The sequence below is a fragment of the Janthinobacterium sp. CG3 genome (genome assembly GCF_000344615.1).
In the GTDB taxonomy this organism is placed as follows: Bacteria; Pseudomonadota; Gammaproteobacteria; order Burkholderiales; family Burkholderiaceae_D; genus Janthinobacterium.
The window spans coordinates 2,080,298-2,136,034 of sequence record NZ_KB467824.1 but is presented as its reverse complement, the minus strand read 5'-3'; the positions used below and the strand labels follow the sequence as shown (position 1 = coordinate 2,136,034).

The window sequence follows — 55,737 nt, the reverse complement described above, 5'->3', positions numbered from 1 at the left end:
CGCAATACCTGACCATGCCGATTACGCCGCTTCTACTTTTTCAATGATCACGTCGGTGACCGGCACGTCGGCGAACATGCCGGCGCGCGAGGTTTTGACGGCGCGGATCGCGTCGACGACGTCTTTGCCTTCGGTGACTTTGCCGAACACGGCGTAGCCCCAGCCGTCCTGGCCAGGGTAGTCGAGGAAGCTGTTGTTCTTGATGTTGATGAAGAACTGCGCCGACGCCGAGTGCGGGTCCGAGGTGCGCGCCATGGCCAGCGTGTAGGTGTCGTTTTTCAGGCCGTTCTTGGCTTCGTTTTCGACCGTGGTGTCGGCCGCTTTTTGTTTCATGCCTGGTTCAAAGCCGCCGCCCTGGATCATGAAACCGTCGATGACGCGGTGGAAAATGGTGTTGTCGTAGTGACCCGCGGCCATGTAGGCGAGGAAGTTGGCAACCGTTTTCGGCGCTTTTTCGGCGTCCAGTTCGGCGGTGATTTTACCCAGGTTGGTGGTGATGATTACAGCGGTCATGATAAGTCCTAGTGTTCAGGGTTGCAGGGTGGGATAGACTGGCGGCGCCGGCCGATACGGCCTGGGGCCGGACCGGCCGGCGCGGCCAAAGCGTTATTTTACAGTTTTGTGCGCCGCGCCACCGAGTAAAGTGGCCGATTCGATCACGATCGGCGTCACCGGTACGTTTTGGAAGGGGCCGGAATCGGCGACCGGGACGGCCTTGATCTTGTCGACCACGTCCATGCCGCTGATGACCTTGCCAAATACGGTGTAGCCGAAGCCGTCGCGGCCCGGGTAGTCGAGCGGCGTGTTGTCGCTGACGTTAATGAAAAACTGCGAGGTGGCCGAGTGCGGGTCGCCGGTGCGCGCCATGGCGATGGTGTACGGCAGGTTTTTCAGGCCGTTCTTGGCTTCGTTCTCAACCGGCTTGTTGGTGGGTTTTTGCACCATGGTCTTGCTGAAGCCGCCGCCCTGGACCATGAAGCCGTCGATGACGCGGTGGAAAATAGTGCCCTTGTAGAAGCCGCTCTTCACATACTGTAAAAAGTTGTCGACGCTTTTAGGCGCTTTTTCCTGGTCCAGTTCGACGACGATGACGCCCAGGTTGGTTTTCAGCGATACCTGCGGCGCGGCGCCGGCCGCCAGCACCACGCTGCTGAGGGTCAGGCCGGCGAACAGGGCCATGAATTTGGCCAGAAATGGCAGCTTGTTGAGTGTCTTTTCTTGCATTATTGCTTCCTTGGCGTCGGGGTGGTTGAAATTGTAATGATGTGGAAATTCGGTTGTCGCGTGTAAAAACCTAACTCATATCAGGCCAGTATGGTTTTTATCAATGTTATACTTGACCCGGAAGTCCCATTCTAACAAAGAAGAACAACAATATAGAGGGCCTGGCGGTCTAGAGGCAGATGGAGGTTTTGGCGCGGCGCCCTGGTGTCCGCGCCTGCCCCCCGTTTTGCCCGGTTGCCATGCCCGCTACACTTGCAAGAGTACGATGAGCAATTTAAAGATTTACAACACGCTGGCGCGCGAGAAGCAGACATTCGTTCCCATGGAGGCTGGCAAAGTACGCATGTACGTGTGCGGCATGACCATCTACGACTATTGTCATATCGGCCATGCGCGCATGATGATGGCGTTCGACGTCATTTACCGCTGGCTCAAGGCTTCCGGTTACGACGTCACCTATGTGCGCAACATTACCGACATCGAGGACAAAATCATCCGCCGGGCGGTCGAGAACGGCGAAACGATTTCGCAGCTGACCACGCGCTTCACCCGGTACATGGACGAGGACACGGGCGCGCTCGGCATCTTGCCGGCCGACCACGTGCCGCGCGCGACCGCCTACGTGCCGCAGATGCTGAGCCTGATCGACAAGCTTGAAGAGCGCGGCTTGGCCTATCTGGCCGAGGACGGCGACGTCAACTACGCGGTGCGCAACTTCCCCAGCTACGGCAGGCTGTCGGGCAAGTCGCTTGACGACCTGCGCGCCGGCGAGCGCGTCGACGTCAACGTCGGCAAGCGCGACCCGCTCGACTTCGTGCTGTGGAAGGCGTCGAAGGAGTCCGAGCCGGAAGAGGTCAAGTGGGACTCGAAATGGGGCAAGGGCCGCCCGGGCTGGCACATCGAATGTTCGGCGATGGCCTGCGCGCTGCTCGGCGAGCAGTTCGACATCCACGGCGGCGGCGCCGACCTGCAGTTCCCGCACCACGAGAACGAGATCGCCCAGTCCGAGGGCGCGTTCGGCCATCCGATGGTCAACTACTGGATACACAACGGCTTCGTGCGCCTGGACAATGAAAAAATGTCCAAGTCGCTGGGCAATTTCTTCACGATCCGCGAAGTGCTGAAAAAATTCGACGCCGAGGTGATCCGTTTCTTCATCTTGCGCGCCCACTACCGCAGCCCGCTGAACTATTCCGACGTCCACCTGGACGACGCGCGCGTGGCGTTGACGCGCTTGTATACGGCGCTGGGCGAGGTGGCGGCCGAGCCGGGCGCGACCGACTGGAGCGAGGTCCACGCGGTGCGCTTCGCCGAGGCGATGGACGACGACTTCAACACGCCGGTGGCGATGGCCGTGCTGTTCGACCTGGTTACCGAGGTCAACCGCACCAAGTCGGCCGCGCTGGCGCGCCAGTTAAAAAGCCTGGCCGGCGTGCTGGGCCTGCTCGAACGGGCGCCGCGGCAATTCCTGCAGGGCGCCGTCGGCGACGCCGAGCAGACCGGCGAAGCGGCCGTGCTGCAAGCCATCGGCGCGCGCGCCGACGCCAAGAAGGCGCGCGACTTCGCCCTGTCGGACAAGATCCGCGCCGAATTGCTGGCCGCCGGGATCGTGCTGGAAGACAAGCCGGACGGATCGACCAACTGGCGCCGCGCATGACGACCCCGGCCAAGGACGGCGCGGACGTCGCGGTGGTGGTGCAGGTGCCGCCGTATTGGGAAGAGGCGAAAGTCGAGCTGATGAAGCGCGACCGCATCATGAAAAAGCTGATCCCGCAATTCGGCGACCTGCACCTGGTCGGCCACGGCGACCCGTTTACGACCTTGGCGCGGTCTCTGGTGGGCCAGCAGATCACGCCCAAGGCGGCCGACGCCGCCTGGAAAAAGCTGCTGCTGGCGTGCCCGAAATGCACCCCGAGCCAGGTCTTGAAGGCCGGCGCGGAGCAACTGTCGGCCTGTGGCCTGTCCAAACGCAAGACCGAATACATCCTCGACCTGGCCGACCATTTCAAGGCCAAGCGGGTGCACGCGAACCAGTGGGACCAGATGGACGACGAAGCCGTCATTGCCGAACTGGTGCAAATTCGCGGCATTGGACGCTGGACAGCGGAGATGTTTTTGATATTTAATCTGCTCCGGCCCAACGTGCTGCCGCTCGACGACCCCGGTTTGATCCAGGGCATCAGCGTCAACTACTTTTCCGGCGAACCGGTGTCGCGCAGCGACGCGCGCGAAGTCTCGGCCAACTGGGAGCCGTGGCGCACCGTCGCCACCTGGTACTTGTGGCGTAGCCTGGACCCGGTTCCGGTAGAATAATGAACAATGCGCCGCGCGGCACCGCCGCCGCGGCAGGCGATAATATGGAGGTACAATGACTAAAACAACTTTCCTGAACTTCGAACAACCGATCGCGGAACTCGATTCCAAGATTGAAGAGCTGCGTTTCGTGCAAGACGATTCGGCCGTCGACATCTCCGAAGAGATCGACCGCCTGGCCAAGAAGAGCCAGCAACTGACCAAGGACATCTACGCCAAGCTGACGCCGTGGCAAGTGGCGCAGATCGCGCGCCACCCGCAGCGCCCGTACACCATGGACTATGTGAACGAGATCTTCACCGACTTCCACGAACTGCACGGCGACCGCAGCTACGCCGACGACCTGTCGATCGTCGGCGGCCTGGCCCGCTTCAACGGCCAGCCCTGCATGGTCATCGGCCACCAGAAGGGGCGCGACACCAAGGAGCGCGCGCTGCGCAACTTCGGCATGCCGAAACCCGAAGGCTACCGCAAGGCGATGCGCCTGATGAAGGTGGCGGAGAAATTCAACCTGCCGATCTTCACCTTCGTCGACACCCCGGGCGCGTTTCCCGGCATTGACGCCGAAGAGCGCGGCCAGTCCGAGGCCATCGGCCACAACCTGTACGTGATGGCCGAACTCAAAGTGCCGCTGATCGCCACCATCATCGGCGAAGGCGGCTCCGGCGGCGCGCTGGCCATTGCCGTCGGCGACGCCGTGCTGATGCTGCAATACGCGACCTACGCGGTGATTTCGCCGGAAGGCTGCGCCTCGATCCTGTGGAAGACCGCCGAGCGCGCCTCCGACGCGGCCGAAGCGCTGGGCCTGACCGCACACCGCCTGAAGGCGATGGGCCTGATCGACAAGATCGTCAACGAACCGCTGGGCGGCGCCCACCGCGATCCGAAACAGATGGCGACCTTGCTGAAACGCGCGCTGGCGGACTCGCTGCGCCAGTTCCACGGGATCAAAACCAAAGACCTGCTGGTGGCGCGCCACGAAAAATTGATGAGCTACGGCAAATTCAAGGAAACCACTCCGACGGAATAAGCGTCGGCGGCCCGCAAAAATAGTCAATTACAGCAGGGGACGGAAGCCCGTTTTGCAACGCAAAATGGCTTCCGTCCCCGCTTTCGTTCTGGAGCAAGACGTGAAAAAGCAACAAGCCGGCAGCCTGCCGGACACCTTCGAACGCGCGCTGGCGGCCTGCCAGCAACGCGCCGGCGTGCAAGCACCGGTCGCGCGCATGGCGATCGCCCTCAGCGGCGGGCTCGACTCGTCGGCGCTGCTGCACCTGGCGCACGACTACGCCCAGCGCCACCAGATCGCGCTGCACGCCTTCCACATCCACCACGGCATCAGCGCCAACGCCGATGCCTGGCTGGAGCACTGCGCGGGGGCCTGCGCCGCCCTGGGCGTGGCCTTCGAGGCGCGCCGCGTCACGCTGGAGCGCAGCGCCAAGACCGGCACCGAGGAAGCCGCCCGCAACAGCCGCTACGCCGCCCTGGGCGCGCTGAGCCGCGAGCACGGCGTGACCTTGCTGCTGACCGCCCACCACCAGGACGACCAGGCCGAAACGGTACTGCTGCAACTGCTGCGCGGCTCCGGCACGGCCGGCATGTCCGGCATGGACGCCGCCAACGCCGCGCCCGAGCTGCTGGGCAACCCGGAACTGGTGATGGCGCGTCCGCTGCTGCCGGCTTCGCGCAAGCAACTGGCCGCCTATGTCGCCGCCAACGACATCGGCTACGTCGACGACGAGTCGAACGACGACCGGCGCTTCGCCCGCAACGCGCTGCGCCATCAGGTGATGCCGGCGCTGGCGCAAGCCTTCCCCGGCTTCCAGGAGCGCTTCGCCCGCAGCGCCCAGCACGCCCAGTCGGCGCAGCGCCTGCTGGTGGAACTGGCCACCCAAGACCTGGCGTCGTGCTTGGACGGCGACTGCCTCGACATCGGCAAGCTGCGCCTGCTCAGCCTGGACCGCTGCTACAACCTGCTGCGCCACTGGTTCGGCACACGCCAGCTGCGCATGCCGTCGACCGCGTGGCTGGCCGAAATGCTCAGCCAGTTGCTGGAGGCGCGCCCCGACGCGCAACCGCTGGTGACGCATCCGGATTGCCACGTGCGGCGCCACCGCGACCGCCTGTTCCTGACGCCCAAGCTGGCGGAACTGGACGGTACGCGCGACCCCGACGGCGACGACGACCATCTGCCGGGCCAGGCCTTCGTTTGGCGCGGCGAAGCGGAGCTGGCGTTCCCGGCCTACGGCGGCGTGTTGTATTTCGATCCGGCGGAGCAGGGCGTCGACGCCGACTGGCTGCGCGGGCAAGACCTGGTAATCGACTTCCGCAAGGGCGGCGAGCGCCTGAAGCGGGCGGCCAACCGGCCCACCCGGACCTTGAAATACCACTACCAGGCGTGCGACGTGCCGGCTTGGGAGCGCGCCCGCCTGCCCACCGTCAGCACGCCGGCGCAGCTGCTGTTCGCCGCCGGCATCGGCATGGATTGCCACCACCTGAGCCAGGCCGAGGCGCCGCGCATCAGCCTGCGCTGGCTCAGCCTGTAGGGGCGGGGCGCGCGCCGCACTGCGGCAAAACGATATTTCCTTATGCCGATTCGGTATGAGGTTATGATTATTTTGACTTGTTATTTTGCAGTGCGGCATGTAGAGTAAAGCCCTCCTTTTTATTCTTCTTGAGCGGAAACTTCACTCTTATGGCACTAATCGTCCACAAATACGGCGGTACGTCGATGGGCTCGACCGACCGCATCAAGAACGTTGCTCAGCGCGTCGCCAAATGGCATGACGCAGGGCACCAAATTATCGTGGTGCCATCCGCGATGTCCGGTGAGACTAACCGTCTGATCGGCCTGGCCAAGCAAATCATGGATCAACCCGATCCGCGAGAACTCGACATGATCACCTCGACCGGCGAACAAGTGTCGGTCGGCCTGCTGTCGATGGCATTGCTGGCGATCGGCAAACAAGCGGTGTCCTACGCCGGCTGGCAAGTCGCGATCAAGACCGACTCGGCCTTTACGAAAGCGCGCATTCAATCGATCGACGACGTCAAGGTCAAGCGCGACCTCGACGCCGGCAAGATCGTCATCATCACCGGCTTCCAAGGTGTCGATGAGAACAATAATATTTCCACCCTGGGCCGCGGCGGCTCGGATACCTCGGCGGTGGCGATCGCGGCGGCGATGAAGGCTGCCGAATGCCTGATCTTCACCGACGTCGACGGCGTCTACACGACCGACCCGCGGGTGGTGTCGGAGGCGCGCCGCCTGAAGACCATCACGTTCGAGGAAATGCTGGAACTGGCGTCGCTGGGCTCGAAAGTGCTGCAGACCCGCTCGGTCGAATTCGCGGGCAACTACCGCGTACCGACGCGCGTGCTGTCGTCGCTGACGGACCCGCTGCTGCCGCTGGAAATCGAAGCCAATTCAGGCACCCTGATCTCGTTTGAGGAAGACACCAACATGGAACAAGCAGTCATCTCCGGTATCGCGTTCAACCGCGATGAGGCCAAAATCACCGTGCTGGGCGTGCCCGACCGTCCGGGCGTGGCGTACCACATCCTCGGCCCGGTGGCCGACGCCAACATCGAAGTCGACATGATCATCCAGAACCAGTCGGTCGACGGCAAGACCGACTTCACGTTCACGGTCTCGCGCGGCGAGTACCACAACGCGATGGCCGTGCTCAACAGCACCAAGGAAGACATCGGCGCCACCAGCATCATCGGCGACGCCAAGGTGTCGAAGTTGTCGGTGGTCGGCGTGGGCATGCGCAGCCACGTCGGCGTGGCGTCGCAGATGTTCCGCACGCTGTCGGAAGAGGGCATCAACATCATGATGATCTCGACCTCGGAAATCAAAATTTCGGTGCTGATCGACGAAAAGTACATGGAATTGGCCGTGCGCGCGCTGCATAAAGCCTTCGATTTGGAAAACGCGTAATATTTTCAAAAAAGCCGGCTGTTTCCTTGACCAATCTGGCTCCAATAGATAATATGACGCTCGTCTGCTCCAGCGAAGTTAGCTGTTGAAGGCGGGTTGATTCGTCAACTTGGAGACGTGGCCGAGTGGCCGAAGGCACATCCCTGCTAAGGATGCATACGGCTTATACCTGTATCGTGAGTTCGAATCTCACCGTCTCCGCCAGCACAATGTTCCGGTAACGCCGGGACCGTCAAAAAACCCGCAGCGCTCTTTGGAGCCTGCGGGTTTTTTGTTGTCCGCTCCAAAGCCATAGGGCGGCGGCAGGCAAGGGGCCGCCGGAATTGTTGATCTGAAGGGACGCCGGGGAGTTGGCAACGTAATTGCCGGCCGAGGTGGCTCCTCTATGGCCGCATGCGGGTATTGTCAATTTTTGCCTGCACCGTTGACCAATCGTGTTTCAATGGCTATGATGTTGCTCGTCCACTGATGCACGCAAGCGCTCTGGGGGCAAAGTTGATTCGTCAGCTTGGAGACGTGGCCGAGTGGCCGAAGGCACATCCCTGCTAAGGATGCATACGGCTTATACCTGTATCGTGAGTTCGAATCTCACCGTCTCCGCCAGTACAATGTTCCGGTAACGCCGGGACCGTCAAAAAACCCGCAGTTCTCTTTGAGGCTGCGGGTTTTTTGTTGTTTTTTTTTGCGCTCTAGTAGTGGGTATGGCTGTAAATCAACGGCGGCGGACTGAAGTAGGTGCGCAGGGCGTATATGTCCTGTGGCAGCGGACGCCGCTGCCGGGGCCGCACCAGCACGCGGATGGCGACGCCGATGTCGATTCCCTGTGCGCGCATCAGCACGGCGGCGAACAGCGTGCCGAACGACGCTTGCAGCGACACGCAGCGCTCGACGGCGTCGGTAGTGGCGAAATGGCCGCGCCAGGTGCGTGGTCGGAGCGGTGTCGGCGGTTCACGGTGCAGGCTCATGATGTTCCTCGTTTGATTAATTCAAGATAGCAGCCGTCCGCATCGAACGATTGAGAAAAATCAAGCTGTGCAGTACCCGCGCGCGGGCGCCTTGATCTATTCACAAGAGACCGCGTGGCGCTCCGCCAGCAGCAGGTATTCGTTGGCGCGGGCCAGCCATTGTGGTGAATAGCGAAACTTTTGCTCTTGCAGGCGGCGCGTGTGCACCGCATGGATGGGATGGGATGGGATGGGATGGGACTTGCGTTGCTACGCCGGTCCGATGCCATAAGCTGCACAGTTTACCCGCCGGTTCCGGCGGAACTCGCGCCGTCCCTGCGACTCAAATCGGAGTGGCGCGGGATTTTCGCGCAAGGTACATGTTTTTCGCAATGCCACTGCGTTGAGGCAATGATGTTTGACCATGAGTTGCAGCTCTTTGTCCTTAACAGCAGCCGGGTGTTCGGCGAGCAGGTGGCGCGCTGGCTAGACCTTGCGCCCAGCCCCCACGACGAACGCGACTTCGAGGACGGCGAGCACAAGGCGCGGCCGCTGGCCAGCGTGCGCGGCAACGATGTGTTCGTGTTGCTGTCGCTGTACGGCGACGCCGGGCAAAGCGCCAACGACAAGCTGTGCCGCCTGCTGTTTTTCATCGGCGCGGTGAAGGACGCCGGCGCCGCCCGCGTCACGGCCGTGGTGCCGTACTTGGCCTACGCGCGCAAGGACCGCAAGAGCAAACCCTGCGATCCGGTGACGACGCGCTACGTGGCGGCGCTGTTCGAGGCGGTCGGCACCGACGCGGTGCTAACGCTCGACGTCCACAATTTGTCCGCCTATCAGAACGCGTTTCGTTGTTGCACCGAGCATCTGGAGGCGAACCGCTTGTTCGTCAAGTATTTCGCGCCCTTGTTGCGCGAGCGCGAGGTGGTCGCGGTGTCGCCGGACGCCGGCAGCATCAAGCGCACCGAGCGCTTCAGGCTGCTGTTGGCGGAGGTGCTGGACAAGCCGGTCTGCGCCGCCATCGTCGAGAAATATCGGAGCGGCGGCGTGGTCAGCGGCGATTTGCTGGTCGGCGACGTCAAGGGCAAGGACGCGGTCATCGTCGATGACCTCATTAGCACCGGCAACACGCTGGCGCGCAGCGCCCGGGCCTGCCGCAACGCCGGCGCGAGCCGGGTGTTCGCGGCCGCGACGCATGGCCTGTTCGCCGGCGACGCCAACGCCGTGCTGGCCGACGGCGCGCTGGAGCGCATCGTCGTCAGCGACAGCGTGCCGGCGTTTCGGCTGGAGCCGGGCGCCGCGCAGGCCAAGCTGACGATACTGAGCTGCACCGCGCTGTTCGCCGAGGCCATCGAGCGTATGCACAACGGTGGCTCGGTGCGCGATTGTTTGACGTCGTGAGCTCGCCTAATGGCGAACAAGGAGGGAATCATGTTGGAGACGTTGAAGCATTCGGGAAAACTCATCGGCCAGGAGCTCGGCCGGGCGTGGGAAAGCTTGTCGGACGGCTGGCGTGAATTGCTCAACCGTGGCAGCGATTCGCTCACGCATTTCATCCGCGGCAAGGACGAGAAGCAGCCGGCGAGCAAGACCCAGGCCGCGTTCCCGCGCTGGAGCTTGTTGGCCTGCGAAGTGGAGGAAAGGGAGAAGGAAATCGTGGTGCGGGTCGAGCTTCCCGGCATGCGCAAGGAGGATTGCCGCATTGCCGTCGAGGGCAACACGCTATACCTGTCTGGCGAAAAACGTTATGCCAGCGAAACCGTGGACGGCACCTTCCACCGCATGGAGCGGGCCTACGGCGCGTTCCAGCGCGCCATTCCCCTGCCGCGCAGCGTCGACATCGACAAGGCGACGGCGAGTTACGACAACGGCGTGTTGATCGTTTCGCTGCCCAAGGAGAACGCCGGCGCGTCCCGGACGATACCGGTGCTGTAACTTACGCCACAACGCGCCCGTCCCGCGGTGAGCCTAGTTGCGCTCGTAAAGCCCGATCAGCTCGGCCCGTTCAACGATGTGGCCCTGCATCGCCTGCTCCAGTTGCAGCTTGGTCACCTTGACCAGCGTCGGCAGCATACGATCGAGCGCGTACAGTTTGTGAACGTAGCGGTGCCGGCCGATCGGCGGGCAGGGGCCGCCATAGCCGTTCTGCTGCCAGTCGTTGATGCCGGTGCCGCTGCCGGGCGGGAAATCCTCGCCGTGCAACCCTTCCGGCAGCCCGCTGGCGCTGGCGGGCAGGTTGTACAGCACCCAGTGGACCCAGGTGCGCTGCGGCGCCGCGGGATCGGGCGCGTCGGGGTCGTCGACAATCAGGGCCAGGCTCTTGGCGTTCGGCGGCACGCCGGACCAGGACAGCGGCGGCGAGATATTGGCGCCGTCGCAGGTATAGCGCGCGGGAATGGCGGCGCCGGCCTGAAATGCCGGGGACGTGAGGGACAGGGTCATGGCGTGCTTCTCCTACACAGTACAGGCGGGCGGAAGGGCCGCCGCGCCAGCCTGGTTCATCCGTTCGACTCGGCCGGCGCGCGAAAGTTGCACCGTTTTTGCCGCCGGGACAGGCATTTCGCGTGCCGCGCGCCGGCTTCTTGAGTGGCCTCAAGGCGCCGATGTAAACCGCCTCGGCGCGCGCCGCTTTCCCATAAGCTGGGATGATCCCGTCGTGTGAGGCCCGCTCCATGTTTGCCAACCGCCATCTTGTTGCACTCGCTGCTGTCTTGCTGGCCGGCTGCTCCGAATCGGAGCAATTCGCCGGCCAAGCGCAAACCGCCGCCTCCGGCGCCACGCCCGTCCAGGCCACGCGGGCGCCGCACACGCTGGGCGCGCCAACGGTGGAGCTACCCAGCTTTGTCACGCTGGTCAAACAGGAGGGCGCGGGGGTGGTCAACATCAGCGCGATGCAGACCATCAGCGACAGCGCCAGCGACTTTCCGGTCCCGTCCGACGACGACCCGTTTTTCGACTTCTTCCGCCGCTTCATGCCGCCGGGCGCCGCGCCGCGCCAGTTCCAGGCGCAAAGCCTGGGTTCGGGCTTCATCATCAGCGCCGACGGCTACATCCTGACCAACGCGCATGTCGTCGAGAACACCGATGAAGTCACCGTCAAGCTGACCAACAAGCGCGAATACAAGGCCAAGGTCATCGGCGCCGACGCCCGCACCGACGTTGCGCTGATCAAAATCGACGCCAGCGGCCTGCCGGTGGTGCCGATCGGCGACCCGTCCAAGCTGGAGGTCGGCGAATGGGTGGCGGCGATCGGCGCGCCGTTCGGCTTTGAAAATAGCGTCACCGCCGGCATCGTCAGCGCGAAGGGGCGCTCGCTGCCCGACGGCAGTTTCGTGCCCTTCATCCAGACCGACGTGGCTCTCAACCCGGGCAACTCGGGCGGACCCCTGTTCAATATGCGCGGCGAGGTGGTCGGCGTCAATTCGCAGATCTACAGCCGCACCGGCGGCTTCATGGGGCTGTCGTTCGCGATTCCGATCGACGTCGCGATGGACGTCGTGAAACAGTTGCGCGCCACGGGCAAGGTGCGACGCGGGCGCATCGGTATCCAGGTGCAGGAAATGTCGGCCGACCTGGCCAGCTCGTTCGGCTTGAAGGACGTCACCGGTGCGCTGGTGGGCATGGTCGAAAAAAACGGCCCGGCGGAAAAGGCCGGCCTGCGCCCCGGCGACGTTATTCTCAGCATCGACGCCAGGCCGGTGGCCAGTTCGTCCGATCTGGCGCGTATGGTGGCCGAAGCCAGGCCGGGCGGCACGGTGGCGGTGCGCTACTGGCGCAAGGGCGAGGTCGCCGGCGTCAGGGTCAAGGTCGAGGAGTTGCTGCCGGAGCGCTCCAGGGCCGGCGCCAGCGCCGACTCGGTGGCGCCGGACGCCGAGCCGGTCCAGGCCAACGCGGCCGGGTTGCAGTTGAGCGACCTGAGCGCCGAACAGCGTACGCGCCTGAAAACCAGCGACGGCGTGCTGGTGCGCGCCACGGCCGGTCCGGCGCTGCGCGCGGGCATCCAGAGCGGCGACGTGATCCTGGCGCTGAACAACGTGGCGGTGAAAAGCGCCGCCGCGCTGGAAAAGCAGCTCAGCGTCTATTCCGGCCAGACCGTGGCCCTGCTGGTGCGGCGCGGCGCGGCCACGGTGTACGTGCCGTTGCGCTTGCGTTGACGCGGCCGGGGCGCGGGCGAGACGCTGGTACAGCGCGCGCACGCGTCGCATGACGTCGATAAGTACGTGACGGGCTTGCTGTTGCTGCGTTAAGTTGGCACGTTTGCATAGGTCGGGTTAGCCCTCCGCCGTTACACGACGTGGCAAACCCGACTGGCGTCGGCAGCGGCTAGGCGTCAGATTACGCTGCGCTAATCCGACCTACTAAACGCTATTCGGCCACCGACATGTAGCCGCTGTTCAAGGCGACAACCCAGTCGTCGCGCCCGCGCAGGGCGGCCAGCGCCGCCATGTCGCGGTGCGGGTAGGGCACGCCGATCAATTCCGCTTGCCAGACCCCGGCGCGCCGCTCGGCGATGGCGTAGCGGGCGTCCGGCGAACCCGATTCGATCGCGTGCGGATGCGGATAGTCGTCCCGGTAGGCCGGCTGGCCGACGCTGCCGGGGTTGACGATCAGTTGCCCGCGCGCGCCGCGCACGCTGCGCGCCACGTGCGTGTGGCCGCAGGCGACCAGCGCCGCGGCGACGTCGCCCAAACGCTGCGCCACTTCCTGCGCGCTGGCGTTGCGCTCGGCCGTTTGCAGCAGGCCGGTGACGTCGCTGCCGGGGCTGCCGTGGCACAGCAGCACGTCCGGCGCGAACTGCAGCGCCGGGCGCAGCGAGGCGATCCAGTCCAATTCCTCGTGCGTCAGCCGCGAGCGCGCGTAGAGGTCGGATTGCCCGGAGCCGGCGTGGCACGCAAGGATCTGGCGCTCGTGGTTGCCGGCCAGGTGGGTCCAGTCCTGCGCCATCAGGAATTGCGCCGTTTCCAGCGGCAGCAGCGGGCCGGACAGGCTGTCGCCCAGGTTGACCACGGCGTCGACGCCGCGCCGCGCCAGGTCGGCGGCGACGGCCTGCAGCGCCGCCAAATTGCCGTGGATGTCGGAGAGGATGGCGATGCGCATCACGCCAGGCCCGGCAGGGTGGCCAGCAGGGCGGCGGTGCTGGTGATGCGCGCGTGTTCGCCGTCCAGGTTGGCCAGCGCCATCGCGTGGACGTCGGCGGCGTTGCGGCGGGTGCCGGCGTAGTCGGTCTTGTCGAAGGCGAAGCAGGCGTCGGCCACCACCGTGACGTCAAAACCCAGGTTGCTGGCGCTGCGCGCGCTGCCCTCGACCGAATTGTTGGTGCTGACGCCGACCAGCACCACGGCGCCGACGCCGCGCACCCGCAGCCAACGCTCCAGGGCGCTGTTGATGAAGGCGTCCGGCACGTTTTTCTCGACCACATGGGCGCCCGGCAACGGCGCCAGCGCCTCCTGGAACTCGACCCCGGGCCGGCCCGGCCAGAACAGCGAAGCGGGCGAGGTCGACATATGGCGCACGTGCACCACCACGCCGCCGGCGCCGCGCCAGGCCCGCAGCAGCGCCGCGATGCATGCTTCCGCTTGCGGGTTGTTGCGCGCACCGGCGGCCGGGTCGGTCATGGCTTTCTGCATATCGATGATGATCAGCGCCGGCAGTTCGGTGGGCATGGTGGGGTCCTGTCGATGAAAGATGGCCGATGCTTGCAGCTTGGACCTTAGCCCGCTGCGCGGGCGAACTCGGCTTTCGCCTGGCCGGTCGGCGCCGTGAAGGTGGCGATATACCGGGTGCGGAGCATATGCGGGCCAGCCTTGGAGTAGCGCTACATTGTAGGGGCCGCCCATTGCGCCGGTCAAGCCAATTGAATGGTATTTAGATAATACTTCAGGCGCGCGGCCGCGCCAGTTGCCCAAGCACGAAATCGACGAAGGTGCGCACCCGCGCCGACATGTGCCGCACCTGCGGATACAGCAGCATGAAGGGGCGCGACGCGCCGCCGAACTGCGGTAGCAATTCGACCAGATCGCCCCGCTCCAGGTCTTGCTCGACGATGAAACGATAGGTTTGCACCAGTCCGGCGCCGGCGCGGGCCAGCGTCACGATGCCGAGCAGGTCGTCGGCGCAGCAATAGCCGCCGCCGGTGGCGACCTCGACCGCCTGTCCGTCGACCAGGAAGGGCCAGCCGATGCGCCGGCCCGTGCTGGGCAGTTCGAACTGGATGCAGTCGTGCGCTTGCAAATCGTCGAGCGAAGCGGGGCTGCCGGCGCGCCGCAGATAGGCCGGCGCCGCCACCAGCACCAGTTCGGCGTCCTCCAGCTTGCGCGCGATCAGGCTCGAATCGGCCGGCCCGCGCCCGCGGATGGCCAGGTCGTAGCCTTCGTCGGCGAAATCGATGTTGCGGTTGCTGAGGTGTACCTCGATCTCCACGCCCGGATATGTTTGCCGGAATTGCGGCAGCAACGGCAGCAGCCGATAGTGCCCATACGGCGTCGGCACGCTAATGCGCAGCAGGCCGGCCGGGGCGGCTTGGGCGCCGCTCACCAGCCGTTCGGCGTCGACCAGCTGCGACAGCGCCTGGCGGCACTGTTCGAAATACACCCGGCCGCCGTCGGTCAGCTTGACCTGCCGCGTGGTGCGGGCAAACAGGCGCGCGCCCAGCCGCTGCTCCAGCCGCGACACCGAGCGGCTCACCGCGGCCGGCGTCACGCTGGCCGCGGCGGCGGCCGCCGTAAAGCTACCCAGCTCGGCCGCAAGGCAAAACAGCTCTATGCTGCCCAGCAACAGGTCATCGAAATTGCGCTTCATCGGCCGTCCTATTCATTACACCGTGTATCAATTCATTTGATGAAAACGGTATTTATCTGCATCGAACGCATCAGTATAGTGCATCACATGGGCCCGGCAAACCTGCCGCGGCCACATCGATATACACACACGTTGAAGGAGCATCCGACATGAACGCAAGCACACAAACGGTCATCATCACCGGCGCCTCGAGCGGCATAGGTTTCGCGCTGGCCGAGGAATACTTGAAACGCGGCTACAACGTCGTCGGCAACGCCCGCAGCGCCGAGCGCCTGCAGGCGGCCGCCGCCAAACTGGGGAACCCGGCGCGGTTCCTACTGGTCGACGGCGACATCGCCCAGCCGGCCACGGCGCGCAAGCTGTTCGAACGCGCCATCGCCGCGTTCGGCCGGGTAGACATCCTGATCAACAACGCCGGCATCTTCATCGCCAAACCGGTTGGCGACTACAGCGAGGACGACCTGGAAAGCATCGTCAACACCAACCTGAAGGGTTTTTTCTACCCGAGCCAGCAGGCGGCCGCGCACATGGGCGCGCGCCGCCAGGGCCACATCGTCACCATCACCGCCAGCATCGCCATGCAGCCGAACGCCAAGGTGCCGGCGCTGTTGCCGGTGCTGATCAAAGGCGGCCTGAACGACGCCACCCGCGCGCTGGCGATCGAACTGGCGCCGCTCAACGTCAAGGTCAGCGCGGTGGCGCCCGGCATTATCGACACCCCGATGCACCAGCAGGACGACGGCACCCGCGCCTTCCTGTCCACGCTGTCGCCGGCCGGGCATACCGGCGCCACCAGCGACGTCGTCGACGCTGTGCTTTACCTGACGTCGGCGAAATTCACCAGCGGCATCGTGCTGGCGGTGGACGGCGGCGCCAGCGCCGGCACCTGGTAGGCCCACGCGTCGCTCGCAACCCTTTTTCCAACCACAGCAAGGAGGCGTAACCATGCCATATGTAAACATCCGCATCACCCGCGACGGCGTCACCGCCGAACAAAAACAGCAACTGATCGCCGGCACCACCGAACTGCTGGTGCGCGTGCTGAACAAAAACCCCGACCACACTTTCGTGCTGATCGACGAAGTCGACACCGACAACTGGGGCGTCGGCTACGAAACCACGACGGCCTACCGGGCGCGCGCGGCGGCGGCCAAAGCGGCGGGCTGAGCGGAGCCGGCTAAACCGGGGACAGACCACGATTTCCGAGAAACTTCCCTCGGAAATCGTGGTCTGTCCCCTTTGACGCGGCTCGTGATATTATCGCTGCTATCGATAACATATCTTGCCGAGATACTCCATGAATCCTGATTTCCGTTCGCGCGGCATGCTGCTGGGCCACATCAAGCACACGATGCAGTTCTACCACCCCCGCTGCGTCGACCCGAGCGGCGGGTTTTACCACTTCTTCATGGACGACGGCGGCATCTACGACCACGCCACCCGGCACCTGGTCAGCAGCACCCGTTTTGTATTCAACTACGCGATGGCTTACCGCCAATTCGGCGACGCCGACTATCTGGCGGCGGTGCGCCACGGCGTGGCCTTCCTGCGCGACGCCCACCGCAACCCGGACAGCGGCGGCTACGCCTGGCAGTTGACATGGACGCACGGCAAGGCCGCCGTCGTCGACGGCGACAACCATTGCTACGGCCTGGCCTTCGTGCTGCTGGCCTACGCGCACGCCGTGATGGCCGGCGTGGATGAAGCCCGCGCCCACCTCGACGAAACCTTCGAGCTGATGGAGCGCCGCTTCTGGCAGCCCGAACACGGCCTGTACGCCGACCAGGCCAGCGCCGACTGGTCCACCCTCGACCCGTACCGCGGCCAAAACGCCAATATGCACGCCTGCGAGGCCTTGCTGGCGGCCTTCGAGGCCAGCGGCGACGCGCGTTACCTGCACCGCGCGGAAACGCTGGCGTACAACATCACCGTGCGCCAGGCCGCGCTGGCCGGCGGCATGATCTGGGAACACTACAAGCCGGACTGGTCCATCGACTGGGAATACAACCTCCACGACAAGAGCAACATCTTCCGTCCGTGGGGCTACCAGCCGGGCCACTTTACCGAATGGGCCAAGCTGCTATTGGTCATGGAACGCCACGCCGGCGCGCTGGCCGGCTCGTCCGACTGGCTGGCGCCGCGCGCCGCCGCGCTGTTCGACGCGGCGCTGGCGAACGCCTGGGACGGCGAGCGGGGCGGCATCTTCTACGGCTTCGGCCCCGACGGTGAAATCTGCGACGGCGACAAATACTTCTGGGTCCAGGCCGAGAGCCTGGCGGCGGCGGCCGTGCTGGCCGCGCGCAGCGGCGAGGCGCGCTACTGGGATTGCTACGACAAAATCTGGGACTACAGCTGGCGCCACTTCGTCGACCACCAGCACGGCGCCTGGTATCGCATCCTCAGCGCCGACAACGCCAAACTCGGCGCCGAGAAAAGTCCAGCCGGCAAGGTCGATTACCACACCATGGGCGCCTGCTACGAAGTGCTTAACGTCATCGACGCGGCGCGCGCGCTGCCGCGCTTCGTTTCCGCCGGCGAAGCCCTGACCGACATGCTGCGCAGCGGCGCCGACAGCTGGAGCGCGCAGGTCGGCGGCTCGACCTGGAACGTGGCGCGCGTGATGGCGCGCCTGGGCGTGCCGAGCGCCTTCGCCGGCGCCGTCAGCCGCGACGTCTTCGGCGACGCGCTGGCGGCCGCCAACACCGCGGCCGGGCTGGACCCGCGTTTCATGCAGCAGCTCGACAAATCGCCGCTGCTGGCGATCGTGCACCACCTGAGCCCGCCGCAATACTTCTTCGTCGGCGACGACAGCGCCGACCTGCATTTCGACGCCGCGCTGCTGCCGCAGGGCTGGCAGGGTAAGGCGCAGTGGGTGCATTTCGGCGGCATCAGTCTGGCGCGCCAGCCGCTGGCCGGCAAGCTGCTGGCGCTGGCCGCCGAACTCAAGGCGGCCGGCGTGAAGATCAGCTACGACCCCAACTTCCGCGTGCTGATGGACGAACATTATGACGCCACGCTGCGGCGCATGACCGAGTTGGCCGACGTCATCAAGGTCTCGGACGAGGATTTGGAAGGCTTGTTCCGCAGCGCCGACATCGACGCCGCCTTCGCCACGCTGCGCGGCTGGAACCCGCACGCGACCTACCTGTATACCAAGGGTGCGCGGGGCGCCGCGCTGTACCGCGACGGCGCGGTGTGGCAGGCGGCGCCGCCGAAGATCGACGTCGTCGACTCGGTCGGCGCCGGCGACGCCAGCATCGGCGGATTGCTGTACAGCCTGATGTACCGGCCGCGGCACGACGGCGGCGAGCATTTGCGCTTCGCCGTCGCGGCGGGCGCGGGCGCCTGCCTGGCCGCCGGCGCGACGCCGCCGGACGTGGCGCTGGTCGAACGGTTGTTCGCCGCCAGCTCGTTGTCGTAGTGGCGCGGCCGGAGGCGCGGTTACAACCAAGGGCGAAGAGCCGGTGCCAGACCTGAAGGTCCGACCCCGGGGTGGCGCCCTTGGTTTTGATGAACTCAACGCCGGAGCGAACGGCCGCCGCTATTCGAGGTGGCCGCCGAACTTGAGTTTGCCGCTGACGCGGGCGCCGTTGCGCGCGCCGCCGGCGTCCGCCGCGTCGCCGCGCTGCGCCGTGTCGCGCCGCGCCAGGCCGACCGACAGTATGTCGAGCAGCATCAGTTGCAGCAGGCGCACGATCATCGGCACGAAGTTCAAGTTGCCCTCCGGGTGGTTCAGCGTCAATAGCACGTCGGCCAGCTTGGCCAGCGGCGAGCCGCTGGTGGTGATGGCGAGAATTTGCGCGCCGCAGGCGCGCGCCACCTTGGTCGAACGCAGCAGCTCCGGCGGCGCGCCCGAGCGCGAAATGACCAGCACCACGTCGTTCGGCGTGAGCAAGCCCGCGCTCATCTCCTGCGCCTGCGGGTCGGGGAAATAGTTCGACACGATGCCCAGGTTGAGCAATTTTTGCTGCATGTCCTCGGCCACCACGCGGGCGCTGCCGACGCTGAGCAGCTCGACCCGCTTGGCCTTGCGCAGCAGTTCCATGGCCGCCGTCAGCGACTTGATGTCGAGCATGTCGCGCAGCGCCAGCGCGGCCGAGGCGTTGTTGCCCAGCACCTTGCGCGCCAGCTCGGCGTCCGAGTCGGAAATCTCGACGTGGCAGTGGGCCACCGTGATGGCGCCGCCGGTCAGGCCGGAGGCCAGTTTGAGCTTGAAGTCGGCCAGTCCCTGCACCCCGATCGAGCGGCAAAAACGCATCACCGTCGGTTGGCTGACGCCGGTGCGATGGGCGATCTCGGCGATCGGCAGCGTCAGCATCGCCTTCGGCTCCTTCAGCACCCAGTCGGCGACCTTGCACTCGGACGGACTCATGCGGTCGCGCGCCTGGCGGATTTTTTCCAGCACCGGCGCGCCGGCGTGGGCCAGTTTGAGTTTCTGCGCCAGGATCGCCGAGATGCCCAGGAAGGTCGGTTGCTCGGCGGCGATGACGTAGGTTGGAATCTGCGCCAGGTAGTCGCCCAGGCGGCCCTTTTCCTCGAAGCGGCGGCGGAACGGCGACTGCGCGAACAAGGGGCCCAGCCGCGGCACGATGCCGCCGCCGATATAGATGCCGCCCAGCGCGCCCAGCGTCATCGCCAGGTTGCCGGCCACCGAGCCAAGGATCGCGCAAAAGCAGTCGACCGCCTCGGCGCAGACGGCGCAGCCGCCGGCCAGCGCCCTGGCGGTGATCTCGGCGGCCGGCAGCGGCGCCGCGTCGGGCTTGCCGGCGCGCTCGCGCAGCGCGCGGTAGATCAGCTCCAGGCCGCGGCCGGAGGCCAGCCGTTCGGCCGAGACGTGCGCCAGCTCGCGCCAGGCGTAGGCCAGCACGTCCATTTCGCGCTGGTCGCAGGGCGCGAAGCTGACGTGGCCGCCCTCGCTGCCGAGGGCGATCCAGCGGTCCTCGGCCGGGATCATGGCCGACACGCCCAGCCCGGTGCCCGGGCCGAGCAGGCCGATCACGCTGTCCGGGCGCGCCTCGCCGCCGCCGATTTTATGCCGCTGCTGCGCTTGCAAATGGGGCAGGGCCATCGCCAGCGCCGTGAAGTCGTTGACCACCAGCAGCGTGTCCAGGCCCAGCGCGGTGCGCATCGCCTCGATCGAGAAGAACCAGTGGTGGTTCATCATTTTGATGATGTCGTCGTCGATGGCATTGGCGATGGCGATGGCGGCGTGGTGCACCCGCGCCGCGCCGGCCGTTTTCGCCTCGGCGCTGTTCATATAGGCGTCGATGGCGTCCAGCAGCGACGGGTAGTCGTCGCAGCGCAGCACGGCGACCGCCTCGAATCGGCCCGGCCGGGTTTCCAGCCCGAAGCGGGCGTTGGTGCCGCCGATGTCGGCCAGCAGGCGCGGGCCGTCGCTGTAGCGGTCGGCCGGCTCGGCGCTGGCCAGGCCGGAGATGTCTTCTGTTTTCATGGCGTGTCTCTTCTTGCGTCTCTTCTTGCGTGTCGCGCGCGCCGGGGGCATGCCCCCGCGCGGCGCGTTCTAGTTTTTTTATTGGCAAGTCGGATTCTAATGCGGATCGCAACGTTGCGCTGCACTATTCGGCGCCGCCGCCGGCCCCGGTCAACACGGCGCGCGGCGTATGTTTTGTGTACGTCGTCGTAGGATTACAACATCATCTGTTGATCTTTATTCGTAGTATAGTTACTATCTCTCTACCGGAAACAATTCTGGACCGCAAAAGACGAACCCCCGTACTTTTTGCCGGATAAAAAATATACATACTAAGGAGACACCATGAATCGCACGATGTTGAAAGCCCTGCCTGCGGCAATCACCCTGGCCCTGGCCTGCGGAGCGGCCGTTGCCGACGAAGAAGGCTTCCACGGTTACTTCCGTGTTGGCGCCGGCAGCACCACCGCCGGCGACGGCGGCCCGCAGGGTTGCTTCGGCTTGGGCGGCAACACGATGAAGTACCGCCTCGGCAACGAATGCGACGCCTACTTCGAAGGCGGTTACACCAAGGAAATCGCGAAGAGCGGCGGCGTCAGCTACGTCGCCACGGTATGGGCCAACGTCTACAGCCCGAATTCGGATTTCGGCGACAAGAAGCTGGGGCTGAACAAGGCCTTTATCGAAGCCAAGGGTCTGGACTTCCTGAACGGCGGCACCGCCTGGATGGGTAAGCGCTTCTACTACCGTCCCGACATCCACATGCTGGATCTGCAATACATCAACATGAACGGCACCGGCGCCGGCCTCGACCGCATCGGCGCGGGTCCGGGCAAGTTCTCCTACGCCTTCTTCAAGGACCGCGACACCAACACCCTCGACGCCAACGGCAAGGTGGTCGGCACGCCGTCGGCGATCCGCCAGAACTTCATCTACGGCGACGTGCCGGTCAACACCGACGGTACCTTCGACATCGCGGCCACGATCATCACCGCCGAGGGCAAGAACGACGACGCCCTGGGCCAGAAGCACAACGGCTGGCAAGTGTCGCTGTTCCACAAGCAAGCCAAGGTCTTCGGCGGCGCCAACACCTTCGGCGTGCAGTACGGCGTCGGCCCGGGCACCGGTATCGGCGTCGGCAACGGGCAAATGGGCGCCTCCGGCTATACCTCGCTGGGTTCGGACGTCAAGCGCGTGCGCGTCTTCAACGACCTGTGGATCCAGCCGACCGAAAACATGGGCATGGAAATGGTCGCCCTGGTGCAAAAAGACAAGTCCGACGCCGGCGGCTCGTCGACCTGGACCTCGCTGGGCGTGCGCCCGGTCTACGCTTTCAACCAGAACCTCAAGATGGTCGTCGAACTGGGCACCGACCGCGTCACCGACAGCAATAGCCCGACCAAGCGCCTGACCAAGCTGACGCTGGCGCCGACGATCTCGGCCGGCCCTGGCCTGTGGTCGCGTCCGGAATTGCGCGCCTTCGTCACCTACGGCAAGTGGAACCAAGCGGCGACGGCCTCGGTCAACGCCTCCAACAATTCCGGCCCGATCTACAACAACGGCACCAGCGGCACCTCGTTCGGCGTCCAAGTGGAAAGCTGGTTCTAAGCTTCGAATGAAAAATGCGCGCCCGCGAAGGTGCGTATTTGGCGCCAATGTGATACATATGCTGATGTGCAATGCATGCGTGTGATGGGCGCCGCCCGGCCGGGGAGGCAGTCGCGGCCGGTTGTTTCAAAAGCGCCGGCACAGGCGCGTTTTCACCATGTCCGGGCGGACGGAATGTTCCGCCGCCGGGGCCCCAATACGTAGGACCATAATAAGGAATTTGGAGATGAAACTGAAACACATCGTCATGTTGACCAGCCTGGCATTCGCCGGCAACGCCTTCGCCACCGACGTCGAAGTGCTGCACTACTGGACTTCCGGCAGCGAAGCCAAATCCGTGGGCCAACTGCAACAGATCGTCAAAGAAGACGGTTTCGGCTGGAAAGACTTCGCCGTGGCCGGCGGCGCGGGCGAAAACGCCGCGACCGCGCTGAAAACCCGCGTCATCTCCGGCAACCCGCCGACCGCCGCCCAACTGAAGGGCCCGTCGATCCAGGAATGGGGCAAGGAAGGCGTGCTGGCCAACATCGACGACGCCGCCGCCGCCGGCAAATGGGACGCCGTGCTGCCGAAAGTGGTCGCCGACATCATGAAATACAAGGGCCACTACGTCGCCGCGCCGGTCAACGTGCATCGCGTCAACTGGATGTGGGCCAATCCCGACGTGCTGAAAAAAGCCGGCGTCGTCGGCGTGCCGGCCACCTGGGACGCGTTCTTCGACGCCGCCGAGAAAATCAAGAAATCCGGCGGTATCGCCATCGCCCACGGCGGCCAGCCTTGGCAGGACGCCACCGTGTTTGAGTCGGTCGCGCTGGGCGTGGGCGGCACCGAGTTCTACAAAAAAGCGCTGATCAAGCTGGACCAGAAAGAACTGACCAGCCCGACCATGGTCAAAGTGTTCGACACCCTGGGCAAGGTCAAGGGCTATATCGACAAGGACGCCGCCGGCCGCGACTGGAACCTGGCGACCGCCATGGTCATCAACGGCAAGGCCGGCTTCCAATTCATGGGCGACTGGGCCAAGGGCGAGTTCTCCAACGCCGGCAAGATCCCGGGCCGCGACTACATCTGCGCCGCCGCGCCTGGCACCGACAAGGCTTACACCTTCAACGTCGACTCGTTCGCCATGTTCACCCAGAAGGACGCCGAAGCCAAGAAGGGCCAGTTCGCGCTGGCCACGGCCATCATGAATCCGAAGTTCCAGGCCATCTTCAACCTCAACAAGGGTTCGATCCCGGTGCGTTCCGGCGTCTCGCGCGCCAAGTTCGACGACTGCGCCATCAAATCGATGGAAGACATGGACGCCACCAACAAGAGCGGCGGCCTGGTGCCATCGTTCGCGCACGGCATGGCCTTGCCTTCGGCGACCCAGGGCGCGGTGGTCGACGTGATCGCCAAGTTCATGAACTCCAACATGAGCTCGAAGGACGCGGTTGCGGCGCTGGCGAAAGCGGCCAAAGTGAAGTAATCCAGGAGCCGTGCATCGGTCCGCCACGGCGGGCCGCGCCGGCAACAGGGCAGGCAGCGCACGGCTGCCGGCCCTTCGTTTGAATCCGCGCCCGCTACCGGCGGGCCGATGCAACGACGTGCTCCGACGGCGCCGCCGCCCCCCCGCGGCGGCGCCTCCCGCTTTTCCTTCTTCATACGGCAGTCCTATGTCCCTACGCAAGCATTTTGACCGATGGATACCGCAACTCGTGCTGGGCCCCACGCTCGTCGCCAGTCTGGTATTCGTCTACGGCTTTATCTTTTTGACCGGTTATATATCCCTGACCGAATCCCGGCTGATGCCGAACTTCGAATTCGCCGGCCTGGTCCAGTACTACGAGCTGTTTGACAACGAACGCTGGTGGACCTCGCTGCAAAACCTGGGCATCTTCGGCACCCTGTTCATCGGCGCCAGCATCGCCATCGGCCTGTTCATGGCGATCCTGCTGGACCAGAAAATCCGCGCCGAAGGCTTCCTGCGCGCCATTTACCTGTACCCGATGGCGCTGTCGTTCATCGTCACCGGTACCGCCTGGAAGTGGATGCTGAACCCCAGCCTGGGCTTGGAAAAGGTCATGCACGACTGGGGCTGGACGTCGTTCACCTTCGACTGGCTGGTCAACTCCGATATGGCGATCTACACCGTCGTCATCGCCGGCGTGTGGCAGTCGTCCGGTTTCGTGATGGCGCTGTTCCTGGCCGGCCTGCGCGGCATCGACGACGAAATCATCAAGGCGGCCCAGGTCGACGGCGCCACCTTGCCGACGATTTACCGGCGCATCGTGATTCCGGCGATGCGTCCGGTGTTCTTCAGCGTGCTGCTGATCCTGTCGCACATCGCCATCAAGAGTTTCGATTTGGTGATCGCGCTGACGGCCGGCGGACCGGGCAATTCGTCGGACGTGCCGGCGATCTTCATGTACCAATTTTCCTTCACCCGCGGCCAGCTCGGCCTGGGTTCGGCGTCGGCCATGATGATGCTGGCCACCATCGTGGCGGTACTGGTGCCGCTGATGTATATGGAAGCGCGCAGCGCAAAGGCGATGAGATGACACACACTAAACCAAGCATCAACCTCGGCCGCGGCGTCATGTACCTGTTGCTGATCCTGTTCGCGGTCTACTACATCGCGCCGCTGTACGTCATGCTGTCGACGTCGTTTAAATCGCTCGACGAGATCCGCAGCGGCAACCTGCTGGCGCTGCCGGTGCTGTGGCAGACCGACTCCTGGGCCAAGGCCTGGTCGTCGGCCTGTACCGGCGTCACCTGCAACGGCATGCAGCCGTTCTTCTGGAACTCGATCAAGATGGTCATTCCGGCCGTGCTGATCTCGACCTTCCTGGGCGCCTTCAACGGCTACGTGTTCGCGCATTGGCGCTTCCGCGGTTCGGAAATGTTGTTCGCCGCCTTGCTGGTGGGTTGCTTCATTCCGTTCCAGGTGGTGATCCTGCCGATGGCGCGCCTGCTTGGCCAGTTCGGCCTGGCCAACACCACCACCGGCCTGGTATTCGTCCACGTGGTCTACGGCACCGCCTTCACCACGCTGTTCTTCCGCAACTACTACATCGGCGTGCCGGAAGAGTTGATCAAGGCCGCGCGCATCGACGGCGCCGGCTTCTTCCTGATCTTCCGCAAGATCGTGCTGCCGATTTCCGGCCCGATCTTCGTCGTCAGCATCATCTGGCAGTTCACCCAGATCTGGAACGACTTCCTGTTTGGCATCGTCTTCGCCTCGGGCGAGTCGCAACCGATCACGGTCGGGCTGAACAACCTGGTCAACACCTCCACCGGCGTGAAGGAATACAACGTCAACATGGCCGCCGCCATCATCGCGGCGCTGCCGACGCTGCTGGTGTACCTGGTCGCCGGTCGTTATTTTGTGCGCGGCCTGACCGCCGGCGCAGTCAAAGGTTAAGGAATACATACATGTCTAGCTTATCGATTCGCAGCATCCGCAAGGTCTATACCAACGGCGTCGAAGTGCTCAAGGGCATCGACATCGAGATCAAGGACGGCCAGTTCCTGATCCTCGTCGGCGGCTCCGGCTCCGGCAAGTCCACCTTGCTCAACATGATCGCCGGCCTGGAAAGCGTCACCTCCGGCCAGATCCTCATCGACGGCAAGGTCGTCAACGACCTGCCGCCGAAGGACCGCGATATCGCCATGGTGTTCCAGTCGTACGCGCTGTACCCGTCGATGACGGTGCGCGAGAACATCGCCTTCGGCCTGGGCGTCAAAAAGGTCCCCAAGGCGGAGCAGGAGGAGATCGTCGCGCGCGTCGCCGAAACCTTGCAGATCACCCATTTGCTGGACCGTCGGCCGGCCCAGTTGTCGGGCGGCCAGCGCCAGCGCGTGGCGATGGGCCGGGCGATCTCGCGCAAGCCGTCGCTGTTCCTGTTCGACGAACCGCTGTCGAACCTGGACGCCAAGCTGCGCGTGGAAATGCGCGCCGAGATCAAGCTGATGCACCAGCGCCTGCATTCGACCATCGTCTACGTCACCCACGACCAGATCGAGGCGATGACGATGGGCGACCTGATCGCCGTGATGAAGGACGGCGTGGTACAGCAACTGGGCACGCCGCAAGACATCTACGACAACCCGGCCAACCTGTTCGTGGCCGGCTTCATCGGCTCGCCGTCGATGAACTTCATCACCTGCCGTCCGGCCATCGACGCCAACGGCGACGTGTTCGTGGCCATTGAAAACGCCGGCCAGAGCGCGCGCCTGAAGCTGCCGTTCGACGCCGCGCTGCTGCGCCCGTTCGCCGGCCGCGACGTCACGCTGGGCATCCGCCCGGAGCAGATCACCGACCTGAGCAGCGCGCACGGCGAAGGCGGCCAGGCCATGTCCTGCCTGGTCGACCTGGTCGAGCCGACCGGCCCGGACACGCTGTTGACGACCAAACTCAACGGTGGCTCCGTGACCTGCCGCGCCCACCCGCGCGAAGCGGTGCAGCCGGGCCAGACGATGACGCTGTCGTTCAACCTGTCGAAGGCGGCGTTGTTCGACCCGAGCAACGGCGAGCGCATCGTCTAAGGCGGGGCGGGGCAGTGCGCGCGGTCTATAATGGACCGTGCGGCGCATGAAAAACCAGCGGCGTAAGTCTGGGGGGTAGACCCCGGTTCTTTGCCCCTGGTTTTTTCTATTGCGGCGGCCCCTATACGCTCAATATAAAAACGATGAAAATACGCCTGTCCACCCTGTCCACCCTGTCCACCCTGTCCGCTATGCTGCTGTGCGCCGGCGCCGCCGCCGCCGCCAACGACTTCCGCTGCTTCACCACGGACGGGCCGGGCAAGCCGATCCGCCTGCAATTCAGCCTCCTTGACACCCCCGCCGACGCCGGCGAAGTGCGCTACGAGCGTGGCAGCGCGCCGATCCGCGTCAAACAAATCAAACGCACGACGCTCGACGAAGTGCCCGGGCGTCCGTCGGAGTTCCAGACCGAATGGCGTGAATTGCCAGCGGGCGGCAAGGGCGGCAAATACGTAATGGACAGCCAGGGTGCGCGCGTCTACGCGTTCCGCTACGTCAAACCGAACGGAAAAACCTTCAGTTTCCGGGAAGATCCCGGCGCGATGGTCGAACGCGGCTGCGACTGGTCCGACAAATAGGCGGCGCGGCGTAAGCCGACAGGCCGGCGGCCCGAAGCGACGCGGCCTGTGTCAACCCTCCAGATTCTCATGGTGGCCGGCCGCGCCGCGCTTCCAGTAGGCGGCGGCGCGGATCGCGCGGCGGTCATGCCCCTTCTCCTCGACCAGTACGCGGCGCAGCGTCGCCATCATGCCGGCTTCGCCGGCGCACCAGGCGTAGCCGTCGCCGGCCGGCAGCGTCAGCGCGCGCACCGCCTCGACCAACTGCTGCGCGCTTTCCACCCACTGCAGCTCCAGCGCGGCGGCGCTGCGCAGGGCGCGCCGGTCGGCCGCGTCGGCCACCTGTAGTAGCACCAGCGCGCGCGCACCGGCCGGCAGTTCTTCCAACCGCCGCGCAATGGCCGGCAGGGCTGTTTCGTCGCCGGCCAGCAGATGCCAGTCGTAGTCGAGCGGGATGATGAACGAGCCGCGCGGCCCGGCGACAACGGCGCGCTGGCCCGGCGCGGCCTGCGCCGCCCAACTGGCGGCGGGGCCGTCGCCGTGCAGCGCGAACTCCAGCGTCAATTCGCCGGCGGCGGCGTCGTAGTGGCGCGGCGTGTAGTCGCGCAGCACCGGCTCGGCGCCGTCGGCTTGCAGGATCAGCTTGATGTGGTCGTCGAAGGACGGGCTGGCGAAGTCGCCCAACGCGGCGCCGCCGAAGGTGACGCTGCGAAAGTGCGGGCTGATCGACGCGACCCGCAGTACCTGCAAGTCGCGGCGTTTGAGGTCGTGGCGCACGCGTTGGACGCGCCCCTGGCCAAGGTCTATACTCATGGATTAACTTTCAATTGGTTGATAATGTCACCTATAATGCGCGAAACAAATGACAATGTCAACCATTCCGGCGAGGCGCAGGAAGAGGGCGTGCTCGACCTGATCCACACCGTCATGCACCAGTACCGTTCGCAGCAGTACCAGGTATTGCGCGACGGCCCGCACGACATCACGCACATGGAAAGCAAGGTGTTGGGTTTTTTCGGACGTCAACCGGGCGCCACCCAAAGCGACCTGGCGCGGCACAGCGGGCGCGACAAGGCGCAACTGGCGCGCCTGATCAAGGGCTTGCGCGACAAGGGGCTGCTCGACGCCGAGCCTGACGAGAGCGACCGGCGCAATGTGCGGCTACGGTTGACGAGCGTCGGTCGCTCGGTGCAGAGCGCGCTGCAACAGCAGGCCACGCTGCTGAACGCCAAGGCGGTGCAGGGGTTGGACGGCGCGCAGCGGCGCCAGTTGATGGCGTTGTTACAGCAGGTTAGGCGCAGCCTCGACGCCGCGGTTTGAACGAGGGTCCGGCCGCGGCGCTTTGCCGCTGCGTTGAATAACGCCGGCGGCCCGCGACCTTAGCCTATCGTCTGGTACCCGAGTTGCGCCGGCCCGCCGTTGCGCGCCGGGCGGCGGGGCGGGGCGGCGAGCGCTTCGCTGGCGTGCAGTCCGCCGTCCAGCGTGAACACGCTGACCACCCGGGCCAGGTTGCCGGCCTGCTCCTGCATCGATTCGGCGGCGGCCGCCGCCTCTTCCACCAGCGCCGCGTTCTGTTGCGTCACCGCGTCCATTTGCGTGATGGCTTCGTTGATCTGCTCGATGCCGGCCTGCTGCTCGTGGCTGGCGGAGCTGATCTCGCCCATGATGTCGCTGACCCGCTGGACGCTGGCGACGATCTCGCCCATGGTGCTGCCGGCCTGGCCGACCAGCTTGGCGCCGGTGTCGACTTTTTCGACCGAATCGCCGATCAACTGCTTGATTTCCTTGGCGGCGGCGGCCGAGCGCTGCGCCAGGTTGCGCACCTCGCTGGCGACGACGGCGAAGCCGCGGCCCTGCTCACCGGCTCTGGCCGCCTCGACCGCCGCGTTCAGCGCCAGGATATTGGTCTGGAAGGCGATGCCGTCGATGACGCCGATGATGTCGACGATCTTGCGCGAGGACGCGTTGATCGAGTCCATCGTTTCGACCACCTTGGCCACCACCGCGCCGCCGCGCAGGGCCACCTCGGTGGCGCAGGCGGCCAGGCCGTTGGCCTGGCGCGCGTTCTCGGCGTTTTGCTTGACGGTGGAGTGGAACTGCTCCATCGACGAGGCGGTTTCCTCCAGCGAACTGGCTTGCTGCTCGGTGCGCGAAGACAGGTCCAGGTTGCCGGTGGCGATCTGGCTCGACGCGGTCACGATGGTGTCGGCGCCGCTGCGCACCTGGCCGACGATATCGTGCAGGCTGGTCGTCATGGCTTTCAGCGCCCGCAGTAACTGGCCGGTTTCGTCCGCCGCGCCGGTGTCGATGTGCACGCTCAAGTCGCCGCCGGCGACGCTTTGCGCGACCTTGACGGCGGCGTTGATCGGCCGCGTGATCGAACGGCTGACCATCCAGGCCAGCGCCGCGCCCAGCGCCAGCGCCGCGGCCGCCAGGGCCAGCATCAGCGCGCGCGCGCCGGCGTAGGAGTCGCGCGCGGCGGCCGCGTCGCGCTGGTTGACGCTTTTTTGCTGGGCCACGCCGTCGTGCAGCAGGTTTTGCCATTGCTGCGTGGCCGGATCGGCCTCCTTGAGCAGCAGTTCGGTGGCGCCCTCGGTGTTGAAGGACTTGGCCAGCTCGATCACCTTGGCGTTGAGCTTGTCGGCCTTCAGCGCCGCCTCCTTGGTGCGCGCGCGCAAGGCCGTGCCGGCGGCGTCGGCCGGCGATTTTTCCAGCGCCGCGAACAGCGCCGCGTATCTGGCGCGCGCCTCCTTGATGCGTTTGTTCTCCTTCATCATCATCTCGTTGTCGGTCAGGATGGCCAGCGTGCGCGAGGTTTCCGCCACCACGTGGACGGCGTCCGACATCTCTTGCAACGCCTCCATCTTGGCGGCGTTGTCGTCGACGATGCCGTCGAGGTGGCCCTGGATGCGGCCCATGCTGCCGATGCCGACCGCGGTCAGCCCCAACATCAAGGCCAGCACCATGGCAAATCCCAGGCCCAGTCGGGTCCCGATGCGAAGGTTGGCGATGTTCATATTGATCCCTTATTTGATCGTGCCGCGGAAAAAAAGCCTGACTCTGACGTCTATAAACGTATAAGCAGTTTTCATGCCACGGAGCAATTTGTCGTTTGCCCCGCACGGTATGCGCGGCCGCCGCGCGTATGCCCCAATATAGTGCATTACGGCATGAAAACGCCGGGCGACAGGCGAAAAAAGCGCCCGCGCCCAAAAAAGGAGCGGGCGCCACGGTCCGGGGTGGGGGGAAGCGGATTAACTCGGCGCATGCCGACGACCAGCGCAATGAGCACTTGGTCGGATTAGCGGAGCGTAATCCGTACTTTTCCAGCAAACAGCAATTTCCAACAACAATTTCGATTTAGGCGCTCGGCCCGTTTCTTGGCGGGGGAGCGGACCCTGCGTATGGTTTTTCGCGTGTAATTACTTCTTGACAAAGAAAAGCCACCCAAGTATGTTATCGATAACAATACATTGGCGTGCAAAAAACCAAGCGCCGACAAGAGGAATCGGCCGGCACCCGTCGGATCAAGTTCCCGGCTTCCTTACCGAAGCGAACGCAGTTCTTTCTGGAGACGAAGATGAAACAACAAAAATTGGCAGCAGTGGTGTCGGCGATGGCTTTCTCGGTGGCGACGATGGGCGCGGCCCGGGCGCAGGACAAATCCGTCGAGGTGGTGCACTGGTGGACTTCCGGCGGCGAGGCGGCCGCCTTGAAGGTGCTCAAGGACGACGTCGTCAAGCGCGGCTTCCACTGGAAGGACAGCGCGGTGGCCGGCGGCGGCGGCGACCAGGCCCGCACCGTGCTGCGCGCCCGCGTCGCCGCCGGCAATCCGCCGGACGCCATGCAGATGCTCGGCTTCACCGTCAACGACTACGCCGAGGAAGGCTTGCTCGGCAACGTAGACGCGGTCGCCGCGAAGGAGGGCTGGGACAAGGTGGTGCCGGCGCCGCTGCAGAAGTTCTCCAAGCAGCAGGGCCATTGGACGGCGGTGCCGGTGAACATCCACCGCACCAACTGGATTTGGGCCAACAAGGCCATTTTCGACGAGCTGAAACTGACGCCGCCGAAAACCTTCGACGAGCTGGTGGCGATGTCCGGCAAAATCCGCAAGGCCGGCTACATTCCGCTGGCGCACGGCGGCCAGTCCTGGCAGGACGCCACCATCTTCGACAGCGCCGTGCTGTCGGCCGGCGGTCCGAAATTCTACAAGCAGGCCTTGATCGACCTCGACCCGAAGGCGCTCGGCAGCAAGACCATGGAAAAGGCGTTCGAGCAGATGCTGAAGCTGCGCGGCATGGTCGACACCAATTTCTCGGGGCGCGACTGGAACCTGGCCACCGCAATGGTCTACCACAAGAAGGCCGCCATGCAGATCATGGGCGACTGGGCCAAGGGCGAGTTCGAAAAGGGGAAGATGAAGGCCAACGTCGACTACCTGTGCTTCCAGTACCCGGGCACCGAGGGGAGCTTCCTTTTCAACGCCGACCAGTTCGGCATCTTCAAGGTCGACGCCAAGCAGGTGGCCGGCCAGGCGGTGTTCGCCAGCGCGGTGATGGACAAGTCCTTCCAGGAGAAATTCAACATCGTCAAAGGCTCGATTCCGGCGCGTCTGGACGTGGCGATGGACAACTTCGACGACTGCGGCAAGAAGTCGATGGTCGACATGAAGCAGGCGTTGAAGGACAACACCATGCTGGGCAGCTTCGCCCACGGCCACGCCATGCCGGACGCGGCCAAGGCGGCGGCGGTCGACGTCGTCACCAAGTTCTTCAATTCGGGCAAGTCGCCGGCCGACGCCACCAAGCAACTGGTGGCGGCCATCGCGAACAGCAAGTAAGCGCCGTCGCAGTGGACGGCGGCGGCTACGCCGCTTCCGTCCCGCTTTTCCCTTTTTTAGATAGGTAAGTCGATGTCTGCATCCTCCTTGAATGCCGCGCCGCGGCGCTCCGCCGCCGAATGGCTGGGGCAACAGCTGCCCAAGCTGGTCCTGGGCCCGAGCGTGTTGGTCACCCTCGTATTCGTCTACGGCTTCATCGCCTGGACCACGGTTTTGTCGTTCACGCTGTCGAAATCCTACGCCCGCCTCGATTGGGCCGGCCTGCTGCAATACACCCGCGTGCTGGGCCACGACCGCTGGCACGTCGCCGTCGACAACCTGATGCTGTTCGGCGTGCTCTACATCGGCATCTGCCTGGCGCTCGGCCTGTTGTTGGCGATCCTGATCGACCAGCGCATCCGCCAGGAGGGCGCGCTGCGCGCCATCTTCCTGTACCCGATGGCGCTGTCCTTCATCGTCACCGGCACCGCCTGGAAATGGATGCTCAACCCCGGCCTGGGCATCGAAAAGTTGGCCCACGACTGGGGTTTCCTGGACTTCCGCTTCGACTGGATCATCCGCGAGGACATGGCCATCTACACCATCGTCATCGCCGGCGTCTGGCAGGCGTCCGGCTTCATCATGGCGATGTTCCTGGCCGGCCTGCGCGGCATCGACCAGGACATGGTCAAGGCCGCCTCGATCGACGGCGCGACGCTGCCGCGCATCTACTGGCGCATCATCATCCCGCAACTGCGCCCGGTGTTTTTGTCCAGCCTGGTGATCCTGTCGCATCTGGCGATCAAGAGCTACGAGCTGGTGGTGGCGCTCACCGGCACCGGTCCCGGCTACGCCACCGAATTGCCGTCGACCTTCATGTACGCCCACACCTTCACCCGCAACCAGCTCGGCATGGGCGCGGCCAGCTCGGTGATGATGCTGCTGACGGTGGCCGCCATCATGGTGCCCTACCTGTATTCCGAGGCGCGCTCCGGCGCCGCCAAGGCCCATTGAAGCAAGGAAGAACGATTATGTCAAAATCGATGTCTACATCGCACGCGGAAAGCCCGCAGATGGTGCAGGGCCGCAGCGGCCGCCTGTCAAGGGTGGTGATTTACGGCCTGCTGCTGTTCATGGCCGCGGTCTACCTGCTGCCGCTGCTCGTCATGCTGCTGACGTCCTTCAAGCCGCTGCCGGAAATCTACGCCGGCAACATCCTCCAGCTGCCGCGGGAATGGACCGGCGCCGCCTGGGCCAAGGCCTGGGGCGAAGCCTGCGTCGGCCTCGAATGCAACGGCATCAAGGGCTACTTCTGGAACTCGACCAAGATGGCCTTCACGGCCGTCGCGCTGTCGACGCTGATCGGCGCCTTCAACGGCTACGTGCTAACCAAGTGGCGCTTCAAAGGCTCGAACCTGCTGTTCGGCCTGATCCTGTTCGGCTGCTTCATCCCGTTCCAGATCGTGCTCATTCCAATGGCCGCCTTCCTCGGCAAGGTCGGCCTGGCCTCGTCCACCGGCGGGCTGGTGTTCGTCCACGTGGTCTACGGCATCTGCTTCACGACCCTGTACTTCCGCAACTACTACATCGCCTTCCCGGACGAACTGGTGAAGGCGGCGATGATCGACGGCGCGCGCTTCTTCACGATCTTCTTCCGTATCCTGCTGCCGTGCTCGGGGCCGATCATCGTCGTCACCGTCATCTGGCAGTTCACCAATATTTGGAACGACTTCCTGTTCGGCGCCTCGTTTACCACCGGCGACACGGCGCCGATCACGGTCGCGCTCAACAACGTCGTCAACACCTCGACCGGCGAGAAGGAATACAACGTCCACATGGCCACCGCCATGATCGCCGCCCTGCCGACGCTGCTCGTATATATCTTCGGCGGCCGCTATTTCGTTCGCGGCCTGATGGCCGGTTCTGTGAAAGGTTAAACCATGTCTTCCCTGCAAATCCTCGATGTATCCAAACAGTACGGCCAGACCGAGATCCTCAAAAAGATCAATATCGACATCGACGACGGCGAGTTCCTGGTGCTGGTCGGCCCTTCCGGCTGCGGCAAGTCGACCCTGCTGAGCATGATCGCCGGCCTGGACACGGTCAGCTCGGGCGACATCCGCATCGGCGCGCAGCGCGTCAACGACCTGCACCCGAGCAAGCGCGACATCGCCATGGTGTTCCAGTCGTACGCGCTGTACCCGAACATGTCGGTCGAGCAGAACATCAGCTTCGGCATGGAGATGCGCGGCGTCCCCAAGGACGAGCGCGCCAAGGCGGTCAAGGAGGTGGCGCGCATGCTGCAAATGGAGTCGCTGCTGTCGCGCCGTCCCGGCCAACTGTCGGGCGGGCAGCGCCAGCGCGTGGCGATGGGGCGCGCGCTGGTGCGCAAGCCGAAGATCTTCCTGTTCGACGAGCCGCTCTCTAACCTCGACGCCAAGCTGCGCGTCGACATGCGCACCGAGATCAAGAAGCTGCACCAGCGCCTGGGCGCGACCATCGTCTACGTCACCCACGACCAGATCGAGGCGATGACGCTGGCCACCCGCATCGCCGTCATGAAGGGCGGCGAGTTGCAGCAGTTGGGCACGCCGGCCGAGGTGTACAACACGCCCAACACGATTTTCGTCGCCACCTTCATCGGCTCGCCGTCGATGAACCTGGTGCCGTCGCGGCTGGAGCGCGACGGCGACGCCGGCGGGCTGGCGCTGCTGGTGGGCGGCGTCGACGGCGCCGCGCCGCTGCGGGTGGCGCTGCCGCCGCAAAGCGCGGCGGTGCAAGCCTACGCCGGGCGCGAGCTGATCGCCGGCCTGCGCCCGGAGGCGATCGGCAACGGCAACCTGGTCAAGAGCGCCAGCACGCGCGAGGTGCGCGCCGTGGTCGAGGTGACCGAGCCGACCGGGCCGGACACGCTGACGCTGCTGCGCCTGGCCGGCCACGAGGTGACGGCGCGGCTGGCGGCCGACGCCGACTACCGCGCCGGCCAGGAGGCCGAATTCATCATCGACCTGGCCAAGCTGGTGCTGTTCGACCGCGACAGCGAACGGCGGATTTGCTGACGGCCAGCCGCCGCGGGGCGGGGGCGTCGTATAATCAGCGCTCATTCGCCAGCGCCGATGTCGGCGCGGCGCAGCGATCGTCGCGCCGCGCGATCACCCGACACTGGAAAAAGGACTGATGGCAGCCGCAAGCAAGCAAACTGAAAGTGGATTGAGCGGCGCGACCGTCTACGACGTGGCGCGGGTGGCCGGCGTGTCGGCGATGACGGTCTCGCGGGTCATCAACGGCCACGCCAACGTCAGCGACGTCACGCGCGCCAAGGTCAACGCGGCGCTGGAGGCGCTGAAGTACCAGCCGAACCTGGCCGCGCGCGCCGCCCGCACCGGCACCTTGCGCATCGGCCTGCTCTATAGCCACCCCAGCGCGTCCTTCCTGAGCGAGTTCCTGGTCGGCGCGATGGACCAGTGCAGCCAGAGCGGCGGCCAGTTGATCCTGGAGCGCTGCGACGGCGTGCAGGGCCAGCAGGCGGCGATCGACAAGCTGATCGCCGCCGGCGCCGACGGCATCCTGGTGCCGCCGCCGCTGTGCGATTCGAAGTCGGCGCTGAAGCGGCTGCACGACATCGGCATGCCGACCGTGGCGGTGGCCACCGCGCGCCCCAGCGCCGGCGTGCCGGCCGTGCGCATCGACGATTACCAGGGGGCGCTGGCGATGACGCGCTACCTGCTGGAACTCGGCCATACCGACATCGGCTTCATCAAGGGCGACCCGAAACACACGCCGGCGCAACTGCGCTACCGGGCCTTCCAGGACGCCATGAAGGATGCCGGCCTGACGGTGGCGGCCGGGCGCGTGGCCCAGGGCTTGTTCACCTACCGTTCCGGTCTGGACGCCGCGCGCCAGTTGCTGGCGGGGGCGCAGCGGCCCAGCGCGATTTTCGCCAGCAACGACGACATGGCCGCCGCCGTGGTGGCGGTGGCCCACGGTTTGCACCTGTCGGTACCGGGCGACCTGACGGTGTGCGGCTTCGACGATACGCCGGTGGCGACCACGGTCTGGCCGGAGCTGACCACGATCCACCAGCCTATCGCCGACATGGCGCGCGCCGCCGTCAGCCTGGTGCTGGAGGACATCCGTCGGCGCCGCGCCGGCGACGCCAAGCTGACCGACCACCATCTGCTTGAATTCACATTGATCGCGCGCGGCTCCTCCGGCGCGCCGCCGGGCACGCACAGCGCCTGATTTTCCCGCGCCGTTTTCGCGGCGCGGCACCCCTCGATCTTTTTTTCGCGCTTGCCCGCGCTTCGGCATTGGCATGTTCGGCTAGCGTGCTATCATTGTTGTTATCGATAACAGTCGATGCCGGACGCGCTGCGCCGTCCAGCCTACGACGCCAACGGGGACCAGCATGCCTGACACGCAAGATCACGCGAAGCACGTCGCAACGAGGCCGCGCGCATGCCGCGGCAAGGCGCGGAGCAGGGCCGCATGAGCCGGCTCTGGCAGCTGGATTGGCGTTTCGGCAGCGCCGACGTGCAGGCGCTAGGCGGCATGCTCGGCCCCCTGCGTTTTCGGCTCGCGGGCGGGCGGGAACTGGACGCGCTGCACGTCGCGCCATGGGCCGGCGAGGCGCGCAGCGGGAGCCTGCCCGGCATTCTGCGGCGCATGCGTGGCGAGTGGCCGTGCGTGCCTTTCGGGCGCGCCGACTATCCCGACGATTTGCCCGGCGGATGGGCGCCGCGCCAGCGGGAGCGCACTTGGTCGCACGGCTACGCCGCGCACCACCCGTGGCAGTGCCTGGAGGCGGGGCCGCTGCGGGTGCGCCTGGCACTCGACTATCCGCCCGGGTCGGACATAGCGCGGGTGGAGCGCACCATCGAGGCCGATCCGCACAGTCCGACGCTCGACATCACGCTCACCGTGCACGCGCGGCGGCGCGCGCGCCTGCCGCTCGGCCTGCATCCGACCTTCCGGCTGCCGGCGGCGCCCGGCCGGGTTCAGCTGATAACGGGGCCGCATGCCGGCGTGTTCAGCTATCCGGTGGCGGCCGGCTCGGTGGCGTCGCGGCTGCTGCCGGATACGCGCTCCGACGCGCTCTCGCGCATGCTTGGGCGTAGCGGCGCGCTGGACCTGAGCCGCCTGCCGCTGGCCGGCGCGGCGGAAGAGCTGGTGCAAATCCGCGGGCTGCGGCGCGGTCCCGGCCAGCCGCCGCTGGCGCTGCATTATCTTGACGAGGAAGTCTGCGTCGGGCTGTGGTGGGACAACGCCGCTTTGCCGGACCTGATGCTGTGGATAAGCAACGGCGGGCGCAGCGAATTTCCGTGGCTGGACCGGCATTTCGCGCTTGGCGCGGAGCCGGTTAACAGCTTGTTCGACCTGGGGCGCGTGGCGCGCGCGCCGCCCGGCCACCCGCTGGCCGACCGGCTCGGCGTGATGTTGGCGCCGCACGAGCCCTGGCGCACCCACTATTGCATCACGGCGTGGCCGGCCACGGTGCCGTTCAGTTAGCGTGTCGTAGGTCGGATTAGCCCATCGGGCGTAACCCGACAATGTTGGCCGAAGCGAGACGCGCTGCTCCGGGCCAACGTTGTCGGGTTACGCCGTTCCGGCTCACCCGACCTACGACAACCGCGCCGGCTTTACGCTACCTGCTTAGAACCAGGTTTCGACCTGCAGCCCGATCGAGGTGCCGCTGGTGGCCTTGCCAAACACCGGCCCCGACTCGTTGGCCGCGTTGACGGCGGCGCTGGCCGCGTCGTTCCAGCGCGCGTGCGTGATAAACGCGCGCAGCTCCGGGCGGTCCCAATATCCCTTGCCGGCCGTCAGCGTCGGCGCGAAGGTGAACTTGGTCAGGCGCTGCGCGGCGCCGCCGGTCGGCGAGGTGACGCGGTCGGTGCCCAGCTCGAACTGCAGCTTGAAGTGGTCCGACAGCGCGTACACCGGGCGCATGCCGAGCGAGGTCCAGGTCGAGGTGCCGCCGGACGCGTTCGATTTGTCGCGCTGCACCAGCGCCACCAGTTCGGCGCTCCAGTTCGCCGTCGGTTGGATCCACAGCGAGTCGAACAGGCGCGTGCGCGTCACGTCCGAGCCGTTCTTGATGTCGCCGGTGGTGCCCATGCGGTCGCAGCACTGGCCGCCCTTGCCGGTGCCGGGGCCGACGCCGTGCTGCAGGCCGATGGTATTGCCGCCGCCGAAGACCTTGTCCTGCTTGTGCAGCAACGTCAGCTGCCAGCCGCCATGGGTGGTGTCGTCCTTGATGTCGGGGCGGATGAAGGAGGTCAGCACTTCCACCGTGCCGTCCTGGTTGGTCGGGATGCCCTGGTACACCAGGTTCTGCCGGATCGCCGACGTGCCGACCTTGTCCTTGTCCTTGAAGAAGCCGTAGCTGAGACGCCCCGGCCCCACCTTGTACTGGTCGATACCCCCGCCGGTGCCGTTCATGTTGACGTATTGCAGATCGAGGAAGTGGATGTCCGGGCGCATGTAGTAGCGCTTGCCGATCCACGCGGTGCCGCCGTTCAGCTCGGGGATGCCCTTGGCCTCGACGTACATTTTCGCCACGCCGATGTCGGAGGCGCTGACGTTCGAACTGCCGGTGTAGGCGTCGAGCATGACGTGGCCGACGAAGCTGACGCCGTTGATCGGCTTGACCATTTCTTTCAGGTATTCGAATTCGCCGTAGGTGTCGCACTCGTTGCCCAGGCGGTAGCGCATGGTGTTGCCGCCCAGGCCGTAGCAGGCTTGCGGGCCGCGGTTGTTCGAGCTGGTGCCGACGCCGGCGCGGAAGTAGCCGTGGTATTCGCCTTCCGCGTCACTGGCCTGGACCTGGCCGAAGGCCAGTACGAGGGTGGTGGCCAGCGAGAGCGATTTCAAAATAGGGTGTTTCATACATCTCCTTCTTCTCTTTATAGTTATGAAAAATTTGTGCCCTTGGGCGGGCACCACGCGTCGAACCGTCGCCGATTCAATTCCTACAATTCTTGCGCTTACCGTCAGGCCGCCAGCGGCTGCTTCGACGACAGCATGTTTCCGGGCTTCTTGCGCCGCAGCGCGCGGCCGCCGGCGTCGAACACGTGGAAGGCTGCGCTGGCCGCCGACACCGTCAGCGCCGCGCCGATGCGCACCAGCTGGTTGCCGTCGCCGCGCAGCACCAGGTCCTGGCCGTTGTGTAGCGTCAGGTAAATGAAGTTGGCCTCGCCCAGGTGCTCGACGATGTTGATGACGCCGGCGAAGCTGGCGCCGTCGCGGCCGTCCTCCCCGACGTGCTCGGCGCGCAGGCCGACCGTGACGGCGTCGCCGATGCGCGCGCCGGCGCTGTCGACGTCGGCGCGCACCTGCTGGCCGCTGGCCAGTTGCACCCGCAGGCCGTCGGCGTCGACGCCGCTCACGGTGCCGGCGAACAGGTTCATCTTCGGCGAGCCGATGAAGCCGGCGACGAACAGGTTGGCCGGCTGCTGGTACAGTTCCAGCGGCGTGCCGGCCTGCTGGATATGGCCCTCGTTCATCACCACGATCTTGTCGCCCAGCGTCATCGCCTCGACCTGGTCGTGCGTCACGTAGACGATGGTGGCGCCGAGCTGGCGGTGCAGCTTGGCGATCTCCAGGCGGGTCTGCACGCGCAGCGCCGCGTCCAGGTTCGACAGCGGTTCGTCGAACAGGAACAGCTTCGGTTCGCGCACGATGGCGCGGCCGATGGCGACGCGCTGGCGCTGGCCGCCGGACAGTTCGCGCGGCAGCCGTTCCAGCAGGTGGTCGATCTTCAGGATGTCGGCGGCGTGCCTGACGCGCGCCGCGATGGCGGCCTTGTTCTCGCCGGCGATCTTCAGGCCGAAGGCCATGTTTTTGTACACCGTCATGTGCGGGTACAGCGCATACGACTGGAACACCATCGCGATGCCGCGCTCGGACGGCGGCAGCTCGTTGACCACCTGGTCGCCGATGGACAGCGTGCCGCCGCTGATCGATTCGAGGCCGCACAGCATGCGCAGCAGGGTCGATTTGCCGCAGCCGGAGGGGCCGACCAGCACGGCGAATTCGCCGTGCGCGATGTCCAGGTCGATCCCTGCCAGCACGTCGTGCTTGCCGTCGTAGGATTTGCGGATTTGTTTCAGACTAACGTTCGCCATATAACACCTCATTGGTTGACCGCGATTATTTGACCGCGCCGGAGGTCAGGCCGCGGATCAGTTGACGGGAAAAAACGACGTACATCAGCAGCACCGGGATCACCGCCAGCGACAGCGCCGCCAGCACCGAATTCCAGTCGGTCACGTACTGCCCGATGAATTGCTGCACGCCCAGCGTGACGGTCTTGGTCTGGTCGGACGGCGCCAGGATCAAGGGGAACCACAGGTCGTTCCAGGCCGGGATCATGGTGAACACGGCGACGGTGGCGATCGCCGGGCGGATCAGCGGCAAAATCACCTGGAAGAAGATCTTGTATTCGCCGACGCCGTCGCAGCGCGCCGCGTCTTTCAGCTCGCGCGGCACCTGGCGCACGAATTCGGACAGGATCATCACCGCCAGCGGCAGGCCCTGCGCCGTGTACACCAGGACCAGCGCCGTCAGCGTGTTGATCAGGTCGAGCTTGACCACCAGTTCCAGGATCGACACGGTGCCCAGGCGGATCGGGATCATGATGCCGATCGCCAGGTACAAGGTCATCCAGCGGCTGGCCGGGAACCGGTACTCGGACAGGGCCCAGGCCGCCATCGCGCCGAACAGCACGATGCACACCAGCGACACCAGCGTGACGACCAGGCTGTTGCCGAAGTAGAGCAGGAAGTTCGAGTTGGCCAGCACCTTGTGGAAGCCGATCAGCGAGAACGTCTCCGGCGTCGGCAGCGCCAGCGGGTTGGCGAAGATCGCCGCGCGGCTCTTGACCGAATTAATCAGGATCAGGAAGATCGGGAACAGGGCGACCAGGGTGTAGCCGCCCAGTAGCGTGTGCACGCCGGCTTTCCCCAGCGGCCGGTAGAGCGATTTTGCAGACTGTTTCATGGCTTTGCCTCCTTACAGTTCGTAGCGTGTCAGCTTGCGCTGCACGAAAAAGAAGTACACGCCGACGCCGACCAGGATCACCAGGAACATCAGCGTGGCCACCGCCGCGCCCATCGTCGGGCTGCCGATCTGCGCCTGGTAGCCGAAGAAGGTGCGGTAGAAGAGGGTGCCGAGGATGTCGGTGGCGTAGTTCGGCCCGGCCAGCGCGCCCTTGACCGAATACACCAGGTCGAAGGCGTTGAAGTTGGCGACGAAGGTCAAAATCGTCACCAGCCCCAGCGTCGGCCAGATCAGCGGCAGCTTGATCTCCCAGAAAATGCGCAGGGCGCCGGCTCCCTCGGCGTGGGCCGCTTCGATGATCTCTTCGGGCACCGCCAGCAGCGCCGCGTAGATCAGCATCATCGGAATGCCGATGTACTGCCACACCGAGACCAGCGCGATGGTCAGCAGCGCGGTCGACTCCTGGCCCAGCCACGGCGCGAAGAAATCGGCCAGCCCGACGGCGCCCATCAGCGACTCGCCGACGCCCCACAGCGGCGACAGGATGAGTTGCCAGATGAAGCCGATGATGACGACCGACAGCAGCGTCGGCAGGAAAATCAGGGTGCGGTAGGTGCGCTCGCCCCGCAGGCCCTTCAGGCTGAACAGGGTGGCCAGCAGCAGGCCGATGGGGTTTTGCAGCAGCATGTGAATCAGGAAGAACTTCAGGTTGTTCCACATTGCGTTCCAGAACGCCTGCGACCATTGCGGATCGAGCAGGATGGTGGCGTAGTTGGACAGGCCGGCGAAGCTGTAGTGGCCGGACTCGCTGGTGGCGTAGAAGCCCAGGCGCAGGGTGTCGAGCAATGGCAGCGCGCTAAACAGCGAGTACACCAGCACCGCCGGCGCGAGAAACACAACCACATGCCATGGAAAAGCTCTTTTCACAGCTGTACTCCAAACGGAAGAAAAAACCGGCGGCGGCGCCGCCGGCAAAACCACGCCGTTGCCAGGCATGGGGGGAGGACGGGTGATGCTGCTAACTAAAGGTGCTGATCACTGCTGCGGCTTGTACCACTTGGCGAAGCCGGCTTGGATCTGCTTGGCGGCGTCCTTGCCGGCCATCTTGCCGTTCAGGACTTGCGCGTTGACGTTCCACAGCTCGTTTTCCATGCTAGGCTCGCCGCGGTTGAGCACCTGGGCGTTCAGGCGGATGGTCGAGGCGCAGGTGGAGCGCCACTCGATCATTTGCTTGGCGACCGGGTCCTTCACCGTAATCAGGTGGTTCGACAGCGAGAAGAAGCCGGTCACTTTGTTGGTGTAGATGTCGGCGAACTCCTGCGAGCCGAGCCAGGCCATGAACTTGTAGGCGTCGGCCTTGTTCTTCGACTTGGCGTTGACGGCCATGCCGATGTCGGTGTGGTCCGAGATGTAGCACTTGTCGCCGGCCTTGCGCACCGGCGGCGGGAACGCGCCCAGTTCCAGCGACGGGTCCTGGTTGAAGTACGAAATGTCCCACGAGCCGGTCGGGTAGATCGCCGCCTTGCCGAGCGCGAACTGGTTCTGGCTGTCGCCGTAGGTCTGGGCGCTGGCGCCCTTGCCCAGGTAGCTGCCGACCTTGGCTTCATAGTCCCAGGCCGCGACGAATTGCGGGTCGGTGAACTTGGCCTTGCCGGCGATGAGCGCCTGGCGGCCTTCCTCGCCTTTCCAATAGTTGGCGCCGATGCTGGTGAACATGACCTGGTTCGACTCCCACTGGTCGGCGGTGCCGAGCGCCAGCGGCGCGTACTTGCCGCTTTTCTTGACGGTTTCCAGCACCTTGAAGAAATCGGCCTCGGTCTTCGGCGCTTGCAGGTTCAGCTCCTTGAAGATCTTTTTGTTGTACAGGAAGCCGTGCATCACCGAGGCGATCGGCATGCAAAAGGTGTCCTTGCCGTTGTCGGTCTGCCAGGCCACCTTGGCAGAGGCCGGGAAATTTTCCATGCCGGTTTTGCCGTCGAGTTTGTCCAGGTGGCCGCGCTTGTACAGCGACAGCGAGACGTCGAACGGGCGGCAGGCCAGCAGGTCGCCGCCGGTGCCGCCGGCCAGGCGGGCGGTCAGGCTGGAGTCGTATTCGGTCGGCGCGGTCGGCGCGAACTTGACCTCGATGCCGGGGTTCTTCTTCTGGAAGGCCGGAATCAGCACGGTTTCCCACAGCGCCTTGTCGTCCACCCGCCAGCTCTCGATGGTCAGGGTACCGGCCTGGGCGCCGGTGGCGGTCAGCAGGGTGCCGAGCGCGGCGGCGCGAATCATACGAACGGATTGCATAGCTTATCTCCAGTGTTTTTTTTTTGGTGGCCTGCAGGGTTGGACGCGGTGTGGCGCGTTGCAGTGGACGGACAGTAGCACCCATGAAAATGTGACACCACCATCGTCACGCCGTTGTCATTGGACTATGTTATGTGTTTGATTTAATTGAACAAGTTGGCTAAAAGGGCGGAGGGCCCTGTTACAAAACTTTACGCAGCGCGACGTTGGCGGCGTTTCAGGCAGAGGCGTAAATCCGGGGTCAGACCCTCCGCGCCAAGGCGACACGTCTGAGCCCAGGGGTACGCCGTTGCTTGAAAGTGGGCGGCCCAACCCACGAACAGAAAGCGCAACAAAACCTTACGCTTCCTTACAAATCGGGACGCTTACTTACCCACCCAGACGGGTTCAGTTAAGCTATAGTCTGTCGCATAAAAAAAGGCGTATAACGGTGCGGACAGGGGACAAGAGAGTGATGCAATCACGCGTGATTGACCGACTACGCGCGCGCGCCGGTCGCGGTATGGCCTGGGCGCTGCTCGGCCTGAGCCTGATGGGGGCGGCGCGCGCCGAGTCGCTGCAGGTGCTGCACTGGCTGACCTCGGCCAGCGAGCGCAAGGCCGTCAACTCCCTGGTGACGCGGCTGGCCGCCGACAACATCGAATGGCGCGACGCCGCCATTCCCGGCGGCGCCGGCGTCGGCGCCAGCAAGGTGATGAAGAGCCGCGTCCTGGCCGGCAACTCGCCCGAGGCGATGCAGTTGATCGGCTTCAGCCTGGTCGAATGGGCCGAGCTTGGCCTGCTGCTGCAACTCGACGGCGTGGCGGCCAGCGGCAACTGGGGCGCGCAGATGTACCCGACCGCGTGGGCGCAGTTGCAGAACCGCGGCCACGTGATGGCCGCGCCGCTCGGCATCCACCGTATCAACACGCTGTTCTACAACCGCAAGGTGTTCAACCGGCTCGGCCTGCTGCCGCCCAAGACCTGGGCCGAGTTCGAGCGCGTCGCCGCGCAGTTGAAGCAGGGCGGCGTGACGCCGCTGGCGCAAAGCGCCGAGGCCTGGCAGGTGGCGACCTTGTTCGAGACGCTGGTGCTGGCGGAGGGCGGGCCGGCCTACTACCGCGAGCTGTTCGTGCAAATGAGCCCGGCGGCCTTCGCCGACGCGCGCCTGCTGCGCGCGCTCACGCGCCTGAAGTCGCTCAAGCAGTGGATGCCGCAGCCGCTGCGCGAGCGGCCGTGGAGCGAGGCGGCGCGCCAGTTCGCCGACGGCGAGGCGGGCATGTTCATCATGGGCGACTGGGTCAAGGGCGAGCTGAACGCCTGGGGCATCGCCACCGACGACGGCTTCGGCTGCGTCGCCGTGCCGGAGACCGCCAACTACCACCTCTACAGCATCGACACGCTGGCCATGTTCGCCGCCGACTACAAGCACCAGGCGGCGCAGGAAAAGCTGGCGCAGGTGGTGACGGCGGCGCCGGCGCAGTTCGAGTACAACCAGATCAAGGGCTCGATTTCGGTGCTGCGCGGCGCCGACCAGTCGAAAATGGACAGCTGCGCGCGCGCCTCGGCGCAGGCGTTCGGCCGCGGCGCAGCGCAGCAGGCGCCCAGCTTCGTGCACCGCATGGCCACCGACGAGGCCAGCAAGGACGCCATCATCGCCGAGGTGCAGCGCTTCTTCACCGGCGACCAGGTCAGCGCCGCCGACACCCAGCGGCGCATCGGCGCGATGGTGCAGGCGCTGACAAAACAAGGAAAGGGACGCGGCAATGGCACGTAAAATCCTCATCGTCGACGACGACCAGAAAACCCGGATGCTGCTCAAGGCCTATCTGGAAAAGAACCAGTACGAGGTGGCGCTGGCGCACAACGGCGAGGCCTTCCTGGCCGAGTTCCACCGCGGCGCCGCCGAGCTGTCGCTGGTGATCCTCGACGTGATGCTGCCCGACACGGACGGCTTCGCGTTGTGCAAAATCGTGCGGGCGCGCTCGAACGTACCGATCATCATGCTCACCGCCAGCTCCGACGAGACCGACCGCGTGGTCGGCCTGGAGCTGGGCGCCGACGACTACATCGCCAAGCCCTACAGCCCGCGCGAGCTGCTGGCGCGGATCAAGGCGATCCACCGCCGCGCCGGTCTCGACAACGCCGCCGCACCGCCGCGCTACTACCGCTTCGTCGGCTTCACGCTCGACACCGTCGAGCGCAGCGTCACCGACCCGTCCGGCGCGGCGGTGCCGCTGACGGGGCTCGACTTCCAGCTGCTGAAATACTTCGTCGAGCACCCGGGCGACATCCTCGACCGCAGCGCGCTGTGCGAGCAAACCCGCGGCCGCGACGCCGGCCCGCTGGACCGCTCGCTGGACGTGCAGATCAGCCGCCTGCGGCTGCGCCTGCACGACGACGGCAAACAGCCGCTGTTGATCAAGACCGTGCGCGGCGCCGGCTACGTGTTCTCGGCCGACGTCAGCAGCGCCCATGCCTGAGGCCAGCCGCTACGCGCGGGCGCTGGCCTGGCTGCTGCCGCAGTCGCTGCTGGGGCGGTTGTCGGTGGTGATGGTGGCCGGCGTGCTGCTAACGCAACTGGTGGGCAACCTGATCTGGGGCGCGCAGCTGCGCAAGGACGCCGAGGTCGAGGCGCGCATCGCCTCGCAGCACATCGCCCACAGCGCCGCCGGCACCGTGCGCTTCTTCCTCAGCCTGCCGGTCAACTACCGGCCCATCCTGATCCAGCAGTTCCGCGAAATGGGCGGCACGCGCTTTTTCGTCAACGTCAACCGCGCGCCGCTGGCGATCGCCGCCATCGAACCGCTGGCGCTGGCCGGCACCGTCGTCGACAACGTCGGCGCCACGCTCAAGGCCGACCTGCCGCAACTGGCCCATTACCAAGTCGCGCTGGCGTGGCCGGAGCAACTGACGGTGTCCGACAGCGGCTCCAAAATCGCCGACCTGCCGGCCAGCTGGGTCCAGCACATCCTGCTAGCGCAGCCGAACCCGGCGCCTATCCTGGTGATCCAGGCGGAACTGGAGCCGGGCAACTGGTTGTACCTGGCCGCGCTGATGCCGAACCCGTACTTCCTCGACAGCGGCAATCCGCTCTCGCGCGACCGGGTGCTGCTACAGGGACTGTCGCTGGCGGCGGTGCTGCTGCTGTCGATCCTGGTGGTGCGCTGGACCACGCGGCCGCTGGCGGCGCTGTCGGACGCCGCCGAAGCCTTCGGCAAGGGGGAGAATACGCCGGACTTGCCGGAAACCGGCAGCCGCGAATTCGTCAAGACGGCGCGTGCCTTCAGCGCCATGCGCGAGCGCATCCAACGCTATCTGGAAGACCGCGAGCGCCTGTTCGTGTCGATCTCGCACGACCTGCGCACGCCGATCACGCGCCTGAAGCTGCGCACCGAACTGCTCGACGACGACGACCTGCGCAATGAATTTCACGACGATTTGGACGAACTCGACATGATGGTCAAGGGCGCGCTGCAATGCGTCAAGGACAGCGACATCCACGAAAACGCCACCGAGGTGCGGCTCGACGCGCTGTTGCAGCGCATCGTCCGCGGCACCCAGCTGGGCGGACACCAGGTGCGCTTCACCGAGTGCGGCCTGAGCGTGACGGCCAAGCCGCTGGCGCTGAAGCGGGCCATCGGCAACCTGCTCGACAACGCGCTGTATTACGGGAAAACGGCGGAAATTTCGGCGCACCGCGAGGCCGGCCACGTCGCCATCCGCATCCGCGACCACGGCCCGGGCGTGCCGGAAGACGCCTTCGGCAGCCTGTTCCAGCCCTATGTGCGGCTGGAGCACGGGCGCGACCAGAACGCCGACGGCATGGGGCTGGGCCTCGGCATCGCCCGCAGCATCGTGCAGGCACACGGCGGCGAGCTGACGCTGCAGAACCACCCCGACGGCGGCCTGGTCGCCACCATCAGCCTGCCGGCTCAGTGAGCGTTACTGCGTCCGCGACCCGCCAACGCCCTACACCGCTTCGCGCAAGGCGCTGGGCGGGCGCGGCGACGCCATCAGCTCGCGGAACGCGGCCCAGCGCTGCGCCTTCGCCCGCTCCGGGTCCGACTCGGTGCTATGGCGCCGGATATACTCCCTGGCCATGTCTTCGCCCAGGTTATAGGTGATGACGTAGCCGCGCATGGCGTCGTAGAACTGCAGGCGCTGCGCCGCCTTTTCGGTCGGATACAGGCGCACGTTGACCAGCCACTCGATCGCCTGCGCGCGCGTCAAGTCGCCGGCCAGGTAGTGCATCGCGACGTCGTTGTCGACATAGTTGAGCTTTGCCAGCAGGCGGTTTAATTCGGCGTAGCGCGGCGCCAGACTGGCGTCGAGGCCGGCCAGCGGATACAGCACTTGCTGCTCGAAGGCCAGCCGCTCGTCCTCGCTGAACGCCAGCTCGATGCCATAGTTGGCGGTGCCCTCGGCGATCAGCGACTGCGGCGAAAACAGCGGGTAGACGCTGTATTCGAGCCAGCCCTTGGCGCGCATCAGGTCCTGCTCCAGCAGCACGTTGTAGACGTGGTGGCCGGGATAGGCCTCGTGGCAACCCAGGTCGACCGCGCGGTCGATATACACAGGCAAGTCGACGTTGATCTGGATGACGCTCTGGAAATTGCCCTTATACCAGTTGTAGCCGCTCCAGGGCTTGTCCGTGACCAGTTCGAGAACGAAGTTTTCACCCGGGGGCAGGGCGATGTATTCCAGCGTACGCTCGCGGCCGGCGCGGATCGCCGCATCCATCACGGCGCCGATTTTGTCGGGCGGGATCGCCAGTTGGCCGCGGAAAGCCTGCACCCGCTCGCTGACGGTGCCCGGCCCGGGCAGCAACTGCGCGATTTCCGCCACCAGATTCTCGTAATAGGCGCGCGGATGGTGCGGCGAAACGGCGTCGTACAGGCGTGCGGTTTCCTCGTCGAAGCCCAGTGCCGCGCCGCCCAGCATCTCCAGGCGCGCCAGCATTGAGCGCAATTGCTTGCCGAGGCAGGCGGCGCGCCACACCTCGTCGCGCCGCGTGGGGTGCTGCTCCGACAGCAGCCGCAGCGCGGCGTCCACGCCGGCGCGAATGGTGGCCAGATCCTGAGGCTGGCGCTGTGCCTCATGCTGCCACTGCGGCGGGCCGTAATAGGCGTCGACATAGGCGGCGTCGTGCTGGCCGATGGCCAGCGCCGATTTGACGTAGCGTTCGGCGACGGCGTCGAGCGCCGTCGGCGTCCGCTGGCCGGGGATGGCGTTTGCGCCGGCATCATCCTTCTGAACGTCAGTCACTATCTCTTCCCCCGTGAATACATCGATTCTCAAAGTATAGTGGATTGTGTCACTGCATCGCCGTCCTGACTAACTGCACATGGCGTTCGCTGACCGGCACCTGGGCGCCGCAGCGCAGCGTGAGCAGATAGCAGCCATCGCCTGCCACTACCAGAGTCGCGAGTTGTGCGCGCCGGACGATGGCGCGGCGATGCACGCGCAGGAACTGCGCGGGGTCCAGGTGCGGCTCCAGGCGGCTGAGCGCGACCCGGTGCAGCAGGCTGTGCCCGGCGGTGTGGAGGTGGACGTAGTTGCCGGCCGATTCGATCCATTGTATGTTGCCGACGCTGACCTGGTCGATGCGGCCGACCGAGCGTACGCTGATTTGCTCCAAATAGGGCGAGGCGGCGGCGCCGACATATCCCCGCAGCGCCTCGCCATAGGCCCGGCGCTGGCGCTGCGCGAGCATGGCCGCGGCCCGTTGCACCGCTTGCGCCAGGCGCGCGTCGTCGACCGGCTTGAGCAAATAGTCGAGCGCATGCACTTCGAATGCCGCGATCGCGTGGACGCTGTGCGCGGTGACGAAGATAATCAGCGGCGGCTCCGTTTGCAAGCTCAAGGCGCGCGCCAGCGACAATCCGGTCTCCTGCGGCATTTGGATATCGAGGAAGACGACATCGATTTCCAGGCTCGCCAGCGCCTCGCGCGCGCTCGCGGCACTGGCGCATTCGGCGACGATGGCGCATTCCGGGTGCGCCGCCAGCGAATAGCGTAGGTTCACCCGGCCGGGTTCCTCGTCGTCGACGATCAGCAGGCGCATCGGCGTGGCCTCAGTCGGCCACGGTGAGGGGCATGCGGATTTCGACCAGGAAGCGCTCGGCGCGCAACTCGGTGTGCAGCGAGGCCGCGGCGCTGCTCAGCTTCAGGCGTAAGCGGGTGTTGCGCAGGCCGAGTCCCATGCCGGGATTGGGCGATACGTGCCGGCTGACCGGATTCGATACGCTGATCAGCACGTCCTTGCCGCTGCGCGCGAACGACAGCCGGATGTCGCTCGAGCCGCCATGGCAATCGAGGTCGTGGCGCAGGGCGTTTTCGATCAGCGGTTGCAGCAGCAGGGGCGGGCAGTCGCCGCCCTGGACGACGTCGTCGTCGCCTTCGATGTGGAATTGCAGGCGTTCGCCGTAGCGCAGCGCTTGCAACGCCAGGTAGTCGCGGACGAATTGCAGTTCTTCGGCAATGGTCACCGTGTCACGCAAGCTGGCCGACAAGGCGTAACGCAGCAGGTCGCTCAGGCGGCTGATGCCGGTCAGCGCGACGCTCTTGTCGCCGGTACGCACCAGCGCGCTGATCGCATTGAGCGCGTTGAAGATGAAATGCGGTTCCAGTTGGGCGCGCAAGGACAGCATGCGCTGCTGCTCCAGCGCCAGGTGCAGGTTCAGGTTGTCGGTCTGTGAGCGCTGCCACGCCAGCTCGCGCGCCTTGGCGCGGCGCCAGTTGCCCATGGCGACCATCGCCAGGAAGGTGCCGGTCATCCAGGCGAACTCGGTGAACCCGTCGAACTTGCTCATGCCCAGCAGCGCTTGCCAGGCGCTGTCCAGCGTCACGCCGCCGCCTTTGTTGTGCAAACTCACGGCCGCCACGAACAGCCATTCGCCGGGCAGGAATAACAGCAACAATCCCGCATAGATCAACGTCGCCCGGCGCTTGCTGTCGAACAGTGCCGGCCAGCGCGTCAGGGCAAGGCTGAGGCCGGCGCTAAATATCATCATCGGCACGTGGAAAACCCACCAGCGCTCGAAATAGTTGAGATAGCTTTCCGGTGCGCCCGCGCGCACATGGTCGTTGTAGGAGGCGAGTGCGCCGGCCGCGCAGATGCCGGTCCACGCCAGCACGTTCGTCAGGATGGTATGGATGCGGCTGCGCCATGCGGCAAGCGCGACGGTTGGGTTGGAGATCGGCGGCGGGTTCATTGATGGCGAGTATACCAGCGCTATTCGCTGCCACCGGGGGCCCGCCGGGAACTCGTCACGCCGTACCGGCGTTTCATCACTTCGCTGCTGCGTGGGCGCCAATGGCGGCGTCATACTGGCGACCGCACCGTTCACCCACATAGAGAAATACAGAATCCGCCATGGCATTTCAGAAGCAAGTCGTTTTTTCCGCCGTTCTCGGCGCGCTGTGTTCCGCGGCGCAGCCGCAACAGATCCCGTCGACGGATGCGGCGCCGATGGCGACGGTGGAGATCGTCGGCCCTGGCGCTCTGGCGCGGCGACAGGGCGACACCACGGCGAAACTGGTCGTCAGCCGTGCCGATATCGACCGTTACGGCGATACCAGCTTGTCGGATGTGCTCAAGCGCCTGCCCGGCGTGACCGTCTCCGGCGACATCCGCGTGCGCGGCCTCGGCAACGGTTATACCCAGATCCTCGTCAACGGCGACCCCGTTCCGAACGGTTTTTCCATCGATTCCATTTCGCCGGAACTGATCGAACGGGTCGAGCTGCTGCGCGCGCCGACGGTCGAATACGCGGCGCAAGCGATCGCCGGCACGATCAATATCGTGTTGAGAAAAGCGGGCGCCAAGCGCCAGCGCGAAGCCAAGCTGGGCGCCGTCAGCGACCGCGCCGGCACCACGCCTAACGTGTCGCTGCAGCTCACCGACCGCCTCGCCGGCTTGTCGTACAGCGTCGGCGGCGTGGCAAAGCAGGACAAGGTGTCGGAACCGGGCGGGCGGGAACAGCTTGCGGGCGCCGGCCCGGACGGCATCGTCGATCTGCGGCGCGAGTCGCGCTACCAATATAACATTATCAACCGCTCGCTGGCGTTGGCGCCGCGTCTTCAATGGACGCTGGATAACGCGGACACGCTGACCTCGCAAAGCTTGGTGGAACTGAGCGACTCGAAGCGGCACGGCAGCAGCGTCGAAACGACCCTGCTGGGCGCTCCCAGCGACTACCCGGTCAACTCCTTCGCCGCCGACAACCGCGTCGACACGGTACGCAGCGATATCGCCTGGACGCACAGCGGCGCGGACGGGGCCCGCCTCGACGTCAAGCTCGGCATTATTCACAACAGGCGCAAGATCCATTACGTCTTTCTGGGCGCCGCGGCGAATGGCGCGCGCGGGCTAGACAGGACCGTCGACTCCGAGGCGCGCGACGACCAGCTGACGTCGAGCGGCAAGTATGCGGCTCCCTTCTTCACGGGGCACAGCCTGGTGGCCGGCTGGGACGGTTCCCTTACCAGGCGCGGCGAATACCGTTTGCAGCACGACGTTGATGGCTTCGGCGTGGCGCGGGGCGACCTGGATGAAAACTACGACGCCAGGGTGAAACGGCTGGCGTTCTTCGTGCAGGACGAATGGGATATCACGCCGCGCTGGCAGATGTATCTGGGCCTGCGCTGGGAAGGGCTGTACACGGATAGCTTGAGCAATGTCGTGCTCCCGGTCCACAACCGCTCCGGGGTATGGAGTCCGGTGCTGCAAACGCTGTGGAAGCTGCCGGGCAGCGAAAAAGACCAAGTCCGCCTTGCCCTGACGCGCAGTTACAAGGCCCCGACGACGCCCAGCCTGATCCCGCGGCGCTACACCGCGAATAACGATAACGGCCCCACCAATCCGGACCGGCAGGGCAATCCGCAATTGCGTCCCGAGCTGGCCTGGGGCTTGGACGCCGCTTTCGAGCATTACTTCGCCAAGTCCGGCATGCTCAGCGTCAGCGCATTCGTCCGGCGCGTCAAGGATGTCACCGTCGAGCGCCTGTACCGGGAAAACGGCGTGTGGATCGCCAGCCCCGTCAACGATGGCAACGCCTCGGTGCGTGGTATCGAATTCGAGGTGGCGTTGCCGCTGGCGCCGCCGGTCGACGTCAAGTTCAACCTGTCGCGCAACTGGTCGGCGCTGGATTCGGTGCCCGGCCCGAACAACCGCCTGGGCGGGCAAACGCCGTTCAGCGCCAACGTCGGTCTGGATTACCGCGTCGACGCGCGGCTGAGCGCGGGCGGCAATTACGGCTTCAAGAGCGCGGCGGCTGTCAGCGTGTCGGCTTTCCTCAGCAATGGGGGCTCGCCGACGCGGACGCTGGACCTGTATGGCCTGATGAAATTTTCACCGTTGACGCAATTGCGCGCCTCGGCCTTCAACTTGCTGCGCCAGGACAGCTACAGCGCAAGCTATTACGCGGACGACGGCGGCGCCACGCTGCGCAGCGCACGCTCGCGCAGCAACCGCGGCCTGCGTCTCACGCTGGAGCACAGGTATTAACGCTATGCGGCTTAGAACTCGACCGGGCGCTGCTCGCGCATCGCCTGCGTCATGGCCAGGCCGATGCGGGTCGCCTCGGTGGCGTCGTGCAGCGTCAGCGACAGCTGGCGCAGGCCCAGCGCGGCGTCGGTGAATTCCTGCGCCTCAACCAGAAAGGCGTCGCTGAAGCGCGCGTAAAAATCGGGCGTGCATTCGTTGCGCACGCCGTGCCGGTCGGAGATCTCGACGCGGTTCAGGCGCGGGTTGCTGCCCACGCTCAGGCGCCCGGCGGTGCCGAACACCTCGGTGAGCGTCTCGTGGCCGTGCGCCATCGTGCGCGAGGCCATGAACGAGGCGATGCTGCCGTCGGCGAACTCCACCGTACCCAAACCGTTGTCGACGTCGCCAAATGCGCTCAGGCCGGTATGGATGGCGTTGGTGCCGCTGGCGTAGACGCGTTTCGGCGCCGGATTGCCCAGCAGCCAGCGCGCCAGGTCGATATCGTGCACGCTGCAGTCGAGGAAAATGCCGCCGCTGGTCGGCGCGAAGCGCATGAAGGCGCCGCTCGGGTCGTTCTGGTCGCAGGTCTGCGAGCGGATCAGATACGGTTTGCCGACCATGCCTTGCTGGATCTTCTGGTGGGCGTCGTGATAACTGGCGTCGAAGCGGCGCACGAAACCGATCATGATGGTCAAATGCGGATGGCGGGCGGCCTCGGCCTCGACCTTCAGGCAGTCGGCCAGATCGAGCGACAGCGGCTTCTCGCAAAACACATGCTTGCCGGCGCGCAGCGCCTCGATGATCTGGTCGGCGTGCAGCGACGTCGGCGTCACCAGGAACACCGCGTCCAGGCCGGGGTGGGCGAGCAGGGCGCTGTAATCGGCGTAACCCTGCGTGATACCCAGCGTGGTCGCGGCCCAGTCCAGTTCGGCCGGCAGCGGGCTGCAGGCGGCAACCACCTCGGCGTTCGGCACGCGCTGCGCCAGATTGACGGCGTGGCGCTGGCCCAGCCGGCCGAGGCCGACTATACCGATATTCAATTTCTTCTTCTGCATGACAGTCTCCGTCTATAAATTACAAATTCAACACAATGGGGGCGCCCCAGGGGTGTTGCGTTACAGGGTGACGACGCGGTTTTCGCGCCAGGAGGTGGTTGCCGCTTCGGCCAGTTCCAGCGCTTTCAGGCCGTCTTGTACGGTCGTGCGCAGCGCCGTGCCGTTGGTCAGGGCGTCGAAGAAGTGCGCCATTTCGTTGGCGTAGGCGACGCGGTAGCGCTCCAGGAAGAAGTGCTCGGGCTTGTCTTCGCTGACGCTGGCGCCGTTGTGCAGCACCACTTCGGTCGGTTTGTGGTTGCCGGCCTGGAGCATGCCTTCGCTGCCCAGCACTTCGAAGCGCTGGTCGTAGCCGTAGGCCGCGCGCCGGCTGGTGTTGATCTGGCACAGGCGGCCCTTGGCGGTGCGGATGGTCACGGCCGTGCAGTCGAGGTCGCCCGCCGCGCCGATCGCCGGGTCGGTCAGGCAGCTGCCGGTGGCGTGCACGCTGACGGCTTCGTCGTCGAGGATCCAGCGGAAGATGTCGAAGTCGTGGATCAGCATGTCTTTGAAGATGCCGCCAGAGCTTTCGATGTAGCTGACCGGCGGCGCGCCCGGGTCGCGGCTGGTGACGACGAGCATTTCCGGCACGCCGATCTCGCCCGCGGCTATGCGCGCCTTGACGGCGGCGAAGGTCGGGTCGTAGCGGCGCTGGAAGCCGATCATGCACAGCACGCCCGCTTCGGCCACCGCCGCGGCGCAGGCGCGCGCCCGCGCCACCGTCAGGTCGACCGGTTTTTCGCAGAAGATCGCCTTGCCGGCCGCCGCCGAACGCTGGATCAAGTCGGAGTGGGTGTCGCTGCTGGAGGCGATGACCACGGCTTTGATGGCCGGGTCGGCCAGCGCTTCGGCGACGCTGGCGGCGCGCCCGCCGTGCTGCGCGGCCAACGCCAGGGCCGCCTCGGCGTTGACGTCGACCACGTATTTGAACCGCACGCCCGGCTGGGCGGCGAGGTTGGCGGCGTGGATTTTGCCGATGCGGCCGGCGCCGAACAGTGCTACTTCAATCATTGTCTTCTCCTGGTTGTTTGATTTCTTCGATGTCTAACTCAAGTTTGTAGGCCAGCGCGATGAACAGCGCCTGGCACAGGCAAATGGTGCTGGTGAGCGAGCGGAAGGCGAAGGCGCTGCCTTCGGTCACGGTCAGCAGCGCGTCGGCGGTGCGCGCCAGCGGCGCCAGTTTGCTGTCGGTGATGACCAGCACCTTGGCGCCGTTGTCGTGCGCCAGCCTGGCGCATTGCTGGGTTTCCTTGCCGTAGGGCGCGAAGCTGATGGCGATGGCCACGTCGCCGCCGCGGATGCTGCGCATCTGCTCGCGGTGCATGCCGCCCAGCCCGGACACCAGGTGCACCCGCTTGGCGGTGTGTTCCAGCGCGTAGGCGATGTAGGAGGCGATCGGGAACGAGCGCCGCACGCCGACGACGTAGATGTTGTCGGCCTTTTGCAGCAAGGTCACGGCCGCCTCCAACTGGGCGTCGTCGAGTCCGGCGGCGAGGTCGTCGAGGCCGTCGCGGCTGGCGCCGACGAATTCGCGCGTCATGTCGCCGACGCTGATTTTGTCGTCGCGCGTGTCGATGAGCTTGCGGATGCGCTGCTGGTAGTTCGGCGTCGCGCTGGCCTGCTCGGTGTAGGCCTGGCGGAACACGTCCTGCATTTCGCTAAAGCCGGAGTAGCCGAAGCGCTGGGCGAAGCGGACGATGGCCGACGGTTGCACGTCGCAGGCGCCG

The 55,737-nt window shown here is 65.4% G+C and carries 49 protein-coding genes, 2 tRNA genes and 1 pseudogene (1 of these 52 running past the window's edge); 31 read left to right on the top strand and 21 right to left on the bottom strand.

Going from position 1 to position 55,737, the window contains the following annotated elements; translation table 11 throughout:
- Positions 1-21: 21 nt before the first annotated feature.
- Both JANGC3_RS0109200 and JANGC3_RS0109195 read right to left on the bottom strand, forming a co-directional pair.
- On the bottom strand, positions 22-513 hold the full coding sequence (locus tag JANGC3_RS0109200; protein ID WP_017876197.1) for a peptidylprolyl isomerase: 492 nt from the start codon (positions 511-513) through the stop codon (positions 22-24).
- Between the two features lie 93 nt (positions 514-606).
- Positions 607-1,224: a peptidylprolyl isomerase gene (locus tag JANGC3_RS0109195; RefSeq protein ID WP_017876196.1), complete on the bottom strand. Its 618-nt coding sequence runs from the start codon at positions 1,222-1,224 to the stop codon at positions 607-609.
- Positions 1,225-1,489: 265 nt separating this feature from the next.
- Between JANGC3_RS0109195 and cysS the strand changes: the two genes are divergently transcribed.
- The 7 genes from cysS (at position 1,490) to JANGC3_RS0109160 (ending at position 8,083) form a co-directional block, all read left to right on the top strand.
- On the top strand, positions 1,490-2,881 hold the full coding sequence (cysS, locus tag JANGC3_RS0109190; protein ID WP_017876195.1) for a cysteine--tRNA ligase: 1,392 nt from the start codon (positions 1,490-1,492) through the stop codon (positions 2,879-2,881).
- The gene (locus JANGC3_RS0109185) at positions 2,878-3,537 is read left to right on the top strand and encodes a DNA-3-methyladenine glycosylase family protein (RefSeq protein WP_017876194.1); all 660 of its coding nucleotides are present in this window, start codon (positions 2,878-2,880) and stop codon (positions 3,535-3,537) included. Before cysS ends, JANGC3_RS0109185 begins: the two co-directional genes overlap by 4 nt.
- 55 nt (positions 3,538-3,592) lie before the next feature.
- Positions 3,593-4,567 carry an acetyl-CoA carboxylase carboxyltransferase subunit alpha gene (locus JANGC3_RS0109180; protein WP_017876193.1) on the top strand — a complete coding sequence of 325 codons (975 nt, stop codon included), beginning with the start codon at positions 3,593-3,595 and terminating at the stop codon, positions 4,565-4,567.
- A gap of 100 nt (positions 4,568-4,667) precedes the next feature.
- A complete protein-coding gene (gene tilS, locus JANGC3_RS0109175; protein ID WP_035788481.1) occupies positions 4,668-6,083 on the top strand; it encodes a tRNA lysidine(34) synthetase TilS in 1,416 nt (471 codons plus the stop codon).
- A gap of 149 nt (positions 6,084-6,232) precedes the next feature.
- Positions 6,233-7,480 carry an aspartate kinase gene (locus JANGC3_RS0109170; protein WP_017876191.1) on the top strand — a complete coding sequence of 416 codons (1,248 nt, stop codon included), beginning with the start codon at positions 6,233-6,235 and terminating at the stop codon, positions 7,478-7,480.
- 111 nt (positions 7,481-7,591) lie between these two features.
- Positions 7,592-7,684, top strand: a tRNA-Ser gene (locus tag JANGC3_RS0109165).
- A gap of 306 nt (positions 7,685-7,990) precedes the next feature.
- Positions 7,991-8,083: transfer RNA gene (locus JANGC3_RS0109160), tRNA-Ser, on the top strand.
- 86 nt (positions 8,084-8,169) lie between these two features.
- Here the strand turns inward: JANGC3_RS0109160 and JANGC3_RS0109155 are convergent.
- A complete protein-coding gene (locus JANGC3_RS0109155) occupies positions 8,170-8,445 on the bottom strand; it encodes a hypothetical protein (protein WP_017876190.1) in 276 nt (91 codons plus the stop codon).
- A gap of 390 nt (positions 8,446-8,835) precedes the next feature.
- Between JANGC3_RS0109155 and JANGC3_RS0109150 the strand changes: the two genes are divergently transcribed.
- Positions 8,836-9,825, top strand: a complete 990-nt coding sequence (locus JANGC3_RS0109150) for a ribose-phosphate diphosphokinase (RefSeq protein ID WP_017876189.1) — start codon at positions 8,836-8,838, stop codon at positions 9,823-9,825.
- Positions 9,826-9,855: 30 nt separating this feature from the next.
- Positions 9,856-10,359, top strand: coding sequence for an Hsp20/alpha crystallin family protein (locus tag JANGC3_RS0109145; RefSeq protein WP_035788480.1), 504 nt, complete (start codon positions 9,856-9,858; stop codon positions 10,357-10,359).
- A gap of 33 nt (positions 10,360-10,392) precedes the next feature.
- On the opposite strand, the gene JANGC3_RS0109140 is transcribed toward JANGC3_RS0109145, so the two are convergent.
- Positions 10,393-10,866: a YbhB/YbcL family Raf kinase inhibitor-like protein gene (locus tag JANGC3_RS0109140; protein ID WP_017876187.1), complete on the bottom strand. Its 474-nt coding sequence runs from the start codon at positions 10,864-10,866 to the stop codon at positions 10,393-10,395.
- A 230-nt stretch (positions 10,867-11,096) separates the two neighbouring features.
- On the opposite strand from JANGC3_RS0109140, the gene JANGC3_RS0109135 reads away from it, so the two are divergent.
- Positions 11,097-12,578 (top strand): DegQ family serine endoprotease, encoded by a 1,482-nt coding sequence (locus tag JANGC3_RS0109135; RefSeq protein WP_081611807.1) that lies wholly within the window; start codon positions 11,097-11,099, stop codon positions 12,576-12,578.
- Between the two features lie 211 nt (positions 12,579-12,789).
- Here JANGC3_RS0109135 and JANGC3_RS0109130 read toward each other — a convergent pair whose 3' ends face one another.
- From JANGC3_RS0109130 to JANGC3_RS0109115, 3 genes are all read right to left on the bottom strand, one after another.
- Complete coding sequence (locus JANGC3_RS0109130) at positions 12,790-13,521, bottom strand: metallophosphoesterase family protein (RefSeq protein ID WP_017876185.1); 732 nt, start codon at positions 13,519-13,521, stop codon at positions 12,790-12,792.
- Complete coding sequence (locus JANGC3_RS0109125; protein WP_017876184.1) at positions 13,521-14,087, bottom strand: cysteine hydrolase family protein; 567 nt, start codon at positions 14,085-14,087, stop codon at positions 13,521-13,523. The genes JANGC3_RS0109130 and JANGC3_RS0109125 overlap by 1 nt, the downstream gene beginning before the upstream one ends.
- A 214-nt stretch (positions 14,088-14,301) precedes the next feature.
- Complete coding sequence (locus tag JANGC3_RS0109115; protein ID WP_017876183.1) at positions 14,302-15,222, bottom strand: LysR family transcriptional regulator; 921 nt, start codon at positions 15,220-15,222, stop codon at positions 14,302-14,304.
- Positions 15,223-15,371: 149 nt separating this feature from the next.
- Here JANGC3_RS0109115 and JANGC3_RS0109110 point away from each other — a divergent pair, with 149 nt between their 5' ends.
- The 4 genes and pseudogenes from JANGC3_RS0109110 (at position 15,372) to JANGC3_RS33620 (ending at position 18,643) form a co-directional block, all read left to right on the top strand.
- Positions 15,372-16,115 carry an SDR family NAD(P)-dependent oxidoreductase gene (locus JANGC3_RS0109110; protein ID WP_017876182.1) on the top strand — a complete coding sequence of 248 codons (744 nt, stop codon included), beginning with the start codon at positions 15,372-15,374 and terminating at the stop codon, positions 16,113-16,115.
- A 52-nt stretch (positions 16,116-16,167) separates the two neighbouring features.
- Positions 16,168-16,389 carry a tautomerase family protein gene (locus tag JANGC3_RS0109105; protein ID WP_017876181.1) on the top strand — a complete coding sequence of 74 codons (222 nt, stop codon included), beginning with the start codon at positions 16,168-16,170 and terminating at the stop codon, positions 16,387-16,389.
- A gap of 130 nt (positions 16,390-16,519) precedes the next feature.
- A pseudogene (locus JANGC3_RS33625) lies at positions 16,520-17,719 on the top strand (AGE family epimerase/isomerase); the annotation flags it as partial.
- Positions 17,720-17,773: 54 nt separating this feature from the next.
- A complete protein-coding gene (locus JANGC3_RS33620) occupies positions 17,774-18,643 on the top strand; it encodes a PfkB family carbohydrate kinase (protein WP_269746266.1) in 870 nt (289 codons plus the stop codon).
- A gap of 120 nt (positions 18,644-18,763) precedes the next feature.
- Here the strand turns inward: JANGC3_RS33620 and JANGC3_RS0109095 are convergent, their stop codons facing one another.
- Positions 18,764-20,674 (bottom strand): glucokinase, encoded by a 1,911-nt coding sequence (locus tag JANGC3_RS0109095; RefSeq protein WP_017876179.1) that lies wholly within the window; start codon positions 20,672-20,674, stop codon positions 18,764-18,766.
- Between the two features lie 324 nt (positions 20,675-20,998).
- Here JANGC3_RS0109095 and JANGC3_RS0109090 point away from each other — a divergent pair, with 324 nt between their 5' ends.
- The 6 genes from JANGC3_RS0109090 (at position 20,999) to JANGC3_RS0109065 (ending at position 27,366) form a co-directional block, all read left to right on the top strand.
- Positions 20,999-22,261 carry a maltoporin gene (locus JANGC3_RS0109090; RefSeq protein ID WP_017876178.1) on the top strand — a complete coding sequence of 421 codons (1,263 nt, stop codon included), beginning with the start codon at positions 20,999-21,001 and terminating at the stop codon, positions 22,259-22,261.
- Positions 22,262-22,487: 226 nt separating this feature from the next.
- Positions 22,488-23,729 carry an ABC transporter substrate-binding protein gene (locus JANGC3_RS0109085; protein WP_017876177.1) on the top strand — a complete coding sequence of 414 codons (1,242 nt, stop codon included), beginning with the start codon at positions 22,488-22,490 and terminating at the stop codon, positions 23,727-23,729.
- 187 nt (positions 23,730-23,916) lie between these two features.
- Positions 23,917-24,801, top strand: a complete 885-nt coding sequence (locus JANGC3_RS0109080; protein ID WP_026132757.1) for a carbohydrate ABC transporter permease — start codon at positions 23,917-23,919, stop codon at positions 24,799-24,801.
- The gene (locus JANGC3_RS0109075; protein WP_051068259.1) at positions 24,798-25,664 is read left to right on the top strand and encodes a carbohydrate ABC transporter permease; all 867 of its coding nucleotides are present in this window, start codon (positions 24,798-24,800) and stop codon (positions 25,662-25,664) included. The genes JANGC3_RS0109080 and JANGC3_RS0109075 overlap by 4 nt, the downstream gene beginning before the upstream one ends.
- A gap of 11 nt (positions 25,665-25,675) precedes the next feature.
- Positions 25,676-26,788: an ABC transporter ATP-binding protein gene (locus tag JANGC3_RS0109070; RefSeq protein WP_017876174.1), complete on the top strand. Its 1,113-nt coding sequence runs from the start codon at positions 25,676-25,678 to the stop codon at positions 26,786-26,788.
- Positions 26,789-26,931: 143 nt separating this feature from the next.
- Positions 26,932-27,366 carry a hypothetical protein gene (locus JANGC3_RS0109065; protein WP_017876173.1) on the top strand — a complete coding sequence of 145 codons (435 nt, stop codon included), beginning with the start codon at positions 26,932-26,934 and terminating at the stop codon, positions 27,364-27,366.
- Between the two features lie 51 nt (positions 27,367-27,417).
- On the opposite strand, the gene JANGC3_RS0109060 is transcribed toward JANGC3_RS0109065, so the two are convergent.
- On the bottom strand, positions 27,418-28,158 hold the full coding sequence (locus JANGC3_RS0109060; RefSeq protein WP_017876172.1) for a siderophore-interacting protein: 741 nt from the start codon (positions 28,156-28,158) through the stop codon (positions 27,418-27,420).
- A gap of 36 nt (positions 28,159-28,194) precedes the next feature.
- Between JANGC3_RS0109060 and JANGC3_RS0109055 the strand changes: the two genes are divergently transcribed.
- The gene (locus JANGC3_RS0109055; protein WP_017876171.1) at positions 28,195-28,665 is read left to right on the top strand and encodes a MarR family winged helix-turn-helix transcriptional regulator; all 471 of its coding nucleotides are present in this window, start codon (positions 28,195-28,197) and stop codon (positions 28,663-28,665) included.
- A 59-nt stretch (positions 28,666-28,724) separates the two neighbouring features.
- Here JANGC3_RS0109055 and JANGC3_RS0109050 read toward each other — a convergent pair whose 3' ends face one another.
- Complete coding sequence (locus JANGC3_RS0109050) at positions 28,725-30,362, bottom strand: methyl-accepting chemotaxis protein (protein ID WP_017876170.1); 1,638 nt, start codon at positions 30,360-30,362, stop codon at positions 28,725-28,727.
- Positions 30,363-30,925: 563 nt separating this feature from the next.
- Between JANGC3_RS0109050 and JANGC3_RS0109045 the strand changes: the two genes are divergently transcribed.
- The 6 genes from JANGC3_RS0109045 (at position 30,926) to JANGC3_RS28900 (ending at position 37,672) form a co-directional block, all read left to right on the top strand.
- A complete protein-coding gene (locus tag JANGC3_RS0109045; protein ID WP_017876169.1) occupies positions 30,926-32,185 on the top strand; it encodes an ABC transporter substrate-binding protein in 1,260 nt (419 codons plus the stop codon).
- A gap of 72 nt (positions 32,186-32,257) precedes the next feature.
- Positions 32,258-33,178, top strand: a complete 921-nt coding sequence (locus tag JANGC3_RS0109040; protein ID WP_026132755.1) for a carbohydrate ABC transporter permease — start codon at positions 32,258-32,260, stop codon at positions 33,176-33,178.
- A gap of 59 nt (positions 33,179-33,237) precedes the next feature.
- A complete protein-coding gene (locus JANGC3_RS0109035; protein WP_017876167.1) occupies positions 33,238-34,101 on the top strand; it encodes a carbohydrate ABC transporter permease in 864 nt (287 codons plus the stop codon).
- Positions 34,102-34,104: 3 nt separating this feature from the next.
- Entirely contained in the window at positions 34,105-35,223 is a 1,119-nt protein-coding gene (locus JANGC3_RS0109030; protein ID WP_017876166.1) for an ABC transporter ATP-binding protein, read from the top strand.
- Positions 35,224-35,341: 118 nt separating this feature from the next.
- Entirely contained in the window at positions 35,342-36,406 is a 1,065-nt protein-coding gene (locus JANGC3_RS0109025) for a LacI family DNA-binding transcriptional regulator (RefSeq protein ID WP_035787569.1), read from the top strand.
- Between the two features lie 246 nt (positions 36,407-36,652).
- Positions 36,653-37,672 carry a hypothetical protein gene (locus JANGC3_RS28900; RefSeq protein ID WP_198292012.1) on the top strand — a complete coding sequence of 340 codons (1,020 nt, stop codon included), beginning with the start codon at positions 36,653-36,655 and terminating at the stop codon, positions 37,670-37,672.
- Positions 37,673-37,816: 144 nt separating this feature from the next.
- Here the strand turns inward: JANGC3_RS28900 and JANGC3_RS0109015 are convergent, their stop codons facing one another.
- The 5 genes from JANGC3_RS0109015 to JANGC3_RS0108995 all read right to left on the bottom strand — a co-directional run bounded on the left by JANGC3_RS0109015 (position 37,817) and on the right by JANGC3_RS0108995 (position 43,450).
- Positions 37,817-39,052: a maltoporin gene (locus JANGC3_RS0109015; protein ID WP_017876163.1), complete on the bottom strand. Its 1,236-nt coding sequence runs from the start codon at positions 39,050-39,052 to the stop codon at positions 37,817-37,819.
- A gap of 104 nt (positions 39,053-39,156) precedes the next feature.
- Positions 39,157-40,290, bottom strand: a complete 1,134-nt coding sequence (locus tag JANGC3_RS0109010) for an ABC transporter ATP-binding protein (RefSeq protein WP_017876162.1) — start codon at positions 40,288-40,290, stop codon at positions 39,157-39,159.
- 25 nt (positions 40,291-40,315) lie between these two features.
- On the bottom strand, positions 40,316-41,164 hold the full coding sequence (locus tag JANGC3_RS0109005; RefSeq protein WP_017876161.1) for a carbohydrate ABC transporter permease: 849 nt from the start codon (positions 41,162-41,164) through the stop codon (positions 40,316-40,318).
- Positions 41,165-41,176: 12 nt separating this feature from the next.
- The gene (locus JANGC3_RS0109000; RefSeq protein ID WP_026132754.1) at positions 41,177-42,091 is read right to left on the bottom strand and encodes a carbohydrate ABC transporter permease; all 915 of its coding nucleotides are present in this window, start codon (positions 42,089-42,091) and stop codon (positions 41,177-41,179) included.
- Positions 42,092-42,199: 108 nt separating this feature from the next.
- Positions 42,200-43,450: an ABC transporter substrate-binding protein gene (locus JANGC3_RS0108995; protein ID WP_026132753.1), complete on the bottom strand. Its 1,251-nt coding sequence runs from the start codon at positions 43,448-43,450 to the stop codon at positions 42,200-42,202.
- A 466-nt stretch (positions 43,451-43,916) separates the two neighbouring features.
- Between JANGC3_RS0108995 and JANGC3_RS28895 the strand changes: the two genes are divergently transcribed.
- The 3 genes from JANGC3_RS28895 to JANGC3_RS0108980 are packed head-to-tail and all read left to right on the top strand — an operon-like array spanning position 43,917 to position 47,371.
- Positions 43,917-45,206 (top strand): ABC transporter substrate-binding protein, encoded by a 1,290-nt coding sequence (locus tag JANGC3_RS28895; protein ID WP_232429681.1) that lies wholly within the window; start codon positions 43,917-43,919, stop codon positions 45,204-45,206.
- Entirely contained in the window at positions 45,196-45,912 is a 717-nt protein-coding gene (locus JANGC3_RS0108985) for a response regulator (RefSeq protein WP_017876157.1), read from the top strand. Before JANGC3_RS28895 ends, JANGC3_RS0108985 begins: the two co-directional genes overlap by 11 nt.
- Positions 45,905-47,371 carry an ATP-binding protein gene (locus tag JANGC3_RS0108980; protein WP_017876156.1) on the top strand — a complete coding sequence of 489 codons (1,467 nt, stop codon included), beginning with the start codon at positions 45,905-45,907 and terminating at the stop codon, positions 47,369-47,371. The genes JANGC3_RS0108985 and JANGC3_RS0108980 overlap by 8 nt, the downstream gene beginning before the upstream one ends.
- 30 nt (positions 47,372-47,401) lie before the next feature.
- Here the strand turns inward: JANGC3_RS0108980 and JANGC3_RS0108975 are convergent, their stop codons facing one another.
- The 3 genes from JANGC3_RS0108975 to JANGC3_RS0108965 are packed head-to-tail and all read right to left on the bottom strand — an operon-like array spanning position 47,402 to position 50,646.
- Positions 47,402-48,697, bottom strand: coding sequence for a hypothetical protein (locus tag JANGC3_RS0108975; RefSeq protein WP_017876155.1), 1,296 nt, complete (start codon positions 48,695-48,697; stop codon positions 47,402-47,404).
- A 49-nt stretch (positions 48,698-48,746) separates the two neighbouring features.
- The gene (locus JANGC3_RS0108970; RefSeq protein ID WP_017876154.1) at positions 48,747-49,496 is read right to left on the bottom strand and encodes a LytR/AlgR family response regulator transcription factor; all 750 of its coding nucleotides are present in this window, start codon (positions 49,494-49,496) and stop codon (positions 48,747-48,749) included.
- 10 nt (positions 49,497-49,506) lie between these two features.
- Positions 49,507-50,646 (bottom strand): sensor histidine kinase, encoded by a 1,140-nt coding sequence (locus JANGC3_RS0108965; RefSeq protein WP_017876153.1) that lies wholly within the window; start codon positions 50,644-50,646, stop codon positions 49,507-49,509.
- A gap of 161 nt (positions 50,647-50,807) precedes the next feature.
- Between JANGC3_RS0108965 and JANGC3_RS0108960 the strand changes: the two genes are divergently transcribed.
- Positions 50,808-52,940, top strand: coding sequence for a TonB-dependent receptor plug domain-containing protein (locus JANGC3_RS0108960; RefSeq protein ID WP_017876152.1), 2,133 nt, complete (start codon positions 50,808-50,810; stop codon positions 52,938-52,940).
- A gap of 11 nt (positions 52,941-52,951) precedes the next feature.
- Here JANGC3_RS0108960 and JANGC3_RS0108955 read toward each other — a convergent pair whose 3' ends face one another.
- The 3 genes in view from JANGC3_RS0108955 to JANGC3_RS0108945 are tightly spaced (at most 60 nt apart) and all read right to left on the bottom strand, a layout consistent with a single transcriptional unit that may run on beyond the window.
- Positions 52,952-53,974, bottom strand: a complete 1,023-nt coding sequence (locus JANGC3_RS0108955; RefSeq protein ID WP_017876151.1) for a Gfo/Idh/MocA family oxidoreductase — start codon at positions 53,972-53,974, stop codon at positions 52,952-52,954.
- A gap of 60 nt (positions 53,975-54,034) precedes the next feature.
- Positions 54,035-55,021 (bottom strand): inositol 2-dehydrogenase, encoded by a 987-nt coding sequence (iolG, locus tag JANGC3_RS0108950; protein ID WP_017876150.1) that lies wholly within the window; start codon positions 55,019-55,021, stop codon positions 54,035-54,037.
- On the bottom strand, positions 55,014-55,737 hold the 3' portion of the coding sequence (locus tag JANGC3_RS0108945) for a MurR/RpiR family transcriptional regulator (RefSeq protein WP_017876149.1). Its footprint extends 143 nt past the window's final position; the window shows 724 of its 867 coding nt (coding positions 144-867); its start codon lies beyond the right edge, outside the window; it ends in the stop codon at positions 55,014-55,016. Before JANGC3_RS0108945 ends, iolG begins: the two co-directional genes overlap by 8 nt.

Coding starts and splice junctions, on each gene's coding strand:
- JANGC3_RS0109200 (WP_017876197.1), bottom strand. CDS start 513: ATGACCGCTGTAATCATCACCACCAACCTGGGTAAAATCACCGCCGAA.
- JANGC3_RS0109195 (WP_017876196.1), bottom strand. CDS start 1,224: ATGCAAGAAAAGACACTCAACAAGCTGCCATTTCTGGCCAAATTCATG.
- cysS (WP_017876195.1), top strand. CDS start 1,490: ATGAGCAATTTAAAGATTTACAACACGCTGGCGCGCGAGAAGCAGACA.
- JANGC3_RS0109185 (WP_017876194.1), top strand. CDS start 2,878: ATGACGACCCCGGCCAAGGACGGCGCGGACGTCGCGGTGGTGGTGCAG.
- JANGC3_RS0109180 (WP_017876193.1), top strand. CDS start 3,593: ATGACTAAAACAACTTTCCTGAACTTCGAACAACCGATCGCGGAACTC.
- JANGC3_RS0109170 (WP_017876191.1), top strand. CDS start 6,233: ATGGCACTAATCGTCCACAAATACGGCGGTACGTCGATGGGCTCGACC.
- JANGC3_RS0109155 (WP_017876190.1), bottom strand. CDS start 8,445: ATGAGCCTGCACCGTGAACCGCCGACACCGCTCCGACCACGCACCTGG.
- JANGC3_RS0109150 (WP_017876189.1), top strand. CDS start 8,836: ATGATGTTTGACCATGAGTTGCAGCTCTTTGTCCTTAACAGCAGCCGG.
- JANGC3_RS0109145 (WP_035788480.1), top strand. CDS start 9,856: ATGTTGGAGACGTTGAAGCATTCGGGAAAACTCATCGGCCAGGAGCTC.
- JANGC3_RS0109140 (WP_017876187.1), bottom strand. CDS start 10,866: ATGACCCTGTCCCTCACGTCCCCGGCATTTCAGGCCGGCGCCGCCATT.
- JANGC3_RS0109135 (WP_081611807.1), top strand. CDS start 11,097: ATGTTTGCCAACCGCCATCTTGTTGCACTCGCTGCTGTCTTGCTGGCC.
- JANGC3_RS0109130 (WP_017876185.1), bottom strand. CDS start 13,521: ATGCGCATCGCCATCCTCTCCGACATCCACGGCAATTTGGCGGCGCTG.
- JANGC3_RS0109125 (WP_017876184.1), bottom strand. CDS start 14,087: ATGCCCACCGAACTGCCGGCGCTGATCATCATCGATATGCAGAAAGCC.
- JANGC3_RS0109115 (WP_017876183.1), bottom strand. CDS start 15,222: ATGAAGCGCAATTTCGATGACCTGTTGCTGGGCAGCATAGAGCTGTTT.
- JANGC3_RS0109110 (WP_017876182.1), top strand. CDS start 15,372: ATGAACGCAAGCACACAAACGGTCATCATCACCGGCGCCTCGAGCGGC.
- JANGC3_RS0109105 (WP_017876181.1), top strand. CDS start 16,168: ATGCCATATGTAAACATCCGCATCACCCGCGACGGCGTCACCGCCGAA.
- JANGC3_RS33620 (WP_269746266.1), top strand. CDS start 17,774: ATGCTGCGCAGCGGCGCCGACAGCTGGAGCGCGCAGGTCGGCGGCTCG.
- JANGC3_RS0109095 (WP_017876179.1), bottom strand. CDS start 20,674: ATGAAAACAGAAGACATCTCCGGCCTGGCCAGCGCCGAGCCGGCCGAC.
- JANGC3_RS0109090 (WP_017876178.1), top strand. CDS start 20,999: ATGAATCGCACGATGTTGAAAGCCCTGCCTGCGGCAATCACCCTGGCC.
- JANGC3_RS0109085 (WP_017876177.1), top strand. CDS start 22,488: ATGAAACTGAAACACATCGTCATGTTGACCAGCCTGGCATTCGCCGGC.
- JANGC3_RS0109080 (WP_026132757.1), top strand. CDS start 23,917: ATGTCCCTACGCAAGCATTTTGACCGATGGATACCGCAACTCGTGCTG.
- JANGC3_RS0109075 (WP_051068259.1), top strand. CDS start 24,798: ATGACACACACTAAACCAAGCATCAACCTCGGCCGCGGCGTCATGTAC.
- JANGC3_RS0109070 (WP_017876174.1), top strand. CDS start 25,676: ATGTCTAGCTTATCGATTCGCAGCATCCGCAAGGTCTATACCAACGGC.
- JANGC3_RS0109065 (WP_017876173.1), top strand. CDS start 26,932: ATGAAAATACGCCTGTCCACCCTGTCCACCCTGTCCACCCTGTCCGCT.
- JANGC3_RS0109060 (WP_017876172.1), bottom strand. CDS start 28,158: ATGAGTATAGACCTTGGCCAGGGGCGCGTCCAACGCGTGCGCCACGAC.
- JANGC3_RS0109055 (WP_017876171.1), top strand. CDS start 28,195: ATGCGCGAAACAAATGACAATGTCAACCATTCCGGCGAGGCGCAGGAA.
- JANGC3_RS0109050 (WP_017876170.1), bottom strand. CDS start 30,362: ATGAACATCGCCAACCTTCGCATCGGGACCCGACTGGGCCTGGGATTT.
- JANGC3_RS0109045 (WP_017876169.1), top strand. CDS start 30,926: ATGAAACAACAAAAATTGGCAGCAGTGGTGTCGGCGATGGCTTTCTCG.
- JANGC3_RS0109040 (WP_026132755.1), top strand. CDS start 32,258: ATGTCTGCATCCTCCTTGAATGCCGCGCCGCGGCGCTCCGCCGCCGAA.
- JANGC3_RS0109035 (WP_017876167.1), top strand. CDS start 33,238: ATGGTGCAGGGCCGCAGCGGCCGCCTGTCAAGGGTGGTGATTTACGGC.
- JANGC3_RS0109030 (WP_017876166.1), top strand. CDS start 34,105: ATGTCTTCCCTGCAAATCCTCGATGTATCCAAACAGTACGGCCAGACC.
- JANGC3_RS0109025 (WP_035787569.1), top strand. CDS start 35,342: ATGGCAGCCGCAAGCAAGCAAACTGAAAGTGGATTGAGCGGCGCGACC.
- JANGC3_RS28900 (WP_198292012.1), top strand. CDS start 36,653: ATGAGCCGGCTCTGGCAGCTGGATTGGCGTTTCGGCAGCGCCGACGTG.
- JANGC3_RS0109015 (WP_017876163.1), bottom strand. CDS start 39,052: ATGAAACACCCTATTTTGAAATCGCTCTCGCTGGCCACCACCCTCGTA.
- JANGC3_RS0109010 (WP_017876162.1), bottom strand. CDS start 40,290: ATGGCGAACGTTAGTCTGAAACAAATCCGCAAATCCTACGACGGCAAG.
- JANGC3_RS0109005 (WP_017876161.1), bottom strand. CDS start 41,164: ATGAAACAGTCTGCAAAATCGCTCTACCGGCCGCTGGGGAAAGCCGGC.
- JANGC3_RS0108995 (WP_026132753.1), bottom strand. CDS start 43,450: ATGCAATCCGTTCGTATGATTCGCGCCGCCGCGCTCGGCACCCTGCTG.
- JANGC3_RS0108985 (WP_017876157.1), top strand. CDS start 45,196: ATGGCACGTAAAATCCTCATCGTCGACGACGACCAGAAAACCCGGATG.
- JANGC3_RS0108980 (WP_017876156.1), top strand. CDS start 45,905: ATGCCTGAGGCCAGCCGCTACGCGCGGGCGCTGGCCTGGCTGCTGCCG.
- JANGC3_RS0108970 (WP_017876154.1), bottom strand. CDS start 49,496: ATGCGCCTGCTGATCGTCGACGACGAGGAACCCGGCCGGGTGAACCTA.
- JANGC3_RS0108965 (WP_017876153.1), bottom strand. CDS start 50,646: ATGAACCCGCCGCCGATCTCCAACCCAACCGTCGCGCTTGCCGCATGG.
- JANGC3_RS0108960 (WP_017876152.1), top strand. CDS start 50,808: ATGGCATTTCAGAAGCAAGTCGTTTTTTCCGCCGTTCTCGGCGCGCTG.
- JANGC3_RS0108955 (WP_017876151.1), bottom strand. CDS start 53,974: ATGCAGAAGAAGAAATTGAATATCGGTATAGTCGGCCTCGGCCGGCTG.
- iolG (WP_017876150.1), bottom strand. CDS start 55,021: ATGATTGAAGTAGCACTGTTCGGCGCCGGCCGCATCGGCAAAATCCAC.